Consider the following 56,372-nt stretch of genomic DNA (forward strand, 5'->3'; position numbering starts at 1 on the left):
GCCCGCCCCCGCACCACCGCGCCGCCACCCCGGCCGCGTCGCGGCCGCCACCCTCTGCCTCATCCTCGGCGGCGGCCTCCTCGGCGGCGCCGCCGTCACCACCTGGGCCGAACACCGCGCCGCGCACCGCCCCCTGCCCGCCGACGCCGCCCACCGCAAGGCCGGCTCGCTCTGGCGCTCGGCCCCCGTGGACAGCCTCCTCCCGCCCGTCCTCGCCGGCCGCTCGGCCGGCCCCGGTGGCGCCGACCGCACCTGGACCCGCATCGCCCTCGCCCCCGACGCCGACTGTCCGGCCGCCCTCGCGCCGGACTGGCAGGCCCTGCTGGCCCCCACCGGCTGCACCCGCGTCCTGCGCGCCACCTACACCGACGCCACCCGCAGCTCCCTGATCGCCGTCGGCATGGTCTTCACCCCCGCCGACGGGCCCACGATGAAGACGCTCGACGGCCGCCTCACCGCCCCGCCCGCCTACGGGTTCAACGACAGTCAGCGGGCCGCCTGGACGGCCTCCGTACGCACCGAGGCCCCCGTCGTCGTCTACGCGGTCTCCGCCTTCGCCGACGGCCGCACCCAGGACGCCCCCCGCCCCGCCGAGGACCTCGTCAAGAAGGACGCCACGGGCGCGGCCGCCCAGGCCGGCCTCGGCCACGACGCCAAGGCCCTCGCCGACCGCCTGGGGGCCGGCCTGGCGGCCCTCGCCGCACCACCCGCCACAGACGCCACCGACGCCACGCACGCCACCGGCGCCACCGGCCTCACGGACGCCGCACCCGCCCCGAAGGCCGCACGATGACCCCCGCCTCCGCCCCCGCCCGCGGCGCGGCCGTGCTCGCCGCCGTCGCGCTGCTCGCGACCGCCACCGTCGCCCCGGCCGCCGCCGACACCATCCGCGACCGCCAGTGGGGACTCCTGGCCCTGCGCGCCGAGGAGGCCTGGGGAACCACCCGCGGCGACGGCGTGACCGTCGCCGTCCTCGACACCGGCGTCGACGAGTCCCACCCGGACCTGTCCGGGCAGGTCCTGACCGGCACCGACCTCATCGGCATGGGCGCCGGCCCCGGCGACCGTGCCTGGGCCCGCCACGGGACGGCCATGGCGAGCATCATCGCCGGGCACGGCCACGGCCCCAGCCGGAGCCAGGGCGTCCTCGGCATCGCCCCCCAGGCACGGATCCTGCCGGTACGGGTGATCCTCGAAGAAGGGGACCCGGGCCGCGCCAAGGCCCGCGAGAGCAAGGGCGGCGCCCTGGCCGAAGGCATCCGATGGGCCGTGGACCACGGAGCCGACGTCATCAACCTGTCCCTCGGCGACGACAGCGACTCCGCCCACCACGAGGCGGGCGAGGACGAGGCCGTGCAGTACGCCCTCTCCAAGGGCGTGGTCGTCGTCGCCTCGGCGGGCAACGGCGGCGAGTCGGGCGACCGCGTCTCCTACCCGGCCGCCTATCCGGGGGTCATCGCCGTGACCGCCGTCGACCGCCGCGGCCGGAAGGCCAAGTTCTCCACGCGCAACTGGTACGCGACCGTGAGCGCCCCCGGCGTCGACGTCGTCATCGCCGACCCCGACCGTTCCTACTACGAGGGCTGGGGCACCAGCGCCGCGGCGGCCTTCGTCTCCGGGGCGGCGGCACTCGTCAGGGCCGCGCACCCCGACCTGTCCCCGGCCCAGGTCAAGAAGCTCCTGGAGGACACGGCCTCCGACTCCCCGGCGGGCGGCCGCGACGACGCCCGCGGCCACGGCATGGTGGATCCCGCCGCCGCCCTCCAGGTCGCGGAGGCGATGCGGCCGGAGGCCCCGGTGCCCGCCCCGGCCGCGGCCGGGACCAAGTACTTCGGCCCGGGTCCCGAGCCGGTCCGCCCGCCCGAGCGGTCCGCCCGGCTCGGCGCCCCGGCCGCCGCGGTCGCGGGAGCGGCGCTGCTCGTCCTGGCCGCCGTACTGGCCCGGCGGCCGCGACGGGGTACCCGGGGCGGCGACGCGCACCGGGCACAGTAGGGTCGGGTAACTGTGGCGAACAAGAACATTCCCGACCCGGGCTTCTCCGACGACGACGGCTCCGCCGATCCCGAGCTGACCGCGGCCCTCGCCGCGTGGGCCGAGGACCGCAACCAGGAGCCGCGGGTGCTGGCCGCGCTCAAGGGCGCCCGGCTGCTGGTCCCGGTGGTCGCGGTGCTCGGCGAGGTGGAGACCGACCCGGAGACCGGCCTCAAGCGGGAGAAGACCAGCGACATGGCCGTCCCGACCCTGCGGGCGGGCGACCGCCGGGCGCTGCCCGCCTTCACCTCGATCGCCTCGCTCGCGCTCTGGGACCCGGCCGCCCGGCCGGTGGCCGTCCCGCTGCACCAGGCCCTGGCGGCCGCCGCCCACGAGAAGGCCGACACCGTGGTGCTGGACCTGGCCGGCCCGGTCGCCTATCAGCTGACCGGTCCCGCGCTGCTCGCGCTCGCCGAGGGCCGCACGGACACCGACCCGCTGGCCGACCCCGCTGTACGGGAGGCCGTACGGGCCGCCGTGTCCGGCGAGCCGGCCGTACTGCGCGCCCACCTCGGCCCGGGCGGGGCGGACGCCGACGGAATCCTCGCGATCGTCCTGGCCGCCGACGCGCAGGCTCCCGCCGCGGCCCGCCGCGTGGCCGAGGCCCTGGCGGCGGACACCACTCTGCGGGCACGCCTGGTGCGCGGCCTCAACCTGGCGCTGCTGCCGGCGGACGCCCCGGTCCCGCCCGGCGAGCCGCTCTTCACCCGCTGAACGACGGAGGAGGGGCGGGCCGTGATCCACGGCCCGCCCCTCCTCCGTCGTTTTCCGGCACGGGGCCGGCCGGGGATCAGCCGAAGACCGGGCCGGTGAACTTCTCGCCCGGGCCCTGGCCCGGCTCGTCCGGGACGATCGAGGCCTCGCGGAAGGCCAGCTGCAGCGACTTCAGGCCGTCGCGCAGCGGGGCGGCGTGGAAGGAGCTGATCTCGGTGGCGCTCGCGGTGACCAGACCGGCGAGGGCCGTGATCAGCTTGCGGGCCTCGTCGAGGTCCTTGTGCTCGGAGTCCGGCTTGTCCAGGCCCAGGTTGACCGCCGCGGCGCTCAGCAGGTGCACGGCCACCGTGGTGATCACCTCGACGGCGGGCACGTCCGCGATGTCGCGGGTCATGGCGTCGTAGTCGGGGGCGCCGTCGGCAGCGGAATCGGTGGGGGTGGAGGGTGTCGCGTCAGTCATGCGCCCCACGATATGCCGTGCGGCGGGCTTGCATCGCGGGTGCTAGTATGTACATCGACCGGCCGGATGCTGTGGTGTCCGGCCCACAAGTGGAGGCTCCGTTCTCCCACCTGACCGCCTTCCGGGGCGGCGGGTCACCGGTCAGGCGGCATCCATCGTTCCGTACGGACGATGGAAAGCCGCCCGAGTATGCGCCCCGCGTCTCGCATGCGGCGGTGCTCCGGTTGTATTGGAGCCCCTGCCTGTGCCCGGCGGGGCTTTTTTCATTCTCCCGCCGTGGTCGGTCTGACGGAAATACACGTCAGCGGCTGTCTGCCAGGCAGTCGTGTGGTGCTACCGAGGAGGATCCATCAGCACCGAGCCCCGCATCAACGACCGGATTCGCGTTCCCGAGGTACGACTCGTCGGTCCCAGCGGCGAGCAGGTCGGCATCGTGCCGCTTGCCAAGGCGCTTGAGCTCGCGCAGGAGTACGACCTCGACCTGGTCGAGGTCGCGGCGTCCGCACGCCCGCCGGTCTGCAAGCTCATGGACTACGGCAAGTTCAAGTACGAGTCGGCCATGAAGGCCCGTGAGGCGCGCAAGAACCAGGCGCACACGGTCATCAAGGAAATGAAGCTCCGGCCGAAGATCGACCCGCACGACTATGACACCAAGAAGGGTCACGTCGTTCGGTTCCTCAAGCAGGGCGACAAGGTCAAGATCACGATCATGTTCCGTGGTCGCGAGCAGTCCCGGCCGGAACTCGGCTACCGACTGCTGCAGCGTCTCGCTTCGGACGTCGAGGAGCTCGGCTTCATCGAGTCGAACCCGAAGCAGGACGGCCGAAACATGATCATGGTCCTCGGTCCGCACAAGAAGAAGACCGAGGCGATGGCCGAAGCCCGCGAGGCGCAGGCCGCCCGCAAGGCCGAGCGCCAGGGTGCCGCCGCTGCCGACGAGGCGACTCCTTCCGAGGAGGCCGCCCCGGTCGAGGCGACGGACACCACGGATGCCGAGGTCACCGAGGCCGACGCCGGTGAGGCGAACGCCGAGGCCTGATTCCGAGGCACCTGTCTCGAATCACCTACACACCATGACGCTCCCACCAGCCGGTCCGGTCCGGACCGGCGAGGGAGCGCCACCGACGAGGAGATAACGGCGCCATGCCGAAGAACAAGACGCACAGCGGTACCAAGAAGCGCTTCAAGGTCACCGGCTCCGGCAAGGTGCTCCGCGAGCGCGCCGGCAAGCGCCACCTGCTCGAGCACAAGTCGTCCCGTGTCACCCGCCGCCTCACCGGCAACGCGGAGATGGCTCCCGGCGACGCCGCGAAGATCAAGAAGCTTCTCGGCATCTGACATCCACCGCTCCCCCTGCCGGGAGCGGATGCATGTCGAGACCGGGACCCCATCGAATTTCCGGGTCGTGTGAAGACACCCACGGCCCCGCTACAAGGAGTTAAAAAGTGGCACGCGTCAAGCGGGCAGTAAACGCCCACAAGAAGCGCCGGGCGATCCTCGAGGCGGCCTCCGGCTACCGCGGTCAGCGTTCGCGCCTGTACCGCAAGGCCAAGGAGCAGGTCACCCACTCGCTGGTCTACAACTTCAACGACCGCAAGAAGCGCAAGGGCGACTTCCGTCAGCTGTGGATCCAGCGCATCAACGCCGCTGCCCGCCAGAACGGCATGACGTACAACCGCCTCATCCAGGGTCTGAAGGCCGCCAACATCGAGGTGGACCGCAAGATCCTCGCGGAGCTGGCCGTCAACGACGCCAACGCGTTCGCCGCGCTCGTCGAGGTCGCGCAGAAGGCGCTCCCGGCCGACGTCAACGCCCCCAAGGCCGCCGCGTAAGGCCTGGCCGGCCGCTCGATCGGCCGGCACCCTCGGACCCGCAGGCGAACCGCCTGCGGGTCCGAGTGCTTTCCCGCCCCGCAGGGGCGCGCCGCCCGCGTTCCGCGCGCTCCGCACCGCCCGCGCTCCGCACCACCGCGCCCTGGGCGCCCGCACCCCGAGAGAGAACCGCAGAGACCATGGCTGACCTGGGTCACCCCGCCGAGCTGATCTCCCCCCGATCCCCGCGGGTGGCCGCCGCCAGGCGACTGGCGCGGCGCAACTTCCGCACCAAGGAGCGCCGGTTCATCGCCGAGGGACCCCAGGCGGTCCGCGAGGCCGTCGAGCACCGCGGCCCCACGGGCTCCTCGACCCTGATCGAGCTGTTCGCCACGGTCGAGGCGGCCGGGCGTTACCCCGAGATCATCGGCGCGGCCCTGGACGCGGGCGCCCGCGTGCACTACGCCTCCGACGAGGTGCTCGCCGAGGTCTCCCAGACCGTGACCCCGCAGGGCCTCGTCGGCGTCTGTCACTTCCTCGACTCGCCCTTCGAGGAGATCCTGGCAGCCGGGCCCAAGCTCGTCGCGGTCCTCGCGCACGTCCGCGACCCCGGCAACGCGGGTACGGTGCTGCGCTGCGCGGACGCCGCCGGCGCCGACGCGGTGGTGCTGACCGACGCCTCCGTGGACCTCTACAACCCGAAGTCCGTACGGGCCTCCGTGGGCTCCCTCTTCCACCTCCCGGTCGCCGTCGGCGTCCCGGTGGAGCAGGCCGTCGAGGGGCTGCGCGCGGCCGGCGTACGGATCCTGGCGGCCGACGGAGCCGGCGAGGACGACCTCGACGCCGAACTGGACGCGGGCACCATGGGCGGCCCCTCCGCCTGGGTCTTCGGCAACGAGGCCTGGGGCCTGCCGGAGGAGACCCGGGCCCTCGCGGACGCCGTCGTGCGGGTCCCGATCCACGGGAAGGCGGAGAGTCTGAACCTGGCCACGGCCGCCGCCGTGTGTCTCTACGCATCCGCGCGTGCACAGCGGGCGCCCGGAGGGTGCCGCTCCGTGACCCCCAGCTAGTAATGTGGCGGCCCGGAGGGGCCCACTGCGCTACTCGGAGATGTGGGGTACGGGGACATGACCGTCGGTACGAACAGCTCACCCGGAGCCGCTGACGCGGCCGAGGAGCGGTTCCGGGACGCCCCCGAAGCCCCGGCCGCGGCCGTCGACGGGCTGTGCGGGGTACCGCCGCAGGCGGTGGACTCGGGCCGCGCGCGCGGCGCGGGACGGCCGGTGGTCCGGACCGACCGGCCGGGCGCCGAGACCCCGGGCGGCGGCCCCGGCTTCGCGGTGGACCCCGACAGCCTGCCCGACGGGCTCGTCGTCGCCGACGACAGGGGCCGGGTGGTCTGCTTCAACGCGGCCGCCGCCCGGATCACCCGGCTCGCGCCGGAGCGGGCGCTCGGCGCCCCCATCGACCGGGCCCTTCCGCTGGAGGACCTCGAGGGCCGCCGCTGGTGGGCGCTGACGGACCCGTACGGGGGCCTCGCCACCCGCCGCGGGCAGCCCGAGCGCAACCTGCTGCTCCCCGGCGGCCGCGAGGTGCTCGTCTCCGCGAGCTACGTCCGTACCCACCCCACCGGCCCGCTGCGCCGGCTCGTGGTCACCCTGCGCGGTACCGAGGCCCGCCGCCGCACCGAACGCAGCCACGCCGAGCTGATCGCCACCGTCGCCCACGAGCTGCGCTCCCCGCTGACCTCCGTGAAGGGGTTCACGGCGACCCTGCTCGCCAAGTGGGAACGGTTCACGGACGACCAGAAGCGGCTGATGCTGGAGACCGTCGACGCCGACGCCAACCGCGTCACCCGCCTCATCGCGGAGCTCCTGGACATCTCGCGCATCGACTCCGGCCGGCTGGAGGTGCGCCGCCAGCCGGTCGACATCGCCACCGCGGTGGGCCGGCACGTACAGGCGCTCACCGCGAACGGCCAGGACCCCGAACGCTTCCTCGTCAGCGTCAGCCGCCCCCTGCCCGACCTGTGGGCCGACCCGGACAAGATCGACCAGATCCTGGGCAACCTCCTCGAAAATGCGGTGCGCCACGGCGAAGGAACGGTCACCATCGGGGTATCGCCGCATGAGAAGGGAACCGCCGTCACCGTGTCCGACGAAGGCCCCGGAATCCCCGAGGAGTCGATGGCCCGCGTCTTCACCCGCTTCTGGCGGGGGAGCAAGCGCGGCGGCACCGGCCTGGGCCTCTACATCGTCAAGGGCATCGTGGAGGCGCACGGCGGCACCATCACGGTCGGCCGCGGCCCCGGCGGCGGCGCCGAGTTCCGATTTATCCTGCCCGTGAGCGCCCCGGCCTATCTCACGCAGTAGTCCTGCGGAGGGTCTCGCCGGGCGGCCCACGGGCTCCTTCACCCCCAGCGACCTTTAGACTCGTCCTTTGGCACCCTTGTGTCCTTGTGCCGATCGTGTCGTACGGGGACCCACCAGCCAGCCATCGGAAGTACGGGAAGAGATGTCGGCACCGAACAAGTCGTACGACCCTGTCGAGGTCGAGGCACTGAAACCGGAAGAGATCGAGCGCATGCGGGACGAGGCGCTCGCCGCCTTCGCGTCCGCCGGCGACCTCGACGCGCTGCGCGAGGCGAAGACCGCGCACATGGGCGACCGCTCGCCCCTGGCGCTCGCCAACCGCGAGATCGGCGCCCTGCCCCCGCAGGCCAAGGCCGATGCGGGCAAGCGCGTGGGCCAGGCCCGCGGCGCCGTGAACAAGGCCTTCGGGGCCCGCACCGTCGAGCTCGAGGCCGAGCGCGACGAGCGGGTGCTGGTCGAGGAGGCGGTGGACGTCACGCTGCCGTACGACCGCACGCCCGCCGGCGCCCGCCACCCCCTGACCACGCTGATGGACCGCGTCGCGGACATCTTCGTCGGCATGGGCTACGAGGTCGCGGAGGGTCCCGAGGTCGAGGCGGAGTGGTTCAACTTCGACGCCCTCAACTTCACGCCCGACCACCCGGCGCGCCAGATGCAGGACACCTTCTTCGTCAAGGGGCCCGAGGGCACCGAGGGCGATGAGTCCGGCGTCGTGCTGCGCACCCACACCTCCCCGGTGCAGGCGCGCTCGCTGCTGGAGCGCAAGCCCCCCGTCTACATCGTGTGCCCGGGCCGCGTGTACCGCACCGACGAGCTCGACGCGACGCACACCCCGGTCTTCCACCAGGTCGAGCTGCTCGCCGTGGACGAGGGCCTGACCATGGCGGACCTGCGCGGCACCATCGACCACATGGTCAAGGAGCTGTTCGGCGAGGAGACCACCACCCGGCTGCGCCCGCACTTCTTCCCCTTCACCGAGCCGTCCGCCGAGATGGACATGCAGTGCTACGTGTGCCGCGGCGAGTCGGTGGGCAACCCCGACCGTCCGTGCCGCACCTGCTCCAGCGAGGGCTGGATCGAGCTCGGCGGCTGCGGCATGGTCAACCCCAAGGTGCTGACCGCCTGCGGTGTGGACCCGGAGAAGTACAGCGGGTTCGCCTTCGGCTTCGGCATCGAGCGGATGCTGATGTTCCGTCACAACGTTGAAGACATGCGAGACATGGTCGAGGGTGACGTTCGTTTCACCCGGCCCTTCGGGATGGAGATCTGATGCGGGTCCCGCTTTCGTGGCTGCGGGAGTACGTCGACCTCCCCGCCGGTGAATCCGGTCGCGACGTCGCGGCCAAGCTCGTCGACGCCGGCCTGGAGGTCGAGACGGTCGAGCAGCTCGGCGCCGGGCTCAAGGGCCCCCTCGTCGTCGGACAGGTGCTGACCATCGAGGAGCTCGAGGGCTTCCGCAAGCCGATCCGGTTCTGCACCGTCGACGTCGGCACCGCCAACGGCACCGGTGAGCCGCAGGAGATCGTCTGCGGCGCCCGGAACTTCTCCGTCGGCGACAAGGTCGTCGTGGTCCTGCCCGGCGCCGTCCTGCCCGGCGACTTCGCGATCGCCGCGCGCAAGACGTACGGCAAGACCTCGCACGGCATGATCTGCTCCGGCGAGGAGCTCGGCATGGGCGACGACGGCACGCACGGCATCATCGTGCTGCCGCCGGAGCACGAGACCGGTACCGACGCGATCGAGCTCCTCCAGCTCGTCGACGAGGTGCTGCACATCGACGTCACCCCGGACCGCGGCTACTGCATGTCCCTGCGCGGCATCGCCCGCGAGGTGGCCACCGCCTACGGCCTGCCGCTGCGCGACCCGGCACTGCTCGACGTGCCCGGACCGAACTCGTACGGCTACCCGGTCAAGATCGACGACCCGGCCGGCTGCGACCGCTTCACCGCCCGCACCGTCACCGGTCTCGACCCCGAGGCCCGCTCCCCGATCTGGCTCCAGCGCCGCCTGCAGAAGGCCGGCATGCGCCCGATCTCGCTCGCCGTCGACATCACCAACTACGTGATGCTCGAACTGGGCCAGCCGCTGCACGCCTACGACCGCTCGCGGATCGACGGCACCATCGGCGTCCGCCGCGCCGAGCAGGGCGAGAAGTTCACCACCCTCGACGGCGTCAAGCGCACGCTCGACGCCGAGGACCTGGTGATCACCGACAACAGCGGGCCGATCGGTCTCGCCGGTGTCATGGGCGGCGCCAACACCGAGATCGCCGACTCCGTCACCGACCCGGAGACCGGCGCGGTCACCGGCACCACCGACGTGGTCATCGAGGCCGCGCACTTCGACTCCGTGTCGATCTCGCGCACCGCCCGCCGCATGAAGCTCTCCTCCGAGGCCTCCAAGCGCTTCGAGCGGGGCGTCGACCCGCTGGCCGCCGCCGCGGCCGCGCAGCGCACCGTCGACCTGCTCGTGCTCCTCGCGGGCGGCACGGCCGAGGCCGGGGTCACCGAGGTCATCGCCCCGGGCGCGCCGCGCACCATCGCGATGGCCGCCGACCACCCGGACCGGGTCGCGGGCATGGACTACGGCCGTGAGACCGTCGTGCGCCGCCTCCAGGAGATCGGCTGCGACGTCTACGGCCAGGACGAGCTCGTCGTCACGCTGCCCTCGTGGCGGCCCGACCTCGCCGCGCCCAACGACCTCGCCGAAGAGGTCATCCGGCTGGAGGGTTACGGGAACCTCCCGTCGACCCTGCCGCAGGTCCCCTCCGGCCGCGGTCTGACCGCCCGCCAGCAGCTGCACCGCCGGGTCGGCCGCGCGCTCGCCGGCGCCGGCTACGTCGAGGCGCTCAGCTACCCCTTCCTCGGGGAGGGCGTCTTCGACCAGCTCCAGCTGCCGGCGCACGACGCCGCCCGTCAGGTCGTCAAGCTGGTCAACCCGCTCTCCGACGAGGAGCCGGCGCTGCGCACCACGCTGCTGCCGGGTCTGCTCGGCGCGCTGCGCCGCAACGACAGCCGGGGCAGCCACGACCTCGCGCTCTTCGAGACCGGTTCGGTCTTCCGGGCCGCCGCGCAGCCGGGTGTCGCCGTACGGCTGCCCGTCGACCGGCGTCCCACCGACGAGGAGATCGCCACCCTGGACGCGGCGCTGCCCGCGCAGCCGCGGTACGCCGCGGTGGTGCTGGCCGGTGCCCGCGAGCAGGCCGGCTGGTGGGGCAAGGGCCGCCCGGCCGACTGGGCGGACGCCGTACAGGCGGCCCGCGCGCTGGCCGTCGAGGCCGGCACCGAGCTCGTCGTCCGCCAGGGCCAGTACGGCCCGTGGCACCCGGGCCGCTGCGCCGAGCTGGTCGTCACCGTCGACGGTGTGGAGCAGGTCATCGGCCACGCCGGCGAGCTGCACCCGCGCGTGGTCAAGGCCATGGGCCTGCCGGCCCGCACCAGCGCGATGGAGCTCGACCTGGACCGCCTCGCGGCGGCCGGCGGAGAGGCCGTCCAGGCGCCCCGGATCTCCTCCTTCCCGGTGGCGACCCAGGACGTCGCGCTGATCGTGGACGCGTCCGTCCCGGCGTCCTCGGTGGAGGCCGCGCTGCGCAAGGGCGCGGGCGAACTCCTGGAGTCGCTGCGCCTGTTCGACGTGTTCACCGGTGAGCAGGTCGGCGAGGGCAAGAAGTCCCTGGCGTACGCGCTACGCTTCCGCGCGAGCGACCGGACGCTGACCGCCGAGGAGTCCACGGCCGCGCGCGACGCGGCGGTGGCGCTCGCCGGCGAGCGGACCGGGGCGGTGCTCCGGGGCGCGTAGCCGCACGGTCCTCGGACCCGTTCGAGGCCTGGTGAGGGGCCTGTCCGCCATCGGACAGGCCCCTCACTCGTTCGGGTGAGAAGCTCCGCGGCCCATGTCGGTGGCTGCCGACGGGTCGCCACAATCGACCCGGCCGGGCGGCGTCCCGCTGCGGCCCACCGGCGGGAGACTCGCCGACGACGTCGCCCTGCTGGGTGCTCCGCAACGACCGGCACTGACCACGCACGCCGGGCCCGGTGGATGGGCCCGGCGCGCGTCCGGTCCGGTCGACCGCCGGGCCCGGCGACCAACCGGGCGCCGGCGGAACCGGAAGGCGCCGCCCGCCTGCCATGGAGTGTCGGGCAGACAGCAGGACGGGCGGCGCGGTGACGGGTCGTCGCACTGTACGAGGGGGAGCCGACGACCCGAGCTCCTCTTGGCGAGGGTCTTCAGTGAAGCGCCTCCAGGGGTCCGTGCGGCAGAGTGCGGAACGCATTTATGCGCGTACTCACTTCACACCCCGTGTGAACCGCGCACCCACTAGCCTGATACCGACGAGCTCCGGGAGCGGCCCCATGCAGCCCAATGTCCTGCTCGACGCCCTCCTCGCCGAGGCGGGCATGTCCCACGCCGGGCTCGCCGCCCACGTGAACCAGGCGGGGCGCACCCGCGGGCTGGCCCTGCGCTACGAACACACCGCCGTGACGAGGTGGTTGAAGGGGCAGCGGCCGCGCGGTCAGGTCCCCGACCTGATCTGCGAGGTGCTCGGCGGCCGGCTGCGGCGGCCCGTCGGGCTGGACGACATCGGCCTCGGGGTGCCGGACCAGCCGGTCTCCCTGCACGCCTCCCCACTCAGCGGGTTCGTGGACCGGGCCGCCGCCCTGTGGCGCTCCGACGGCCAGGCCCGGCCCCAACTGCTCACCGCCGAGGCGGTCACCGGCACCCCGGCCGTCATCCCGGTCTGGGAATGGGAGAACCCGCCCGAGGACGTCGACGTCTCCCGCGACGGGCCCCTGCGGATCGGTCCCGAGCACGTCGAGATGCTGAAGGCCGCCCGCGTCCACTACGAGCTGATGTACCGCCGGGCCGGCGGCATGGCCACCCGCGACCGGATCGTCCGCTTCCTCGGCACCGAGACCGCGCCGCTGCTGCGCGGGAGTTACCCCGACGACCTCGGCCGCCGACTGCACCGGGCCACCGGCTCGCTGGTCGCGGTGGCGGGGATCTGCGCGTACGACTCGGACGCGCACGGGCTGGCCCAGCGCTACTTCCACCAGGCGCTGCGGCTGGCCAAGGCGAGCGGCGACCGGGGGCTCGGGGCGTACGTGATCGCCCTGATCGTCAACCAGTCCCTGCACCTGAGGGAGTACCGCCAGGCCGTCGCCTTCGCCGAGGCCGCCCTGCGGGCCGCGGGACGGCACACCACCCCGGCGCTCGCCGCCGACCTGCACGCCATGCAGGCCAAGGCGTACGCCCAACTCGGCGACGCGCAGGCCGCGCTGGCGTGCATCCGGGGCGCCGAGGCGGCCGCCGCGCGGATCCGGCCGGGCAGCGAACCGGACGAGACCGGCTACGTCCAGCCCGGCCTCGTCAACGTGCAGGTCGCCGAGGCACTGCTCAGTCTGGGGGATCTGGAAGCGGCGCGGGTCCAGGCGGCCGCCGCCGTGGGGACCCCCGCGCACGACCGCGGCCGGGTGCACCGGCTGGCGATGCTCTGCGAGATCCAGCTCCGGCAGGGGGAGGCCGACAGGGCCGCGGCGGGTGCGGCCGAGATGGCCGAGCGGGCCCGGGGGATGGAGTCGCTGAGGCTGCGCGACCGCCTGTGGGCGGTCCGTGAACAGCTGCTGACCAGCGGTTGTTCGGACGCACGGGAGACCGTACGGCTCATCGACGGGGCATTGCGCGTTCCCCTGTGACAGGGCAGCTGCTGCGATGTTTGCCACCTACTCGAACGGAAGGTGGCACAGCCGTGCAGTGGACGAACCTGAGTGAGCAGACTGTGTACAAGAACCGCTGGTTCGATGTGAATCTCGCCGATGTGGAACTTCCCGACGGCCGGCACCTGGACCACTTCGTGATCCGGCTGCGCCCGGTGGCCGTGGCCACGGCCGTCAACGAGGCCAACGAGGTGCTGCTGCTCTGGCGGCACCGCTTCATCACCGACAGCTGGGGCTGGGAACTGCCCGCGGGGGTGGTCGAGGACGGCGAGGACGTCGCCGCCGCGGCTGCCCGCGAGATGGAGGAGGAGTCGGGCTGGCGGCCCGGCCCCCTCCACCACCTGATGACCGTCGAGCCCTCCAACGGTCTGACCGACGCCCGCCACCACCTGTACTGGGCGGACGGGGCCACCTACACCGGCCACCCCGAGGACGACTTCGAGTCCTCGCGCCGGGAGTGGGTCCCGCTCAAGCTCGTGCCGGACATGATCGCTGACGGGGAGATCCCGGCCGCCAACATGGCGGCCGGGCTGCTCCTGCTGCACCACCTGCGGCTCGGCAGGTAGGTGCGGCTCACCCGGGCGGTCAGCCGTACGGGTAGAAGCCCGCGCCCGTCTTGCGGCCCAGGCGGCCGGCGTCGACCATCCGCTGGAGCAGCGGGGGAGCGGCGTACAGCGGCTCCTTGTACTCGGCGTACATCGAGTCGGCGATCGAGGCGATGGTGTCCAGACCGATGAGGTCGGACAGCTTCAGCGGGCCCATCGGGTGGGCGCAGCCCAGCTCCATGCCGTTGTCGATGTCCTCGCGGCTCGCGATGCCCGATTCGAACATCCGGATCGCGGACAGCAGGTACGGGACGAGGAGGGCGTTGACGACGAAGCCGGAGCGGTCCTGGGCGCGGACCGCGTGCTTGCCGAGCACGTCCCGCACCAGGGCCTCCGCCCGCTTGATCGTCTCCTCGCCCGTGGTCAGCGCCGGGATCAGCTCGACGAGCTTCTGCACCGGGGCCGGGTTGAAGAAGTGGATGCCGATGACCTGGTCGGGCCGCGAGGTCGCGACGGCCAGCTTGACCAGCGGGATCGAGGAGGTGTTGGAGGCGAGGATCGCGTCCGGACGGGTGATCACCTGGTCGAGGACCTGGAAGATCTCCGTCTTGACCTGCTCGTTCTCGACGACCGCCTCGATGACGAGGTCGCGGTCGGCGAACTCGCCGAGGTCGGTGGTGAAGGTGAGGCGGACCAGGGTGGCGTCCCGCTCCTCTTCGGTGATCTTGCCGCGCTCGGCGGCCTTGGTCAGGGAGTTCTGAAGCCGGGTACGGCCGATCTCCAGGGCTTCGCCGGTGGTCTCGGCGACCTTGACCTCAAGGCCGCTTCGGGCACACACCTCGGCGATACCCGCGCCCATCTGGCCACAGCCCACTACGCCGACGCGTGTGATGTCGGAAGGGAGGTCAGTCACTTCGTGCCTTTCGCAGCTCATCCGTCGGCGGGTCCCCCGTACGATTCCGGCGCCCGCCACGCCCCCCGACGTTACTCCCGACCTTGCACGGCACGGCGGGCCGGGGCGGGCATGCTGGGCGGGCACCGCGCATCGTCACTCAGCGAAACGGAGGCGTCACATGGCGCACATCGGCCGACGGGCACTGCTGGCAGGAGCGGCGGGGGTGATCGCCGCCGCGACGGGGGGACCGGCGTTCGCCGGGCCGCGCTGGTCCGGCCCGCTCCCCGCGGGGGGCGCCGGCACCCCCGAGTTCCGGGGGATGTGGATCGCGACCGTCTCGAACGTGGACTGGCCCTCGCGCAGCGGGCTGTCCGCCTCGACCCAGCGCAGGGAGCTGATCGCCCTGCTCGACACGGCCGTCCGCCGCCGGCTCAACGCCGTGGTCCTCCAGGTCCGGCCGGCCGCCGACGCGCTGTGGCCGTCCCCGTTCGAGCCCTGGTCGCAGTGGCTGACCGGGCAGCAGGGGGTCGATCCGGGCTGGGACCCCCTCGGTACGGCCGTCGCCGAGGCGCACGCCCGCGGTCTGGAGCTGCACGCGTGGTTCAACCCGTACCGGGTGGCCAACCACACGGACTTCGACCGGCTGGTGCCCGAGCACCCGGCGCGGCAGGACGGCTGGACGGTCGAGTACGGCGGGAAGCTCTACTACAACCCCGGGGTGCCCGAGGTGCGCCGGTTCGTGCAGGAGGCCATGCTCGACGCGGTGACCCGCTACCCGCTGGACGCGGTCCACTGGGACGACTACTTCTACCCCTATCCGGTCGAGGGCGAGTACTTCGACGACGACGACGCCTACGAGGAGTACGGCGGCGGTTTCTCGTCGCGGGCGGCCTGGCGCCGCGGCAACACCGACACCCTGGTGCGTGAGATGTCGCAGCGGCTGCGCGCCCTGCGGCCCGCGGTCAGGTTCGGCATCAGCCCCTTCGGGATCTGGCGCAACTCCGACCGGGACCCGGCCGGCTCGAAGACCCGGGGCCTCTCGGCCTACGACGACCTGTACGCGGACACCCGCACGTGGGTGCGCGAGGGCTGGATCGACTACGTGGTGCCGCAGGCCTACTGGCACATCGGACATCCGACGGCCGACTACGCGACGCTCGTCCCCTGGTGGGCCCGGACCGTCGCGGGTACCGGCGTGGACCTGTACGTGGGGGAGGGGCTGTACCGCTGCGACGCGGACAGCCCCACCGCCGCCTGGCGGGATCCGGCGGAGCTGTCCAAGCACGTGCGCTTCGCCCGCGGATACCCGGAGGTCCGCGGCCACGTCTACTTCTCGGCGAAGCAGGTGGCCGCGGACCCCAACGGGGCGATGGCACGTGTGGTCGCCGACCATTACGGCTCGGCCGTGCCGCCGCGGTGACTCAATGCCCGTCAGTGCCCGTCAGTGCCCTCAGTGCCCGGGCTCTGCGGGGTGGCGGACCACACAGTCGGGTCCGGGAGCCATCAGCGCTTCGTGTCCGTCCTGGAAGCGGACCCGGTACGGGGGCGTCCCGTTCTCGCCGAGCACCTGGGTGATCTCGCCTACTTTGTCGGGTTGTCCGACGATCCTGCCGTGCTGCACCAGCTGGTCGCCCTCGGTAGCTCGCATGTCTGACCTCCTCGGTGGCGCTCCGATCCGGTGCTAGCAGTTTAGGTCGTTCCGAGGCTGTTTGACCCGTTGGGTCACCACGATGCAGACGAGAACCGCGCAGGCCGCGGCCGGTGCCGCGGGGGCGAGGTGCTCCCCGAGGAGCGCCACGGACCAGACCAGGGTCAGCAGCGGCTGCGCGAGCTGGAGCTGGCTGGCCCGGGGCGCTCCGATCTCGGCCATGCCCCGGTACCAGACGTACAGGCCGAGGAAGGTCGAGCCGGCCGCCGCCCAGACCAGTCCGGCCAGGCCGTGACCGGTGAGGTGGACCGGTTCGTACGCGAGCCCGAGCACCGAGCCGGCCGCGCTGAGCGGCAGGCAGAGCACCAGGGCCCAGCCGATCACCTGCCAGCCCGGCAGGACGCGGGCGAGCCGCCCGCCCTCGGTGTACCCGGCCGCGCACACCAGCAGCGCGGCGAACAGGCAGGCGTCGCCGGCGGAGAGGGAGCCGCCGCTCTGCGCCAGGGTGAAGCCGAGCACCACCGCGGCCCCGGCCACGGCGGCGGCCCAGAAGGCCCGCGGGGGCCGGGTGCCGGTGCGCAGCGCGGACAGTGCGGCCGTGGTCAGCGGAAGCAGGCCGACGACGACGGCGGCGTGCGAGGTGGTGGACGTCTGCAGCGCCAGGGTCGTCAGCAGCGGGAAGCCGACGACCACACCGCCGGCGACGACGGCGAGCCCCGCCCAGTGCTCGCGGGCCGGCGGCGCGACCCGGCGGGCCAGCAGGAAGACGCCCGCGACCGCGGCCGCGAGGACGCTGCGCAGGGCCACGAGCGACCACGGACCGAAGCTCTCCAGGCCCCAGGCGGTGGCGGGGAAGGTCAGCGAGAAGGCGACGACGCCGAGCGAGGCGAGAGCCGTACCCCGCAGCAGCGGGTTCTTCACCGCTATCGCGTTCGGGAGAGTAGCGCTATTCTGTGCTGTCATGTATGAGCGTAGCAGTGTCGCGGAGCTGGCAGATTCACTGAGGTCCGAACTGAACCGCTACTCAATAGGCGGGAAGCTGCCGTCGAGCAGGGCCCTGGTCGAGCGCTACCGGGTCAGCCCCGTCACCGTCTCCCGGGCCCTCGCCCAGCTCGCCGCGGAGGGTCTCGTCGTCACCAGGCCGGGAGCCGGCGTCTTCCGCGCAGCGCCCCGCACGCCGCTGCCGGCGGCCGGGGACACCTCCTGGCAGGAGGTCGCCCTCAGCGCCGAGGGGGCCGGCGACATCGTTCCGCGATCGGTGGACGCCTCCGGGGTGCTGGCCTGCCTGGCCGCGCCGCCGCCTTCGGTGATCGCCCTCAACAGCGGGTACCTGCACGCCTCCATCCAGCCCGAGCGGGCCATGGCCGCCGCGCTCGCCCGGGCCGGGCGCCGCCCCGGGGCCTGGGACCGGCCGCCCGTGGAGGGGCTGCCGGAGCTGCGCGACTGGTTCGCCCGCGAGATCGGCGGCGTGGTCGCGGCCGCCGACGTACTGGTGACCGCGGGCGGGCAGAGCGCACTGACCACCGCCCTGCGGGCGCTGGCCCCGCCCGGGGCGCCGGTCCTCGTGGAGTCCCCGACCTACCCCGGGCTGCTGGCCATCGCCCGCGCCTCCGGGTGCCGGCCGGTGCCCGTGCCGGTGGACGCCGACGGGGTCCGGCCGGACCTGCTGGCCGCCGCCTTCGAGGCGACCGGGGCGCGGGTGTTCGTCTGCCAGCCGCTCTTCCAGAACCCAACCGGCGCCGTCCTGGCCCCCGGGCGGCGCCCGGAGGTGCTGCGGATCGCCCGGGCCGCCGGGGCCTTCGTGGTCGAGGACGACTACGCCCGCGCGCTGGGCCACGACGACTCCGGGCCGCTGCCCGCGACCCTGGCCGCCGAGGACCACGACGGTGTCGTCGTGCACGTCAGGTCCCTGACCAAGGCCACCTCGCCCAGCCTGCGGGTCGGCGCACTGGCCGGCCGCGGCCCCGTGGTGGAGCGACTGCGCGCCGTCCAGGTCGTGGACAGCTTCTTCGTGCCCCGGCCGCTCCAGGAGGCGGCCCTGGAACTGGTCGGCGCGCCCGCCTGGCCGCGCCACCTGCGCACGGTGGCCGCCGAACTGCGCCACCGCCGCGACGTGCTCGCCGGCGCGCTGCGGCGGGAGCTGCCCGGCCTGACCGTGCCCCATCCGCCCCTCGGGGGCTACCAGCTGTGGGCCAGGATGACCGGTGGGGGCGACGACGCGTCCTTCGCGGCCGCGGCCCTGCGCGCCGGTGTCGCGGTGGCCCCCGGCCGCCCCTACTTCTGCGCCGAACCGCCCGCTCCGTACGTCCGGCTGAGCTTCGCCGGGGTCTCCGGCCCCGCTGAACTGGTGGAGGCCGTCCAGCGGCTGAGGGCGGGCCTGGGCGAGGAGCCGGGCGGCGGCCTGGCCTTGGACGCTTGACCCACCGCTACCGCGCGGCCCACCATCACCAGATGCATGTTCGGGTCTCGCTCGTTGCCGCAGCCCGTAGTTCCTCGCTGCTCGCCGAGCGCTTCGACGACGACCGCCCGCTGGACGGAGCCGGCTGGCGGTCGGTGGAGTCCGCCGCGCAGGGCCTGGTCCCCCTGGCGGCGGCCGAGTTGCGCTACTGCTCGCCCACCCCGCGCAGCCGGGCCACCGGTGAGGCCCTCGGGTACGCGCCCCTGGCCCAGCCGGCGCTGCGCGAGTGCGACATGGGCCGCTGGCGGGGGCTGACCCTCGGCGAGGTGGCCGCCCAGGAGCCCGACGCGGTCGACCAGTGGCTCAGCGACCCGCTGGCCGCCCCGCACGGAGGAGAGTCGCTGCTCGCCTTCATCTCGCGGATCGGCGGGTGGCTCGACACCCGGCCGGCCGAGGACGGCGGCGCGATCGTGGCGGTGGCGGAGCCCTCGGTGGTCCGCGCCGCTCTGGTCTACGCCCTGCAGGTGCCCCCGCTGACCTACTGGAACGTGGACGTCCGGCCGCTGTCGACGATGACCCTCACCGGCTGCCCCGGCCAGTGGCACCTCTGCCTGCAGGCCCCGGCGTGACCTGCTCCTTGTGAATGGCCCCGGCGTGCCCCGCCCCGGCGTGAACGGTTCCTCGCGAACCGCCCGGCGGCGGACCCGGCCCGGGCCTGAAGACCGGCTCCCGGCGCCACCGGCGGATTCGCCGCCGGGCGGGGGCCTTTCCTGCTAGACATCTTCCGGGGGGCGCGTGCCGCGCCCCCGTCCCGCGCGTGACCCTCCCGCCGAGATCGACGACATTGCATAAACGTGCGGACCTACGTATAGTCATGCCATCGATGAGGAGGGTCCGATGGTGGTACGTGCAGCGGTGGCCGGAGCGAGCGGGTACGCGGGCGGAGAAGTCCTGCGCCTGCTGCTCTCGCACCCCGAGGTGGAGATCGGCGCGCTGACCGGCAACTCCAACGCCGGACAGCTCCTCGGCTCCCTGCAGCCGCACCTCGTGCCGCTCGCCGGACGCACCCTGGAGGCGACCACCCAGGAGGCCCTCGCCGGCCACGACGTCGTCTTCCTCGCCCTCCCGCACGGCCAGTCCGCGGCCGTCGCCGCCCAGCTCGGCGACGACGTCCTCGTCGTCGACATGGGAGCCGACCACCGCCTCAAGGACGCCGCGGACTGGGACCGGTTCTACGGCGCCCCGCACGCCGGGACCTGGCCCTACGGCCTCCCCGAACTGCCCGGCGGCCGCGCCGGACTGGAGGGCGCCAAGCGGATCGCGGTCCCCGGCTGCTTCCCCACCGCCGTCTCCCTCGCGCTCTACCCTGCCTACCAGGCGCAGCTCGCAGAACCCGAGGCCGTGATCGTCGCCGCCACCGGCACCTCCGGCGCGGGCAAGGCACTCAAGCCGCACCTGCTCGGCGCCGAGGTCATGGGCAACGCGACCCCGTACGGGGTGGGCGGCGGCCACCGGCACACGCCCGAGATGGTGCAGAACCTCAGCCCGCTCGCGGGCGAGCGCGTCTCCGTCTCCTTCACGCCGACCCTCGTGCCCATGGCCCGCGGCATCCTCGCCACCTGTTCGGCCAAGGCCCGGCCCGGCACCACAGGGGAATCGCTGCGCGCCGCCTACGAGAAGGCGTACGCCGACGAGCCCTTCGTCCACCTGCTGCCCGAGGGCCGGATGCCGTCCACCAAGTCCGTCCACGGTTCCAACGCCGTCCACATCCAGGTCGCCCACGACGAGTCCGCCGGGCGGATCATCGCCGTCAGCGCCATCGACAACCTCACCAAGGGCACCGCCGGCGGTGCGGTGCAGAGCATGAACATCGCCCTCGGGCTGCCCGAGCAGCTCGGGCTTTCGACGATTGGAGTCGCGCCGTGACGGTTACGGCTGCACAGGGATTCACGGCGGCGGGCATCGCCGCCGGAATCAAGGCCAACGGCAACCCGGACCTGGCCCTCGTGGTCAACAACGGGCCGCGCCTCGCCGCCGCGGGCGTCTTCACCTCCAACCGCGTCAAGGCCGCGCCCGTCCACTGGTCCGAGCAGGTCCTGCGCGGCGGCACCGTCAGCGCCGTCGTCCTCAACTCCGGCGGCGCGAACGCCTGCACCGGGCCCAAGGGCTTCCAGGACACCCACGCCATCGCCGAGAAGGTCGCGGCCACGCTCAACGAGAACGGCCTCGGCGGCGAGCACAACGCCGGCGAGATCGCCGTCGCCTCCACCGGCCTGATCGGCGTCCTGCTGCCCATGGACAAGCTGCTCCCCGGCATCGAGACCGCCGCCGCGGCCCTGTCGGAGGACGGCGGCGAGGCCGCCGCCATCGCCATCAAGACCACCGACACCGTGCACAAGACGGCCACCGTGTCCCAGGACGGCTGGACGGTCGGCGGCATGGCCAAGGGCGCGGGCATGCTCGCCCCGGGCCTGGCCACCATGCTCGTCGTCCTCACCACCGACGCCGACGTGGACTCGGCCGTCCTCGACAAGGCGCTGCGCTCCGCCACCCGCACCACCTTCGACCGGGTCGACTCCGACGGCTGCATGTCCACCAACGACACGGTGCTGCTGCTCGCCTCCGGGGCGTCCGGCGAGGTCCCCGCGTACGCGGACTTCGCCGACGCGGTCCGCAAGGTCTGCGACGACCTGGCCCGCCAGCTGATCGGCGACGCCGAGGGCGCCAGCAAGGACATCCGCATCGAGGTCATCGGCGCGGCCAGCGAGGACGACGCGGTCGAGGTCGGCCGATCCATCGCCCGCAACAACCTGCTCAAGTGCGCCATCCACGGCGAGGACCCCAACTGGGGCCGCGTGCTGTCCGCGATCGGCACCACCCGGGCCGCCTTCGACCCGGACCGGCTCAACGTCGCCATCAACGGCGTGTGGGTCTGCAGGAACGGCTCGGTCGGCGAGGACCGCGACCTGGTCTCCATGAAGGACCGCGAGGTCCGCATCACCGCGGACCTGTCCCACGGCGGCGAATCCGCCGTCATCTGGGCGAACGACCTGACCGCCGAGTACGTCCACGAGAACAGCGCCTACTCCTCATGAGCGACGACAAGGCCGGCCGGCCCGGCACCGCCCGCAAGCACACCGCCCTGCCCAAGGCGCAGATCCTCATCGAGGCCCTGCCCTGGCTCCGGCGCCACAACGGCAAGGTCGTCGTCATCAAGTTCGGCGGCAATGCCATGATCGACGAGGACCTCAAAGCCGCCTTCGCCCAGGACGTCGTCTTCCTGCACCAGGCCGGGCTCAAGCCGGTCGTCGTGCACGGCGGCGGCCCGCAGATCAACGCCCAGCTCGACAAGCAGGGCCTGGTCAGCGAGTTCAAGGCCGGCCTGCGCGTGACGACCCCGGAGGCCATGGACGTCGTACGGATGGTCCTGGCGGGCCAGGTCCAGCGCGAACTGGTCGGGCTGCTCAACCAGCACGGGCCGCTCGCCGTCGGCATGACCGGCGAGGACGCCCGCACCATCACCGCGACCAAGCACAGCCCGGAGATCGACGGCGAGCTCATCGACATCGGCCGGGTCGGCGAGATCACCGACGTCGACACCGGCGCCATCGAGGCGCTCCTGGCCGACGGCCGGATCCCGGTCATCTCCTCCATCGCCCGCAGCGCCGACGACCACCACGTCTACAACGTCAACGCCGACACCGCGGCCGCGGCCCTCGCGGCCTCCCTCGGCGCCGAGACGCTGATGGTCCTCACCGACGTCGAGGGCCTCTACGCCGACTGGCCGAACAGCGACGAGGTCATCAGCCGGCTCACCGTCAGCGAGCTGGAGAAGCTGCTGCCCGAGCTGTCCAGCGGCATGGTCCCCAAGATGGAGGGCTGCCTGCACGCCGTGCGCGGCGGCGTCGGCACCGCCCGCGTCCTCGACGGGCGGATCCCGCACTCGATCCTGCTGGAGATCTTCACGGACTCCGGTATCGGCACGATGGTCGTGCCCGACCAGCAGCCAGGGGGAGCAGCATGACGCAGGGCACCGGCAACCAGGAGTACGGCGCACGGTGGCGGGACGCGCTGACCGACAACTACGGCACGCCCGCCGTCGCCCTCGTACGCGGCCGCGGCGCCCAGGTGTGGGACGCCGACGGCAAGCAGTACACCGACTTCGTCGGCGGCATCGCCGTCAACGCCCTCGGCCACGCCCACCCGGCGATCGTCACGGCAGTGACCGAGCAGGTCTCGACGCTCGGCCACGTCTCCAACCTCTTCGCCTCCGAGCCGGTCATCGCGCTCGGCGAGCGGCTGCTCCAGCTCTTCGGCCGTCCCGGCAAGGTCTTCTTCTGCAACTCCGGCGCCGAGTCCGTCGAGGCCGCCTTCAAGATCGGCCGGCTGACCGGGCGGACCCACATGGTCGCCACCGACGGGGGCTTCCACGGCCGGACCATGGGCGCCCTCGCGCTCACCGGCCAGCCGAAGAAGCAGGAGCCCTTCCTGCCCCTGCCGGGCGACGTCACCCACGTCCCCTACGGCGACGTCGAGGCCCTGCGGGCCGCCGTCACCGAGGAGACCGCGCTCGTCGTCATCGAGCCGATCCAGGGCGAGAACGGCGTCGTCGTACCCCCTGCCGGGTACCTGACGGCCGCCCGCGAGATCACCCGGGCCACCGGCACGCTGCTGGTCCTCGACGAGGTCCAGACCGGCATCGGCCGCTGCGGACAGTGGTTCGAGCACCAGGCGCACGAGGGCGTCGAGCCCGACATCGTCACCCTGGCGAAGGGGCTGGGCGGCGGCCTGCCGATCGGCGCCGTGGTCGCCTTCGGGCCCACCGCCGACCTCCTGAAGCCCGGGCAGCACGGCACCACCTTCGGCGGGAACCCGGTCGCCTGCGCCGCCGGACTCGCCGTCATCGACACCATCGCCGCCGAGGACCTCCTCGACCGGGTCAAGGCGCGGGGCGAGCGGCTGCGCTCCGGAATCGAGTCCTCCGGACACCCACTGGTATCCCACGTCCGGGGCGCCGGACTGCTCCTGGGTATCGTGCTGACCCAGCCGCTCGCACCCGAGGTGCAGCAGGCGGCCCAGGACGCCGGCTTCCTGGTCAACGCGCCCGCCCCGGACGTCGTACGGCTCATGCCCCCGTACGTGCTCACCGAGGCCGAGGCGGACGCGTTCGTCCGGGCACTGCCCGGCATTCTCGATGCAGCAGGCGGGGACGGATCCGGAGAATGAGACGACGATGAGCCAGGCGCAGGACAACGAGCACGGCGGGCAGGCCGTCCCGCAGACCCGCACGGCGCGTCATCGCCGGATCGTGGACATCCTCAACCGGCAGCCGGTCCGCTCGCAGAGCCAGCTGGCGAAGCTGCTCGCCGACGACGGGCTGAGCGTCACCCAGGCGACGCTCTCCCGGGACCTCGACGAGCTGGGCGCGGTGAAGATCCGCAACACCGGCGGCGAGCTGATCTACGCGGTACCCAGCGAGGGCGGCTTCCGCACCCCGCAGGCCCCGCTCGGCGAGTCCGCGAAGGAGGAGCGCATGCGGCGCCTCTCCGGTGAACTGCTCATCTCGGCGGAGGCCTCCGCGAACCTCGTGGTACTGCGCACCCCGCCGGGCGCCGCGCAGTTCCTTGCCTCGGCCATCGACCAGGCCGAGCTCCGCGAGATCCTCGGCACGATCGCCGGCGACGACACCCTGATGCTGATCAGCCGGGACCCGTCGGGCGGCCAGGCCCTCGCCGACCACCTCCTGCGGCTGGCGCAGAAGGAAGGCTGAGGGGGCGGGCAGGTCCGGGGTGGTCCGGTGCGCGGGAAATCCCGGTGCCGGGCCGGATCCCGCCCGCATAGCCTCGGGACGTGCGCCAATTCACCCTCGCCCTACTGGTGTCCGCCGTGACCGCCGTCGTCTACGCGCCGATCGGCCTGCTGTGGTGGCGCCGTGCCCGGGTCCGCAGCCGGACGCTCCGGCTCGTCGCCGCCGTCGAGCCAGAGCCGTACCACGCGGCCGTGCTGCGCAACGAGGCGACCGAGGCGGCCGCCGCCGAACTCGTCCTCGACGGATACCTCCGGATCGACGGGGAAGGGGCGGCGTTCCTGACGGAGCAGGGCCGCGACCCCGCGTGCACGCCCGCCCATCCGCTGCCCGCCGCCTTGCTGGAGGCCGTGCGCCGGCACGATCCCGAGCCCGTTTCGATCGGCTGGATCCAGTGGTGCGAGGAGGACTACCTGGAGCGCCTCAGAGGCTACCGGCGCGAACGGGACGCCCTGCTGCCCGGCATCCCGCGGATGCCCGACGGTGAGGGGAACCTGCTGCTGGCCTGCTGCAGTTGTGCGGGCATCGCCCTGGTGATGTTGTTCTGGCTCCTGGCGGGCGCACTTCTGGTGACCGGTCGCCCGCACGGTCTGCGGGAAGGGGCCTGGACCGTAGTGGCCGCCTTCGGTCTGGCGGCGCTGCTGCTGGCCGAAAAGGCCCGCAGGGTGGTCCGGGCGCGCACGGAGCCCGGCGACCCGCTGGGGGACCTGGTGCGCTCCGCGGTGCACCCGGCCTTCGCAGCGCTGGACGAGGAGCAGCGCGTGCGGGTGCTGCGGAGCGTCGGCGACCGCTGCACGTGGCGCGGGGTCGACGCGGTCGTCCACGAGGAAGCGGACGACGAGGGTGACGACCAGTGGCTGGACGACAAGGTCTGGTGGGAGGACGCGTACGAGTACCGGGCCTCCGACGAGGAAGAGCCCGACGCCGCGCCCGGTTCCGCCTCCCCTAGTAGCGGGTGATCGCGAGCGGCCCGTCCTGCGTGCCGATCGCGATGTGCGGGCGCCGGTCCGGGTCCGCCCAGCGCAGGATCGCCCGCATGTCCCGCTCGGGCACCGAGACGCAACCGGCCGTGGCGCCCTTGCCGTTGACGTGCAGGAAGATCCCGGCCCCCCGGCCGCGCACCGGCCGGTCGTAGTTGAAGGCGATCAGCAGCGCGTGCGCGTACTGCTTCTCGTAGGTGACCAGGTGCTCGGCCTCGCCGGGCGCGCAGTCCGCGGGCAGCGGCTCCACCCAGCGGTTGTAGGCGGCCGAGGCGTTGTCCTGGCACCACCAGGAGTCCGCGGTCACCCGCCGGTAGCCGTACTCCGTCCCGGCCGGCGCCCTCCGGATCCCGAAGGCGTACGGCAGTGCGTACAGGCCCGTCGGGGTGGTGCCGGTGCCCTGCGTACGGGTCGGGCCCTCCGTGAGGCCGCCCGCCCCGAACCGGGCGGGCGCGCTTCCGGCCTCGTACCAGCGCCCGGCCCGCCGGTCCCACCAGGTCAGGCGGCCGGTCGTGGAGCCGGGCGCGGGCGCCACGGCGGTGATCAGCTGACTGCCGCCGCCGGTGTCGGCGAGACGCGCGGGCAGGGGCCCGGGCGCGGCCCCGGCGCCCTGCGGGAGCAGGGTGGTGACGATCAGTGAGCCCGTGACGAGAGCGGTACGCAGCACGTCCCCGACGGTACGCGCAGGAAGGGGCGGGGGCGGTGCAGGCAGGCCGTGCGGGCCGGCTGCGATGGGCCCGGGCGGGGGAATTCACCCCTTGACGCCCAACCGCTTGCGGCGCAGGCCGAGGTCGTGGTCGTGGAAGAGCTTCGCCGACCGCTTGAGCAGGGCCGCCAGTTCCGCGGTGTCCGCCTCCCCGGCGAACCGGGCCGGATGCCACGGGCAGGCGCGCACCGCGGCCCGTGCCGTCTCGCGCGTCCTCGGGTGCCAGTCGTCGATCAGTGCGACGGACGCCCGCAGCGCGTGGATCCCGCCCCGGGCGCGCAGCAGCCGGAAGGCGGCGCGCCGGACGTGCAGCGGACCCCGTACGTCCAGCCGCTCGGCGAGGTGCGCGGGGTCCAGGCGCCGGATCGCCGGCAGCAGGGCCAGGCTCGCCTCGCGGGCCACGGACGGCGCCGGGTCGTCGAGCAGCGCCAGCAGGACGGAGTCCGCCACGACGGCCTCGCGGCGCCGCAGCCCGGCCAGAGCGGCGGCCCGGACCGGTCCGGCGGGGTGTGCCACGAGCCCGCGCAGCAGGTCCGTGTCCTCGCCGCGGCCGCACTCGGCGAGTCCGGCCACCGCGTACGGGGACGGTCCTGCCGGGTCGGACACCAGCCAGCGGTAGTGCTCGTGGGCGTCGCCGCCGTCCTGGGCGACCAGCCAGCGGGCGCACGCCCGCACGAACCCGGAACGGTCCGCGAGGTGCCCGACGCCTTCGGCGGCGCGGCCGGCCCGGCGCAGGGCGGTGACCCCGGCGGCGCGCACGGCGGGGACACGGGCACCGGTGAGGAGGTCGATCACCGCGTCGTCCCCGGACCCGCGCGCGGCCATGGCGGCGTCGGTCCACAGTGCGGCCGTCGCCGGGTCGGGCTCGGCGGCGGCCCGCCGGGCGCATTCCAGGGCGTCGGCCCGGCCGGGGCCGGTGAGGGCGAGCCGGACGGCGAACTGCCGGGCCCGCCGGTCGGGGCTCCCCAGCAGGCCGGTGAGGACGGCTTCCGCCGGGCCGGCCGGCGGGGCCGACGGCCCGGGCAGGTGCCACCAGGACGGCGGGGCGGCCTCGGCCTGCCGGCGCAGGTTCTCCTCGAACAGGTCCAGGATCCATCCGCCGCGGTCACGCCGTCCGAGCCGCAGCGCGAGCGGGGTCACCGCCCGGAGGGTGGCCTCCGGGCGGGCGTGGAGGGTGCGTTCCAGGAGGGCGCGGGCCCGGTCCCTTACGGGAGCGGCCCAGTCGGTGGTCAGGACGGCGACCAGCTCCACGGGGGCGTCCGGCTCGGCGAGGGCCGCCTCGCGGATCCACCCCCGGGGGTGGCAGAGCCGCAGCGCCGGGGGCGCCGGCACCGGGAACCGCCGCCCGCCGTGGCCCGTACGGCGAACCTGCTCCGCGAAGGACAGCCAGACGTCCGGACCCGCACCCGGCGGCGGCACCGAAGCGGCGCACCCGTCCATCAGCCCGTCGGCCAGGGCGCGCCCCGTCGCGGCATCGGTGCCGGGTGTGCCGGGTCCCCCGCGGATCATCTGTCGCCACCTCTCCCCAAGGCCGTTCGAGCCCTGATCGTAGGCGGCGGCCGAGGTCGCGGGCGCGGAATATCCGCTCTGCGCGCAGGGGGGAGACGTCGACATCGATTGACGAAACATACGGAGCAGTGCATAGTTATGCCTGTCGTTGTAAGCCCCGCACGGACGAGGAGGAGTCCCATGACCGAGCGCGTCGTACTCGCCTATTCGGGCGGCCTGGACACCTCCGTCGCCATCGGCTGGATCGCCGAGGAGACGGGCGCCGAGGTCATCGCCGTGGCCGTGGACGTCGGCCAGGGCGGCGAGGACCTCGACGTCATCCGCAAGCGCGCGCTGGCCTGCGGCGCCGTCGAGGCCGAGGTCGCCGACGCCCGCAACGAGTTCGCCGACGAGTACTGCCTCCCGGCGGTCAAGGCCAACGCCCTGTACATGGACCGGTATCCCCTGGTCTCGGCCCTCTCCCGGCCGGTCATCGTCAAGCACCTGGTGGCCGCCGCGAAGAAGCACGGCGCCCGGACCGTGGCCCACGGCTGCACCGGCAAGGGCAACGACCAGGTGCGCTTCGAGGCCGGGATCCAGGCCCTCGGCCCCGGCCTCACGTGCATCGCCCCGGTCCGTGACTACGCCATGACCCGGGACAAGGCCATCGCCTTCTGCGAGGAGAAGGGCCTTCCGATCGCGACCAGCCGGAAGTCCCCGTACTCCGTCGACCAGAACGTCTTCGGACGGGCGGTCGAGACGGGCTTTCTGGAGGACATCTGGAACGGTCCCGTGGAGGACATCTACGAGTACACCTCGAACCCGGCCACGCCGCGCGAGGCCGACGAGGTCGTCATCTCCTTCAAGGAGGGCGTGCCCGTCGCCATCGACGGCCGGCCCGTCACCGTCCTGCAGGCCGTACAGCAGCTCAACGAGCGTGCCGGAGCCCAGGGCGTCGGCCGGATCGACATGGTCGAGGACCGTCTCGTCGGCATCAAGTCCCGCGAGGTGTACGAGGCCCCGGGCGCGATCGCGCTGATCACCGCCCACTCCGAGCTGGAGAGCGTCACCGTCGAGCGCGAGCTGGCCCGCTACAAGCGGCAGGTCGAGCAGCGCTGGGGCGAACTGGTCTACGACGGACTGTGGTTCTCCCCGCTCAAGCGGGCGCTGGACGGCTTCATCGACGAGGCCAACCAACACGTCACCGGTGACATCCGGATGACCCTGCACGGCGGCCGCGCCGTCGTCACCGGCCGGCGGTCCGAGCAGTCGCTGTACGACTTCGACCTCGCGACCTACGACACCGGCGACACCTTCGACCAGACCAAGGCGCAGGGCTTCATCGACATCTTCGCCCTGTCGTCGAAGATCGCGGCCAAGCGCGACCTGGCCTGATCCCCGGCACCAAGCCCGCACGAAGACGGCCTCCCCGTTACCTCCGCGGCGGGGAGGCCGTTGCACATCCATACATGCAGTCTTGAGGAGCAGTAGCTGTGAGCAGCAACAACGCTGGTGACGTCCGGCTCTGGGGCGGCCGGTTCGCCGATGGTCCCGCCGAGGCCCTCGCGAAGCTGTCCGCGTCGGTCCACTTCGACTGGCGCCTCGCGCCGTACGACATCGCCGGTTCGCGCGCCCACGCCCGCGTGCTGCACACGGCGGGGCTGCTCACCTCCGACGAGCTGGAGCGCATGATCGACGGCCTGGACCGGCTGGAGGCCGACGTCGCCGACGGCTCCTTCACCGGCACCATCGCCGACGAGGACGTGCACACCGCACTGGAGCGGGGCCTGCTGGAGCGGCTCGGTGCCGAGCTCGGCGGCAAGCTGCGCGCCGGCCGGTCCCGCAACGACCAGGTGGCCACCCTCTTCCGGATGTACCTGCGCGACCACGCCCGGATCATCGGCGGTCTGATCGCGGACCTGCAGGACGCGCTGGTCGCTCTCGCGGAGAGCCACGCCGACGTGGCCATGCCGGGCCGCACCCACCTGCAGCACGCGCAGCCGGTGCTCTTCGCCCATCACGTACTGGCCCACGTGCAGTCCCTGTCCCGGGACGCCGAGCGGCTGCGGCAGTGGGACACGCGGACGGCGGTCTCGCCGTACGGCTCCGGCGCGCTGGCCGGTTCCTCGCTGGGCCTGGACCCGGAGGCGGTCGCCGCGGAGCTGGGCTTCGAGCGGGGCTCGGTGGGCAACTCGATCGACGGTACGGCCTCGCGCGACTTCGTCGCCGAGTTCGCCTTCGTCACCGCGATGATCGGGATCAACCTGTCCCGGATCGCCGAGGAGATCATCATCTGGAACACGAAGGAGTTCTCCTTCGTGACGCTGCACGACGCCTTCTCCACCGGCTCGTCGATCATGCCGCAGAAGAAGAACCCGGACATCGCGGAGCTGGCGCGCGGCAAGTCCGGTCGTCTGATCGGCAACCTGACGGGCCTGCTCGCCACCCTCAAGGCGCTGCCCCTGGCCTACAACCGGGACCTCCAGGAGGACAAGGAGCCGGTCTTCGACTCCTGCGACACCCTCGAGGTGCTGCTGCCGGCCTTCACCGGCATGATGGCCACGCTCACCGTCAACCGGGAGCGGATGGAGGAGCTGGCCCCGGCCGGCTTCTCCCTCGCCACCGACATCGCGGAGTGGCTGGTCAAGCAGGGCGTCCCGTTCCGGGTGGCGCACGAGGTGGCCGGCGAGTGCGTCAAGGAGTGCGAGGGGCTCGGCATCGAGCTGGACGAGCTCACGGACGAGCAGTTCGCGAAGATCTCGGAGCACCTGACCCCCGAGGTCCGCACCGTCCTCAACGTCAAGGGCGCGCTCGCCTCCCGCAAGGGCCGCGGCGGCACCGCACCCTCGGCGGTCGCGGTCCAGCTCACGGAGCTGAAGGCCGATCTGGTCATCCAGCACGCCTGGGCGGTCCACAAGCAGTAGCCGTCCCCACTGCCCCCGCCGCCCTGCGGCCCGCACGCCCGCCGACCCGGGTCCGGGCCTGTACGTCCGCACGCGGCGGAATGCCCGGAGGGGCGGCCGGAGCACTGTGCTCCGGCCGCCCCTCCGGTGTGTCCGCCTCCGGCTCAGCCGAGCGGGTGGTCCGGCTCGTAGTTGGTCAGGACGCAGCCCTCGACCAGGGACTTCTCCAGCCGGTAGCCCGCGGGGGCGGAGAAGCCGGGAATGCAGTTCAGGTACAGGAACTGCAGCTGGTACAGGCCGTGACGGGAGGACGGGCTGTTGGTCTCCACGGCGATGTTCTCCCCGACGAGCAGCCGGCTCGCGGTCTGCCTGAGCCTGCCGTCGTCCTTGTAGTCGGCCAGCTGGGCGGCCTTCGCCCTGGTCTGGAGCTTCCGCATGTCCCCGACGGTGTCGAGCCAGCTCAGGTCGCGGGCGCGCTGCCCCGTGGCGGGCTGCCCGCACAGGGCACGGCCCGTCACGCCCCAGTCCAGGGCGTTGCCCGTCACCACCGGCGCGTAGTCGATCGACTCGATCGCGACGGCTTCGGGGTCGGTCGAGAAGTGCTTCTGGCAGTCGAGGCTGTTGCCCACGAGCGTGCGCAGCTCGGCGATGCTGCCGGCACGCGGGAGCCCGAGACTGCCCGTTTTCGGCTGCCCCGCCTTCTCGCCCCCGCCCGCCGGGTCCTGGGGGGTTTCGAGGTTGGGGCTGCCCGAGCCGTCCTCGGAACCGACGAAGTCGCTGAGGTTGCAGTGCTCGACCAGCGGCTTCTCCCGCTTGTAGCCCTCGGGGACGGGGGCGGTCGGGTTGCACGTCAGGACCCGCAGGTCGGAGCGGACCAGGGCGAGCGCCGTTTTGGTGCTGGTCGGGAAGGCGACGAAGCCCTTGCCGATCAGGACCCGGCTCTCCAGTCCGTACGCGCCGTCCCCGCCGCCGATCCGGTCCAGGACGTATTGCTTGTACCGCTCCTGGAACTGCTTCATGTCCGTGGGGACGGCGATGACGATCTCGCCCTGCCGGACCTTGTCGCTGCAGACGCCCAGCTCCTTCACCGACCACTGTCCCGCCTTGGGGAAGTCGGCCGCGGGTATCCGGGGGTCGTCGGGCCGCTCGCTCAGGTCGTCGCAGTTGGCGAACTGGCGCAGGTACTGCTGGGCCGCGGCCAGCGGGCCCGTGTCGGAGGCAGAGGCCGAGGAGGACGCTGCGGCCGGTGTGTCCGGCTGCCCGCTCTCTTTGCACGCGGCGAGTGCGGCGAGGCATCCGAGGGCGGCGGTCGCGGCGAGGATCCGCTGAAGGCGCATGGGTCGCTTTCGTCGGTACGGTCGAAGGGGGGGCATGTGCATGCTAAGTCGCTGCCCCGGCATGATCAAAAACCCGGCCCGCGGCGTGGGCCCGGCCCCCTGTCACGCCGCCCAGACCGCCAGTGCGTCGAAGTCCTCGCGGACCAGGCCGACCCGCTCGTCGATGTGCAGCAGCAGGGTCCGCGCGGGGTGGCGCTGGTCCACGTACTCGCGGTCCATCGCCGTGATGTCGTCGTCGATCCAGGCGAAGGGCCGCTCGCCCGCGTACTCCAGGATGTACTGGGTCTTCCAGAAGGTGCCGCGCGGCGCCCGGCCGTGCATCACCGGCCAGTCGATGAACGGGAGCCGGGGCAGGCCCAGATGCGGGCCTATCCAGTCGTTGGCCTCGTCCTTCCAGGTGGTCGCCCAGACCAGCTCGTAGACGTCCGCGAGCGCGAGCAGTTCCGCGCCGTGACCGTGGTTCAGCCAGACCCGCAGCGGCTTCGCACGCTCCTTCTCCGTCCAGCCCGTCGGCCGCATCCGGTGGGTGGAGTAGCCCGCGGGGCGGCGCTGCGGCTGGGCCGCGTAGGGGTTCAGAGGTCCGTCGACGTCGATCAGCAGCAGTGGCTTCATTTCGGCAGGATTCCGTTCCGGGCGCCCCGGGAGCAGCCCATTTTCTCCAAAGAATGAGACGTCCATGTCTCAATCGGGGTATGCTTGTCTCATGGCCATGGATCGTGACCAGGTGCTCCGCGACGCGGCCGCCCTGCTCTCCCGCAAATCGACCGCCACGATGGACGAGGTCGCCCGCGCCGCCGGAATCGGCCGCGCGACCCTCCACCGGCACTTCGCCGGACGCGACGCCCTCGTACGCGCCCTCGAAGACCTCGGCATCCGCGAGTTCGAGGTGGCGTTCGACAACGCCCGCCTCGGCGAGGGCACCGCGGTGGAGGCGCTCCGGCGCCTCGTCGCCGAGGCCGAACCCAACGCCGAGCTGCTGGCCTTCCTCGTCACCGAGAACCAGCTGTTCGAGGGCGACGAGGTCAACGAGGGCTGGGCCCGGCTCGACGCCCGCGTGATCGCCCTGTTCCGGCGCGGCCAGGAAGAGGGCGACATCCGGATCGACCTGAGCCCCGCCTGGCTCACCGAGGCCCTCTACGGCCTCATCGGCAGCTGCGCCTGGGCCGTCATGGACGGCCGGGTCGCCGCCAAGGACTTCCAGTACATGATCATCGAGCTGCTGCTCGGTGGCGTCCGACGGAGTGTGGAGAAATGAGCCGTACCGAACAGCTGATACGCCAGACGGGGGTGGAGGAGAAGGGCCGCGGACGCTGGCTCGCGCTCTCCGTGCTCGTCCTGGCCGTGCTGCTCGTCGCGGTCGACGCCACGGTCCTCGGCCTCGCCACGCCCTCCCTCAGCGAAGACCTCAAGCCGTCGGGCACCCAGCTGCTCTGGATCGGCGACATCTACTCCTTCGTCATCGCCGGGCTCCTGGTGTCCATGGGCTCCCTCGGCGACCGGATCGGCCGCAAGAAGCTGCTCCTCGTCGGAGCCACCGCCTTCGGCGCCGTCTCGGTCCTGAACGCCTATGCCGGCAGCCCCGAGATGATGATCGTCGCCCGCGCCCTGCTCGGCGTGGCCGGCGCCACCCTGATGCCCTCCACCCTCGCGCTGATCCGCAACATCTTCACCGACCCCAGGGAGCGCAGCCTCGCCATCGGCATCTGGGGGGCCACCGCCTCGGCCGGCGCGGCCGTCGGCCCGGTAGTCGGCGGAGCCCTGCTCCAGCACTTCTGGTGGGGCTCGGTCTTCCTGATCAACCTCCCCGTCATGATCGCCCTGGTCCTCGTCGGCACCAAGCTCCTTCCCGAGTCCAAGAACCCGGTCGCCGGCCCCTGGGACCTGCTCAGCGTCGGCCTGTCCCTCGTCGGCGTCATCGGCGTGGTCTACGCCGTCAAGGAAGCCGCCACGCACGGCATGACCTGGGAGGTCGCGGTCGCCGCGGTCCTCGGCGCGGGCGCGCTGTACGGCTTCGTCCGCCGCCAGTTCACCCTGCCGTCCCCGCTGCTCGACATGCGGCTCTTCCGCCACCGCGGCTTCTCCGGCGCGGTCCTCGCCGACCTGCTCACCGTCTTCGGGCTGTCCGGACTGGTCTTCTTCCTCTCCCAGTTCCTCCAGCTCGTCCAGGGCCGCGGCCCGCTGGAGGCCGGCCTGGCCGAACTGCCCGCCGCCATCGGCGCGGTGGCCACCGGCCTGGTCGCGGGCCGGTACGCCCGCAGGTACTCGGTGCGCTCCGTCGTCACCGGCGGCCTCGCCGCCATCGGTGCCGCCCTGGCCGTCCTGACCGTGATCCACAAGGAGAGCGGCTACCCGCTGCTCGGCGCGGCCCTGCTCGTCGTCGGCCTCGGCGCCGGTTTCTCCTTCACCGTCACCGCCGACGTGATCCTCTCCAGCGTGCCCAAGGAGCAGGCCGGATCGGCCTCGGCCGTCTCCGAGACGGCGTACGAGCTCGGCGCCGCCCTCGGCATCGCCCTGCTCGGCTCCATCGTCACCGGTGTCTACCAGGGCTTCACCGCCCCGGCCTCCGTCGGCGGGCCGGTGGCCGACGCCGCGCACCAATCCCTCGGTGGAGCCGTGGAGGCCGCCAGGACGCTTGACCCGGACACCGCCGCCCACATGGTCGGCGCCGCCCAGGAGGCCTTCGTCGACGGCCTGCGCCTCGCCTCCGGCGTCGGCGCGGCCGTACTCCTGGCCACCGCCGCGGCCGCCTGGTTCCTGCTCCGGGGCCAGCGCCTCCAGGGCGGCGTCGAGCACTGACGATCGGACACCTGACGATGCTTCGGCCCACTGCAGGGGGCCCCACGGCATCCGGCCGCTCCAGGCAGGGCTGCCTCCGGGCCAAGGGCCGGTGCTCCGGGCCAAGGGCCGGTGCTCCGGAACGAGTTGACAGCCCGTCGAACTCCGGGACACCATCCCGGCGATGGAGATCAACGATCTGACCCCGGCCGAGCGCCGCGTATGGGAGGCCTTCCCGCGCGGCGACGGAGTCGACTTCCGGGAGCACCCCGAGGACAGCTCCGTGGACGGGGCCGGCTGGGGACCCGGACGCACCCTGCGCGCCGAGGTGCTGCGCGCCCTCCTGCTGGGCGCCGCACCCGCCGCGGAGGGCCGGGTCGCCGGGCTCAAGATCAAGGGCGCGAGGATCGTCGGCAAGCTCGACCTCCGCTACGCGGTGGTCGACCATCCCATCCGGATGCGCGACTGCTGGTTCGAACGCAAACCGCTCCTGTACGGCGCCCAGCTGAAGGCCCTCGTCCTCGGCTACTCGACCCTGCCCGGCCTCACGGCCGCCACCCTGCGCGTCGACGTCGTCCTGCGGCTCTCCTGCTGCCGCATCAGCGGCCCCGTCCGGCTCCAGGGCGCCAAGATATCCGGGGGCCTCTTCCTGCAGGGCGCGGTGGTCGGACCCGCGACGGGCGAGGAGGCGGACGAGCCGCCGCTCCAGCTCAACCACGTGGAGATCGGCACCGACATCATCGCGAACGACCTGACCGTCCACGGCCAGCTCCGCCTCAACGGCGCCGTCGTCGGAGGCCAGGTCAACCTCGACAACGCCCACCTGCTCGCTCCGGACGGCACCGCCCTCCAGGCCGAGACCCTCACGGTCGGCACCAACCTCCACGCCGCGCGGGCCCGGACCCGGGGCCGCCTCAACCTCACCGGCTCCCGGATACCCGGCCGCCTGAACCTCGCCCACGCCGTCCTCGACAACCCGGGCGGCATCGCCCTGCGCGCCTCCAGCTGCACGGTCGGCGAGATGTGGCTGCCCGCCTGCGAGGACGTACGGGGCACGGTGAACCTGCGCCGCTCACAGGTCGACCTGCTGAACATGCGGCCGGGCACCTGGCGGGACCCGCTGCGCCTGGACGGCCTGACCTACCGCGCACTGGGCCCCCACCTGCCCGCGGCGGAGCGGCTGACCGCGCTGGAGACCGGCGAGCCCGGATACCTCCCGTACCCGTACGAGCAGCTGGCCGCGGCCTACCGCACCGCGGGCGACGAGGAGGCGGCCCGTACGGTCATGCTCGCCAAACTGCGCCGGCACCGCCGCACCCTGCCCCGGCACACCCGCCTGTGGGGACTCCTCCAGGACGCGACGGTCGGCTACGGCTTCCGGCCGCTGCGCGCGGCGGGCTGGCTGACGGCGCTCCTGCTCACCGGGGCGATCGCGTTCACGCTGGAGCAGCCCCGGCCGCTCAAGCAGGGCGAGGCTCCGGACTTCAACGCCGTCTTCTACACCATCGACCTGATGCTGCCGATCATCGGTTTCGGCCAGGAACAGGCCTTCGCGCCGAGCGGCTGGCACCAGTGGCTGTCGTACCTGCTCATCGTGACCGGCTGGATCCTCGCCACCACGACGGCGGCGGGCGTCAGCCGGTCACTGCGGCGACAGTGAGGGCCACGGGAACCGCGGGGACCGCCGGGGCTAGGCGGCCTTCGCCTTGGTCGCGTACATGTCGACGTACTCCTGGCCCGAGAGCCGCATGACCTCGGCCATCACCGAGTCCGTGACGGCGCGCAGCACGTACCGGTCGCGGTCCATGCCCTCGTAGCGGGAGAACTCCATCGGCTCGCCGAAGCGGACGGTGACCCGGCCCGGGCGCGGCATGCCGGCGCCGCCGGGCTGGAGCTTGTCGGTGCCGATCATCGCGAAGGGCACCACGGGGGCGCCGGTCATCAGGGTGAGGCGGGCGATGCCGGTGCGGCCGCGGTAGAGCCGCCCGTCGGGGGAGCGGGTGCCCTCGGGGTAGATGCCGAAGATCTTGCCCTCTTCGAGGATCCTGCGGCCGGTCATCAGGGCCGCGACCCCGCCGTTGGCGCCGTCACGGTCCACCGGGATCATGCCGGAGCCGGTGAAGAACCACGCCATGAGCCGGCCCTTGAGGCCCTTGCCGGTCACGTACTCGTCCTTGCCGATGAAGTGGACCGTGCGGTCGCACACCAGCGGCAGGATCATGGAGTCGATGAAGGTGAGGTGGTTGCCCGCCAGAATCACCGGCCCGGAGCCGGGGATGTTCTCGACGCCCTCCACGCGGGTGCGGAACATCGTGCGCATGACCGGTCCGACAGTGGCTTTGATGAGCTTCGTACGGAACAACGTGGGCCCCTCCGGCATCGAAAAGCGGCTCGCGCGCCCACCACGCGGCGGTAGCGCAGGTGAGGACGATACTCGCGAGTCAGCTCCGCGCGCACATCGGGTTCACGTGTCGGATACGTAATGTTGACACGCGTTTTCGCCAAGTTCCCCGGCTGTGCCTCCGAGGCACCCCCTGCGGCCACCCCCCTTTGCCTACCATCGGCACGCCGATCACGACCTTCACGGCTACGGCCTTGAGGCCTTCACGACGAGGAGTGGCAGTCATGACGCAGGGTGGGGCAGCGCGGCGCACGGTCCTGGGAGCGGCGGTCCTGGCGGCGGGGACGGGGATCACCGGCCTCGCGGCGGGAACGGCCTCCGCGGCGGGGACGTCCTCGGCGTCTTCGCCGTCCTCGGTGCCCGCCGCGGGCGGCGGGCACGGCGACGACGGCTTCCGGGGCCTGCCGTACCCCACGGTCATCGGCCACCGCGGCGCCAGCGGTTACCGGCCGGAGCACACGCTCGGCTCCTACCAGCTGGCCCTCGACCTGGGCGCGGACGTCGTCGAGCAGGACCTGGTCCCCACCCGGGACGGCCACCTGGTGTGCCGCCACGAGAACGAGATCGGCGGGACCACCGACGTCGCCGACCATCGCGAGTTCGCCTCCCGGCGCACCACCAAGTCCGTCGACGGGGTCCAGGTCACCGGCTGGTTCACCGAGGACTTCACCCTCGCCGAGCTGAAGACCCTGCGCGCGAAGGAACGCATCCCCGCCGTCCGTCAGCGCAACACGCTCTACGACGGCCAGTGGGCGGTCCCCACCTTCGAAGAGGTGCTCCGCTGGGCCGACCGCGAGGGCAGGCGGCGCGGCGAGCGGGTCTGGCTGCACGTCGAGACCAAGCACCCCAGCTACTTCCGCAACCTGGGCCTCGGCCTGGAGGAGCCCCTCGCCCGGTTGCTGCGCCGGTACCGCCGCGACGGGCGGGACGCCGCCGTCTTCCTCCAGTCCTTCGAGCCGTCCAGCATCCAGCGGCTCTCCCGGCTGGTCTCCGCGCCCCGCGTGGTCCTGCTCTCCGCCGCGGGAACCCGCCCCTGGGACTTCGAACAGGCGGGGGACCCGCGCACCGTCGCCGACCTGGTCAAGCCCGAGGGCCTCAGGTGGATCGCCGGCTTCGCCCAGGGCATCGGCCCCACCATGGACCTGATCCTCCCGCGCGACGCGGCGGGCCGGCTCGGCGCCCCCACCACCCTGGTGAAGGACGCCCACGCCCGCGGCCTGCTGCTGCACCCCTACACCGCGCGCAACGAGAACAGCTTCCTGCCCGCCGAGTACCGCAGGGGCACGGATCCGGCCGCGTACGGGGACGCCCTCGGCGCCTTCCGCACCTACTTCGAGCAGGGCATCGACGGGATCTTCACCGACAACCCGGACACCGGACTGCTCGCCGCCGAGGCCTTCCGCCCGGGCCGGCGCCCCGTCAACCGCTGAGCTCCGCTTCCCGATCGAGTGGGCCGTGCCGGGCGGGGAAACCGCCGGGCACGGCCCACTCGTCCCGCTCGGCATGGATCTGCTGAAGGACCCCGACCTCGTGAACGAACTGGGCCCGCTGCTCTCCGCGGAGGCGGCGGCGGAGGCCCCGGCTGCCGGAATGGACGCGGCCGACCTCGAACAGGCCGTCTGGGTCAGGCTGCTGGAGAGCGGCCGGCGCGCCCCCGATCCCGCCGACCCGGCCGAGCCGGCCCGCTGGCTGCGCCGTGCGGTACGGGCCGAGGCCCGGCTCGCCCGGCGCCGGGCGCGGCGCGAGATCCCCTACGACCACCGCCGCACCTCCGCGGACGCCCGCCACCGCCGTTTCACGGACGGCGGCCCGCGGACCGGCGCCGCCACCGGGCCCGCGCCCGAAGACGCCCTGCTGCACGGGGAGGAGAACCGCGCACTCCGATCGGCCGTCGCCCGGTTGCCCGGGCGCTGTCCCGAGCTGATGCGGGCACTTCTTTCGCCCAGAGACCTCACATACCGTGAAATCGCAGGAGAGTTGGGTATCTCACAAGGAAGTTTAGGGCCCGTGCGTTCCCGTTGCCTGGGATGTCTGCGCAGAATGCTCGCGGCAGAGGTTGCGGCTCCTGGCCTTCGGGGAAAGGAGCGGTAGACCAACGGGCTACCAGGTGAGCTGGAGGCATGCGCACATGGGCATGAGCGTGACCATTTCGGCGGCGGTCGCCGAGGACGCCGAGCAGATCTTCAAACTGCAGTACCTGGCCTTCCAGCGCGAGGCCGAGCTGTACGGCAACTACCTCATCCAGCCGCTCACCCAGTCCCTGGACTCCCTGAAGGGCGAGCTGGCGACGGACACCGTCCTGGTGGCCCGGCTGGGCGACGAGATCGTCGGCACCGTCCGCGGCAGCGTGGACGAGGAGGGCACCGCCAAGATCGCCAAGCTGTGCGTCCACCCGCGCCTGCAGGGCCACGGGCTCGGCGCGCGCCTGCTGCGCGCCGTGGAGGAGGCCCTCGCGAGCCCCGGCACCGCCACCCGCTTCCGCCTGCACACCGGTCACAAGAGCGAGTCCAACCTGCGCCTCTACCGCAAGGCCGGCTACGTCAAGGTCGGCGGGCGCACGGCGTCCGACGGCGTGCAGCTGGTGATCCTGGAGAAGGAAGCCAAGGACCCGGCCGACTTCGCGGTCAGCGCCTGAGCCGGCTCAGCGGCTGCGGAGCCAGAGCATCCCGGTGATCGGCAGGATCACCGGGATGAACAGGTAGCCCATCCCGAACTGCGACCAGACGGTCGTGTCGGGGAAGGACTCCGGGCGCAGCAGGGTCCACGTGCCCACCGCCAGTACGCCCGCGAGCTCCACGGCGCAGCACACCAGGGCGGCCCTGCGCGCCGCCTCGCCGCCGCGCACCAGTGAGTAGGTGATGAACGCGTAGGCCAGCGCCGCCAGCGCGGACAGCGAGTAGGCCAGTGGCGCCCGGTCGAACTCGGTCGAGATCTGGAAGGCGGAGCGCGAGACCGCGCCCACCACCATCACCCCGTACAGCCACACGAGCAGCAGCCCGGGCCCGGAGACCAGCCGCTTGCGCCCGGGGGGAGTGGCGGTCGTCGTGTCAGCGTCAGGCACCGGTGGTTCCCCAGATGTCGTAGAGCCGTACTTCGAGGACGGCGAGGACCACCGCGCCGGCGGCCACGGTCACCGATCCCCACTTGGTCCGCTCGGTCAGCGAGAGCAGCCCGGCGGCCGGTACGGCGGCGAACGCGCCGAGCAGGTAGGCCACGAAGATCACCGAGCCCTCGTCGGGCTTCTCGCCCCTGGCCAGCCGCACCAGGCCGATCACCAGCTGGGCCAGGACCAGGACGGTCACCACGGCCATGCCGATGAAGTGCCAGTCCTTGGTCGGCTGGTCGCGCAGCGCGGCGTAACCGCACCAGGCGGCGAGGGCGAGTGCGGCCACGCCGATGGCGACCGTCAGGGCGTCGAGCATGCAGCGAGGGTATTACGGGCCGAAAGACCCGATGCGCGCACCCCTTGCCGTACGGCGGCCCCGGTGCGGCCCCGGCGCGGCCCCCGGGCCCGGCCCCGGGCGCGGGGGCCGCGGCCCGCGCCGTGCCCCGCTCCCGGCCCGCCCCGAGGCCGTGGTCTTGACCACAGGGGCCCTGCGGGCGGACCCCGCCGCGACCTCCGGACGCGGGTCCGCGGGTCCGCGTCGGCGCAGGTCAGGGGGGAGGCCGGAGGGGTGGGACGGGCGGCCGCGACGGACCGGCCTTGTCCGCCATGCGGCCGCATCGCGTCCGCTATCCGGACAACTTTGATCGGTGAGGGGATACGTCTGCTTTACTGGGGCCCATGACCACGACGAGCAGCCGCACCCTTGCGACCGAGGCGACGATGACGCCCGGTGCTCGCTGTATGTGTCGAATGTGCGCCTTCTGAGGGCCCCTTCCTGAGCCTCGCGCCCCGAAGCGAGACCGGCCGCGCCAGTACGTCACCACCTGATGGACAGCACGGCCCACTCATGCCCCGCGCACGCGTCGAAGCCATCGATTTCTGACGGTTCGTCCCGTATCGCGTCCCAGATGTATGCCCCGTGCCCGGCACTCCGCTGCGCCGCGCACTCGACAGCGACGGAATTCCTGTGATCACCACATCGGGCCTCACGAAGGTCTACCAGTCCCGTGGCCGCGAGGTCACCGCCCTGGACGGCGTCGACCTCCACGTCCGTGAGGGCGAGGTATACGGAGTCATCGGCCAGAGCGGCGCCGGCAAGTCCTCCCTGATCCGCTGCGTGAACCTGCTGGAGCGCCCCACCACCGGCACCGTGCACGTGGACGGCGTCGACCTCACGGCGCTCGCCGGCCGCGGCCGGCGAGCGGGCAAGGAACTGCGCGAGGCCCGCAGCCGCATCGGCATGGTCTTCCAGCACTTCAACCTGCTGTCCTCGCGCACCGTCCAGGCCAACATCGAGCTGCCCCTGGAGATCCTCGGCGTCTCCGGCCGCGAGCGCTCCCGCAAGGCCCTCGAACTGCTCGACCTGGTCGGCCTCGGCGACAAGGCCAAGGCCTACCCCACCCAGCTCTCCGGCGGCCAGAAGCAGCGCGTCGGCATCGCCCGCGCCCTGGCCGGCGACCCCAAGGTGCTGCTCTCCGACGAGGCCACCAGCGCCCTCGACCCCGAGACCACCCGCTCCATCCTGAAGCTGCTGCGCGACCTCAACGAGCAGCTGGGCCTCACCGTGCTGCTCATCACGCACGAGATGGACGTCGTCAAGACCGTCTGCGACTCGGCCGCCCTCATGAAGAAGGGCCGGATCGTGGAGTCCGGCACCGTCGCCGAACTGCTCGCCACCCCCGGCTCCGAGCTCGCGGGCGAGCTGTTCCCGGTCACCGGCGCCGCCTCCGGCCCCGACCGCACGGTCGTCGACGTCACCTTCCACGGCGAGGCCGCGGCCCAGCCCGTCATCTCGCAGCTCTCGCGCACCTACAACATCGACATCTCGATCCTCGGCGCCGCGATGGACACCGTCGCCGGCCGGCTGATCGGCCGCATGCGCATCGAACTCCCCGGCCGCTACGAGGACAACGTCGTGCCGGTGGGCTTCCTGCGCGAGCAGGGCCTCCAGGTCGACGTCGTCGACGAGGCGGACGGGGCCGACGGGATCGACAACGAACTGGCCGAACTGGCCGCACTGGTCAAGGATGGTGCCAAGTGACCTGGTCCGAGATGCAGCCCCTGCTCACCCAGGGCACCTACGACACCCTCTACATGGTGCTGTGGTCCACCCTGGTCACCGTGCTCGGCGGACTGCCCATCGGCATCCTGCTGGTCCTCACCGACAAGGGCGGCCTGCTGCAGAACCAGCCGGTCAACAAGGTCCTCGGCGTGATCGTGAACATAGGCCGATCGCTGCCGTTCATCATCCTGCTGATCTTCCTGATTCCGGTCACCACCGCGGTCGTCGGCACCTTCATCGGCCCCACCGCCATGATCGTCCCGCTCGCGATCGGCGCCATCCCCTTCTTCGCCCGGCTCGTCGAGACCGCCGTCCGCGAGGTGGACCACGGCCTGATCGAGGCCGTCGAGTCCATGGGCGGAGGCATTCCGACCCTGGTCGGCAAGGTGCTCCTGCCGCAGGCCCTGCCCTCCCTGGTCGCCGGCGTCACCACCACCGTCATCACCCTCGTCGGCTACTCCGCCATGGCGGGCGCCGTCGGTGGCGAAGGCCTGGGCTCCAAGGCCATCACGTACGGCTTCCAGCGCTTCGAGACCGGCTTCATGGTCGCCACCGTCGTGGTCCTCATCGTCCTCGTCACGGTCGTCCAGCTGATCGGCGACGGCGTCGTAGGCCTCCTGGCCCGCCGCGGCCGCACCGCCTGACCGGCACCCCGGGCAGCCCGCCCCCACCGATTTCCCCCCTAGAGCCCGCACTTGTCGTGCTTGGGCCACCACCAGCAAGTCCTCGGTACTTGTTCAGCAAGAAAGGCACTCTTCGTGCGTAAGAACATCAAGCTCACCGCCCTGGCCGCCACCGCCACCGCGCTGACCCTCGGCCTCACCGCCTGCGGCAGCTCCTCGGACCCGTCCTCCGCGAAGGCCGACGGCGGCAAGGCCGACGAGAGCAAGCCGCTCGTCATCGCGGCCTCCCCGAGCCCCCACGCCGACGTCCTGAACTTCGTCAAGGACAAGCTCGCGGCCAAGGAAGGCCTCAAGCTGGATGTCAAGGAGTTCACCGACTACGTCCTGCCCAACACCGCCACCGAGCAGGGCCAGGTCGACGGCAACTACTTCCAGCACAAGCCGTACCTCGACGACTTCAACAAGAAGAACAACACCCACGTCGTCCCCGTCGTGAACGTGCACCTGGAGCCCCTCGGCCTCTACTCCAAGAAGGTCAAGGCGCTCTCCGACATCAAGCCCGGCCAGACCATCGCCGTCCCCAACGACACCACCAACGAAGGCCGCGCACTCCAGCTGCTGGCCGCGAACAACCTGATCACCCTCAAGGAGGGTGTCGGCACCGGCGCCAAGCTGTCCGACATCACCGACAAGAAGGGCCTGGAGTTCAAGGAGCTGGAGGCCGCCACGGTCCCGCGCGCCCTGAGCGACGTGGACGCCGCAGTCATCAACGGCAACTACGCCCTGGAAGCGAACCTGGCGCCCGCCAAGGACGCGCTCGCCCTGGAGAAGGCCGAGGGCAACCCCTACGCCAACTTCCTCGCGGTCAAGGACGGCAACCAGAACGACCCGCGGATCCAGAAGCTCGCCAAGCTCCTGAACTCCGACGACGTCAAGAAGTTCATCGAGGAGAAGTACCAGGGCTCGGTCGTCCCGGCCTTCGGCACCCCCGCCTCCTGACCCCGCCGCCCGACCCGTCGGGCCCCGGACGGTCATGCATCTCGGCCCCGCACGCCCCTGTCGGCGCGCGGGGCCGAGTCCTGCCCGCTCCCGGGCAACCCGGCCCTGCACATCCCCCCGTCGATGCTGCATGCTGTGGCCTACGACCCGTGGACCCGGTCCTGCACCAACTGCCCCCGCCCACGGTCGCATCGCACCACGGTCGCACCACGTTCTCAGGCATGGAGCTGCGCATGACTACCACCTTTCCGGACGTCACCATCAGCACGGACCGGCTGGTGCTGCGCCCGTTCGAGGAGGAGGACGTCACCGCGCTCGCCGAGATGATGAACGACGAGAACATCACCGCCTGGACCTCCGTACCGCACCCCTACACCCACGCCGACGCGCAGGCATGGGCCACCCGTGACTCCCACGCCGAACGCGCCGAGGGCCGCGGCATCGTCTTCGCCGTCACCGAGTTCCTCACCCAGCGCCTCGTCGGCATCGTCCACCTCCGCAACACCGACTGGCGCACCCGCGCCACCGAGGTCGGCTACGTCACCGCGCCCTGGGCCCGCGGCGAGGGCTACGCCAGCGAGTCCGTCCTGGCCGTCGCCCAATGGCTCTTCCGCGAGCAGGCGTTCGAGCGCCTAGAACTGCGCACCGCCGCCGACAACACCGCCTCGCAGCAGGTCGCCCAGAAGATCGGCTGCATCAGCGAGGGCGTCCTGCGCAACGCGTGGACCGTGCGCACGCAGACGGCCGACGGCGGCTGGACCGACACCCGCACCGACCTCATCGTCTGGAGCCTCCTGCCCGAGGACCTCGACGAGGGCGACGGCCTCGACGGGTACGACGGCTACGAGAGCTACGACACCCACGACACCCACGGCGACGGCCGGGGCGCGTACCCGGCCCACGCGGTCCCCGGACAGCGGTCCGACGCGAACGGCCACCCCGTCGGCGCCGACCGGAAATGAACCGATGACCGGGTAGTCTCACCGTGCCCGCCCCTCCCTCCCGCCCCCCACATCAGGAGACAGACGACGATGGCCGACCGGGTCACGGTGATCGGCTGGGACGGTTCGCCCCTGACCTCGGCCGCCCGGTCCGCGCTCTCCGCCGCCACCCTCGTGGCCGGAGCCGCCCACCACCTCGCGCTCCCCGAAGTCCCGCCCACCGCCGAACGCATCCGCCTGGGCAGCCTGGGCCTGGCCGCCCGCCGCATCGCGGGCCACCGGGGCACCGCGGTGGTCCTCGCCGACGGCGACCCCGGCTTCTTCGGCGTCGTACGCACCCTGCGCGCCCCGGAGCACGGCCTGGAGGTCGAGGTCGTCCCCGCCGTCTCCTCCGTCGCGGCCGCCTTCGCCCGCGCCGGCATGCCCTGGGACGACGCACAGGTCGTCGTCGCCCACCCCCGCACCCTGCGGCGCGCCGTCAACGTCTGCCGCGCCCACCCCAAGGTCGCCGTCCTCACCTCGCCCGGCGCCGGACCCGCCGAACTCGCCCTGCTCCTCGACGGGGTCCACCGCACCTTCGTGGTCTGCGAGGAACTCGGCACGGACCGCGAGCAGGTGAGCGTCCTCACCTCCGACAAGGCCGCCGACCACAGCTGGCGCGACCCGAACGTCGTCATCGTCATCGGCGGCGCGGGGCAGGCGCCCGCCGCCGAGCCCGGCTGGCTGCTCGGCCAGACCCCCGCGCACTCCGCCGAACGCGGCTGGGCCCGGACCCGGCCCGGCGCGGGGGAGGGGGAGTCGGCACTGCTGCACGCGGCCCAACTCGCCCGGCTCGGCCCGCGCACCGGCGACCTCGTCTGGGACATCGGTACCGGGTCCGGCGGCGTGGCCGTGGACGCGGCCGCCCTCGGCGCGGCCGTCATCGCCGTGGACGCCGACCCCGCGGCCCGCGAGCGGGTGACCGCCGCCGCCCGCGCCCGAGGAGTGCAACTGCAGTTCGTCGCCGGACGGGCGCCGCACGTCCTGGAGAACCTGCCCGAGCCCGACGTCGTCCGCGTCGGCGGCGGCGGCGCCGAGGTCGTCGCGGCCGTCGCCGACCGGCGCCCCGAACGGATCGTCAGCCACGCCTCCACCCGCGACGAGGCGGAGGCCATCGGCCGGGTCCTCACCGAACACGGCTACGACGTCGAGTGCGCGCTCCTCCAGTCCGTCGGCCTGGACCCCCGCACCTGGGCCGAACAGGACCGTTCCGTGGTGTTCCTCCTGGCAGCTCAGCGCCCTGTGACCCGCTGAGACGAGGGCCGGGGTAGGCTGGCCGATCGTCGTACTGCGCGGACGTTTCGGGCATCGCGACACGGCCTGGACGCGCGACGTGGCGCAGTCCACAGAGGACCGTGGTGGTTATGGCCGCCACGATCGCTAACGGGCGCGACAATGCTTACTGGTTGTCGCGCAGGCGCACGTGAGACGGACTCGTCGCACCCGCGGCACCGCACGGCAACTCCGCTCGGAGGCCTCGTGGGCGGCCGGGTGATCGAAGAGGCAACACCGATGGGCGAGGGGTAAGCATGACTGACACCGGCCAGGTCCCGGGCGAGGGTCTCCCGGACAACACGGGCATGGTGGATCAGCAGGGCATCCCCGCCCCGGTCCAGATCCCGGCACCGATGCCCGGCTACGCCTTCCAGGACCTCATGGACCCGTCAGAGCCAGAGGACGAGGAACTCCTGCTGATGCCGAGCGCCCAGGGCTCCTGGAGCGACCCGCAGGTCGTCCCGCAGGTCCCGGCCTTCCCGGTGGAGCCCCAGGCCGCCGAGCCGCAGCCGTACGCCGACCCGTCCTACGGCGCCGACGCCGCCTACCCCGGCGCCCCGGCGGCGTACCCCGAGCCCGGCGCGTACACCGAGTTCACCCCGCCCGTCTTCCCCGACGGCTCCTACAGCGCCGGCGCCCACGAGACGGGCGGCCGGGACTCCGGCGCGCTCGACCTCGGCGGGCTCGTCGTCCCGCCGCCCGCGGCCCCCGCCGCCCCGATGGCCCCCGCGGCTCCCGTCCGGCGCCCGCTGCACATGGGCCCGCCCATGCCCGACGCCACCGGCGGAGTCGTACGGTCCCTCGCGGACCGCGGACCGGCCGCCGCGCCCGCGCAGGCCGCCCCGCCCGCCTCCGCCCAGAGCACCGCCACGGCGTCCACCCCGCTCCACCGGGCGGGCCCCCCGACCATGGGGCCCGAGTACCTGGACGTTCCCCGCGCGGAGGCCGCCCAGGGACCCGCCCCGCAGCTCGGCGAGGTCCCGCCGCAGGCCGGGACACCCTGGACGCCGGAGCCGGCCGCCGCGCCGGAGCCGCTGCCGGCCGAGGCCGCCCAGGCCCCCGAGCCGGTCGGGACCCCCGAGCCGGTACAGGCCCCCGAGCCGGTACAGGCCCCCGAGCCGGTACAGGCGGCCGTGGAGCCCGAGGCGCCGACGGCGCCCGCCGAGGCGGTGGCCCAGGCCCCGCAGCAGCCCGAGGCCGCACCGGCAGGGGCGCCCGCCCCGACGGCGGAGACCGCCGAGCCGGTGGCCGCCGAGGCGACGCCCGTCGTCGTACCCGAGACCGCCGCAGCTGCGGAGCCGGCCGAGGCGGCCGTCGAGGCCGTCGTCATGGAGCCGGTCCAGCCGGTGCCGGCCGAAGCCGCGCCCGAAGCGGCCCCGCCGGTGGCCGTCCCGCCGCAGCCCGTGGCGGCCGCCCCCGCGGAGGCCGTGGAGCCGGTCGCGCCCGTCGTGCCCGAGCCGGTCCACCCGGAGCCCGTGGCCGTCGCCGCGGAGCCCGCCGAGCCGGCCGCCGAGGCCGTCGTCGTGGAGCCCGTCCAGCCCGTGACCGCCGAGGCCGTCGCTCCTGTCCCGGTCCAGCCCGGGGCCGCCCCGTCCCAGCCCGCCGTGACCGCCCCCGAGGAAGCCGCCCAGCCGGTCGCCGGGGCCGTCGTCGTGGAGCCCGTCCGGCCCGAGCCCGCCGAGGCGCAGGACGCCGTCCAGCCGGAACCGGCAGAGGGCGAACAGGCCGAGGGCGAACAGGCCGAGGGCGCGCAGGCCGCGCAGGCCGCGCCCGAGGCCGAGCCCGCCGCGGGCGACCCGGCCCCCGGCTACGACGACGCCGAGCGCGAGGCCGTCCTGCGCGTCATGCGCGAGCGCCGCGACATCCGCAAGGGCTTCCGCACCGACCCGATCCCGCACGAGGTGCTGCTCCGCGTCCTGGAGGCGGCCCACACCGCGCCCAGCGTCGGCCACTCCCAGCCCTGGGACTTCGTCGTCATCCGCTCCGCCGACACCCGCCGGACGATGCACGAGCTCGCCCAGCGCCAGCGCGAGGCGTACGCGAAGTCGCTGCCCAAGGGCCGCGCGAAGCAGTTCAAGGAACTGAAGATCGAGGCCATCCTCGACACCCCGGTGAACATCGTGGTCACCGCCGACCCCACCCGCGGCGGCCGCCACACCCTCGGCCGCCACACCCAGCCGCAGATGGCCCCGTACTCCTCCGCCCTCGCCGTCGAGAACCTCTGGCTCGCCGCGCGCGCCGAAGGCCTCGGCGTCGGCTGGGTCAGCTTCTTCGACGAGCGCGAGATGGTCCGCGAGCTCGGCCTGCCGGAGCACCTGGAGGTCGTCGCCTACCTGTGCGTCGGCTACGTCGACGAGTTCCCGGAGGAGCCCGAGCTCGCCCAGGCCGGCTGGTCGCAGCGCCGACCGCTCTCCTGGGTGGTCCACGAGGAGACCTACGGCCGTCGAGCGCTGCCCGGCGAGGAGCCGCACGACCTCCTCTCCGAGACGGTCGCCAGCATCCGCCCGCTCGATGCGAAGGCGCTCGGCGAGGCCTGGGAGCGCCAGAAGCGCATGACCAAGCCCGCCGGGGCCCTGGGCATGCTGGAGATCATCTCCGCCCAGCTCGCGGGCCTGTCCCGGGTCTGCCCGCCGCCGATCCCGGAGCCGGCCGCGGTCGCGATCTTCGCGGGTGACCACGGGGTCCACGCCCAGGGCGTCACCCCGTGGCCCCAGGAGGTCACCACGCAGATGGTCGCCAACTTCCTGGGCGGCGGCGCGGTCTGCAACGCCTTCGCCAACCAGGTCGGCGCCGAGGTCTGCGTGATCGACGTCGGCGTCGCGGGCGACCTCCCGGCCACCCCGGGCCTGCTCCCGCGCAAGGTCCGCCCGGGCACCGCCGACCTGTCCGCGGGCCCGGCGATGACCCGCGAGGAGGCCGTCGCCGCCATCGAGGTGGGCATCGAGACGGCCCGCGATCTGGTCGCAGCGGGCAACAAGGCGCTCCTCACGGGCGAGATGGGCATCGCGAACACCACGGTCTCCGCCGCTCTCATCTCCGTCTTCACGGGCGTCGACCCGTCCGAGGTCACCGGCCGCGGCACGGGCATCAACGACGAGACGCACGCCCGCAAGGTCGACGTGGTCCGCCGCGCCCTGGAGCTGCACCAGCCGGACCCGGCGGACCCGATCGGCGTCCTCGCGGCGATCGGCGGCCTGGAGCACGCGGCGATCGTGGGCCTCCTCCTGGGCGGCGCGTCCCTGCGCACGCCGGTGATCCTGGACGGCGTCAGCGCCGGAGCCGCCGCACTGGTGGCCCGCGCCATCGCCCCCGAGTCGCTCTCGGCCTGCATCGCGGGCCACCGCAGCGCGGAGCCGGGCCACGTGGCGGCCCTGAACAAGCTGGGCCTGCGGCCCCTGGTCGACCTGGACCTCCGCCTCGGCGAGGGCACCGGCGCCCTGCTCGCCCTCCCGCTGGTCCAGAGCGCGGCCCGCGCGATGCACGAGGTCGCCACCTTCGACTCGGCGGGCGTCACGGAGAAGTAACCCGTCCCCGGCGGGGCCTCCGCCCCGACACACCTCGAACGCCGACGGGGCTGGGCCTGCGGTACGGGCTGCCGTGGGGCGGGAACCCTCCGGGAGGTCCCCGCAGGCCGGGCGAACCCACCGCCGGGCGACGGGCCGGTGCGCTCAGGGTTCGCGAGCCCAGAGACCTGCCGGTGAGGCAGCGCCCCACCGCGCAGCCCCGCCCGAACGGGAGCGTGCCCGCGCCCACGGACGCCGGGCGGGGTCCCCCCGGATCGCCTCTTGGGGACGTCACCGGGTGTCCCGACGCCTCCGCCGGACCGGTCCCGTCGGGCCGTACCGCCACCGCACGGCGGACGCGCCCCACCGGTGGCGTGCGGGGTGCGGGGGCGGAGCCCCGCAGGGAGCGGGGGCGCAGCCCCCGTCCGCACCTCGGGACGGCCCGCGCCGTATGGTGGACCCGCACCGCATCACCGCACGTCAGCAATCCCGCCGCTCCAGAGCCGCAGCGGCACGACAGAACGACTGCCGCATCAGGAGCCGCACTGCCATGGCCGACACCCCCGCCTACCCCGTAGGACTCCGCCTCGCCGGCCGCCGCGTCGTCGTCATCGGCGGTGGCCAGGTCGCCCAGCGCCGCCTCCCCGCGCTCATCGCGGCCGGCGCCGACGTCCTCCTCGTCTCGCCCTCCGCCACCCCCTCCGTGGACGCCATGGCCGAGACCGGCGAGATCCGCTGGGAGCGCCGCCGCTACCAGGACGGCGACCTCTCCGGCGCCTGGTACGCGCTCATCGCCACGCAGCACCGCGACGTCAACGAGCAGGCCTCCGCCGAGGCCGAGCGCGAGCGCGTGTGGTGCGTGCGCGCCGACGACGCCGCCGCGGCCACCGCCTGGACCCCGGCCACCGGCCGCATCGAGGGCGTCACCGTCGCCGTGCTGACCGGCAACGACCCGCGCCGGTCCGCCGCCGTCCGGGACGCCGTGGTCGAGGGCCTGCGCGACGGCAGCCTCGCCGCCCCCGGCCACCGCCACAAGTCCACCCCCGGCGTCGCCCTCGTCGGAGGCGGCCCGGGCGACCCGGACCTGATCACCGTGCGCGGGCGCCGTCTCCTCGCCGAGGCCGACGTGGTCATCGCCGACCGGCTCGGGCCCCGCGACCTGCTCGACGAGCTCCCCCCGCACGTGGAGGTCATCGACGCCGCGAAGATCCCGTACGGCCGGTTCATGGCCCAGGAGGCCATCAACAACGCGCTGATCGAGCACGCCAAGGCCGGCAAGGCCGTCGTCCGGCTCAAGGGCGGGGACCCGTACGTCTTCGGCCGCGGCATGGAGGAGCTCCAGGCCCTCGCCGAGGCCGGGATCGCCTGCACCGTCGTCCCCGGCATCTCCAGCTCGATCTCCGTGCCCGGCGCCGTCGGCATCCCGGTCACCCACCGCGGGGTCGCCCACGAGTTCACCGTGGTCAGCGGGCACGTCGGGCCCGACGACCCGCGCTCCCTCGTGGACTGGGCCTCCCTCGCCAAGCTCACCGGCACCCTGGTGATCCTCATGGGCGTCGACAAGATCGGCCTGATCGCCGAGGCGCTCGTCCGGCACGGCCGCTCCGCCGACACCCCCGTCGCGGTCGTCCAGGAGGGCACCACCGCCACCCAGCGCCGGGTGGACGCCACCCTCGCCACGGTCGGCGAGACGGTCCGCGCCGAGGAGGTCCGCCCGCCCGCGGTCATCGTGATCGGCGAGGTCGTCCGCGTCGGCAGCCCGGACGTTCCCACCACCAGCGCCTGACAAGGCCGTTGGCACCGCACCCAGGACAAGGCAGTATCACCCTGTGGCTGATCTCATCACCATCACCGACCCCGACGACCCCCGCCTGCGCGACTACACGGGCCTGACCGACGTCGAACTGCGGCGCAGGCGCGAACCCGCGGAAGGCCTCTTCATCGCCGAGGGCGAGAAGGTCATCAGACGGGCCAAGGACGCCGGGTACGAGATGCGCTCGATGCTGCTCTCCGCCAAGTGGGTCGACGTCATGCGCGACGTCATCGACGAGATCCCGGCCCCGGTCTACGCCGTCAGCCCCGACCTCGCCGAACGCGTCACCGGCTACCACGTGCACCGCGGCGCCCTCGCCTCCATGCAGCGCAAACCGCTGCCCACGGCCGAGGAACTCCTCGCCACGACCCGCCGGGTGGTCGTCATGGAGGCGGTCAACGACCACACCAACATCGGGGCCATCTTCCGCAGCGCCGCCGCCCTCGGCATGGACGCCGTGCTGCTGTCGCCGGACTGTGCCGACCCGCTCTACCGGCGCTCGGTCAAGGTCTCCATGGGCGCTGTGTTCTCCGTGCCCTACGCCCGTCTGGAGGCCTGGCCCAAGAGCCTGGACTCGGTGCGCGAGGCCGGCTTCAAGCTGCTGGCGCTGACCCCGCACGAGAAGGCGACACCGATCGACGTGGCGGCCCCGCAGTCCCTGGAGCGGGTGGCGCTGATGCTCGGCGCCGAGGGCGACGGCCTGTCCACGCAGGCGCTCGTCGCCGCCGACGAGTGGGTGCGCATCCCCATGGCCCACGGCGTGGACTCGCTGAACGTGGGCGCCGCCGCCGCGGTCGCCTTCTACGCGGTGGCCCAGGGCCGCCCGTAGCGGCCCGCGGGGCGGCGCTACAGCTTCTGCGCCGCCGCGATGCCCAGCGCCACGATCAGCGTCACCACGATGAACACGATCAGGCGCTGGCGCATCAGCTTCGGGTCGGGCCGCGAGGGACGCCGCCCCGCCCCCGTCGTCCTCGGCGCCGGGCGGCCGCCCGTGCGTCCCGCGGTCGGCCGGGAGGACGGCCCGCCGGGACTGCGCGGGTTGCGCGAGGAGGAGGGCCGCGAGTGCGGGCCGCCGGGCGCGCCGCCCTGCGGCCTGGGCCCGCCGCCGCCCGTACGGCGCTCCGTGCGCAGTTCCGCGTGGTCCGGGGAGCCCTCGGGCAGTCGTCCCGTCGGCCGTTCCACGCGGGCCCGCTGCGCCGGCGGGCGGCCGTCCGGCAGCCCCTGCGCCTCGCGGGCCGCGATCTCCTTGAGCCGCATCGACAGCTGGAGCGTGCTGGGGCGCTCCTCGGGGTCCTTGGCCAGGCAGGCCCGTACGAGGGGCGCCAGCGCGTCCGGGACGCCCTGCAGGTGCGGTTCCTCGTGCACCACGCGGTACAGCATGACCTCGGAACTGCCGTGTCCGAAGGGCGAGTCGGCGGTGGCTGCGTAGGCGAGCGTGGCGCCGAGGGCGAAGACGTCCGTGGCCGGGGTGACGGCGGCGCCGCGCACCTGTTCGGGGGCGAGGAAGCCGGGGGAGCCGACGGCCGTGCCCACGTGGGTGAGAGTGCTGGCGCCGGTCGCCCACGCGATCCCGAAGTCGATGATCCGGGGGCCCTTGGGGGACAGGAGGATGTTGGAGGGCTTGAGGTCGCGGTGGACGACTCCCGCCTCGTGTACGGCCACCAGACCCTCGGAGAGCGCGGCGCCGACGGCGGCGATCTGCGCGGCCGTCAGGGGGCCCTCCTCGGCCACCTTGTCGTGCAGCGAGGGCCCGGGCACGTACTGGGTGGCGAACCAGGGCCGCTCGGCCTCCAGGTCCGCGGCGACCAGGCGCGCCGTGCACCCGCCCCGGATCCGACGGGCCGCGGACACCTCGCGGGCGAACCGCGAACGGAACTCCTGGTCCTCGGCCAGGTCCGGCCGGATGACCTTGAGCGCGACGCGCTGCCCGCGCCGGTCCGATCCCAGGTAGACCACGCCCATGCCGCCGGCCCCGAGCCGCCGGTGCAGTCTGAACGAGCCGACGACACGCGGGTCCTCGCGCCGGAGCCGCATCATCGCCATGTCCACCCCGCTGACCGGTCGTCCTGTTGACGTGCCACAGCTTACGGACCATCCGGCATGCGTGCTCAGAGGCCGCGCCCTCGTCGGGAGATTCGATCGTCAGTGCGGCACGGCACACTTGAGGGAGCTTCAGCGATCCGGTCCGTCGCCGCGACCGGGGCCGACGACAGGTCCAAACGGCCCTTCGCGCAAGGGGATTGGCGCCCCCCAGCAGGTCGGAGCGCGCCGGAGTGCGCGCCGGAGCCGCCGCGACCCGAGTCGATCTTGCCGATGCCCGGCCGGCGGACACGCGTGAACAGGGAGTGACGGACGTGAGGGAAGTCACTACCCTCCGGTCATCCCCTCCGGGATGACCCCGACGCGAGGCGGACGGTCTCCACCCAGGGGAGTACACGGAAGGGTCGCCCTCATCCTCCCGGAGGCCCGGCAATGGGTACGAGGGCATGAGGCCTGCGGCCTTCCGCCCGCCTAGTGTTGAAGTCAAGCGGCGGGTGATGCACTCGTCCCCCGAGGTCAAGAGCCCGCCGCTGCCAGACGACAGGGAGAGGGCCATGGCGGGCATCGCACGGCAGGGGCGCAAGGCATTCGCGTTCAACAGCCATGAGTCCGGTACCCGCCACCCACTGGTGGCCGCGGCCATGGTCCTCCCCCTGGCCGCCCTGCTGCTCTTCCTCTTCGGAGGATTCGATCAGCTGGCGGCACAGGCGTCGTCCGTGGGCATGATGCCGGGGCGCTGAGCGGCGCCCCGGGCCCGGGAGAGCGGCCCGGGCCGGGACATCGGCCTGTCGTACCCCGTGGGGACGGGGGCGCGACGGACGGCAGGTGAAGGGTGCTGCCCGTACGACTGGGGAGTCGTACGGGCAGCACCCTTTTTGACGCTCCCGCAGGAGTCCGCGGGGGCCGGGATCCCGCGGGAGGTCCGCGCACCCGTGTGGCGGAACACGAAAGCCCCGGCCGTGGAAACGGCCGGGGCTCTCCGGTGGTGCGCGATACTGGGATTGAACCAGTGACCTCTTCCGTGTCAGGGAAGCGCTCTCCCGCTGAGCTAATCGCGCGGGACTGCGGCACGAAACCGCAGGTGGTGCGTGTACTGCGTGCGCGATACTGGGATTGAACCAGTGACCTCTTCCGTGTCAGGGAAGCGCTCTCCCGCTGAGCTAATCGCGCGGGGATCCTTGCGGATCAGTGGACGATACTGGGATTGAACCAGTGACCTCTTCCGTGTCAGGGAAGCGCTCTCCCGCTGAGCTAATCGTCCTTGGAGGTGGAGACGGGATTTGAACCCGTGTAGACGGCTTTGCAGGCCGTTGCCTCGCCTCTCGGCCACTCCACCATGGAGCTGCAGGGGTTCTCGGGAAGATCCCCCACTTCGAGCGGACGACGAGACTCGAACTCGCGACATCCACCTTGGCAAGGTGGTGCTCTACCAACTGAGCTACGTCCGCAGGTCACCTTGTTCGCTCCGGGGTTCTTCCCCCTTCGCTCCCTGGCGACGTGTTGAACTCTAGCGGATTACCGGGCCAGCTCAAAAACGCGTTTCCGCAGCGTGCTGCCGCACGATCACCACAGGTCACCCGTCCGTCACCGCACCGGCGCTCTCGCGTCGACGGTCATAGACTCGCAGCCGTGCACGACCTGCCACCCATGGCCCGCTTCGGCGGCCTCCTCGCGACCGACCTGCGGGATGTCACCAGTGATCCCGCCGCCCTCGACTCCACCGGCTTCTGGGCGGTGGCCGCCGACTTCGAAGGGCGCCTCGTCTGCGCGCGCTTCGGGGACGTACGGCCCGACCCCGTCCCCGCGCCCGTCCCCGGTGCCTGGGCCGGTCCCGACGCCGACCAGTGGACCTCCTCCCTCGACCGGGCCGCGTACGTCGCCGGGGTGCGCCGCATCCGCGAGCACATCGCGGCCGGCGAGGTCTACCAGGCCAACCTCTGCCGGGTGATGTCCGCGCCGCTGCCGCGCCCGGACCTCGCCGACGTCGACGCCCTCACCGCACTCCTCGCGCGCGGCAACCCCGCACCCTTTGCAGGAACGATTCGGCTCGCCGCTCACGGAGTGGAGATCGCCACCGCCTCGCCCGAGCTGTTCCTGCGCCGCGACGGCCGCCGGGTCGAGTCCGGACCCATCAAGGGGACGGGACGCACCGCAGAGGACCTCCTGCCCAAGGACCACGCCGAAAACGTGATGATCGTGGACCTCGTGCGCAACGACCTCGGCCGGGTGTGCGCCACGGGCTCCGTGACCGTTCCCGAGCTGTGCGCCGTCGAGGAGCACCCCGGCCTCGTCCACCTCGTCTCCACCGTGAGCGGCGAACTCGCCGACGGCGCCGGCTGGCCCGAACTCCTCGCAGCGACCTTCCCGCCCGGATCGGTCACCGGCGCACCCAAGTCCTCGGCGCTGCGGATCATCGAGGCCCTCGAGACCGCCCCGCGCGGCCCCTACTGCGGAGGCATCGGCTGGGTCGACGCGGACCGCGGCACCGGCGAGCTCGCGGTCGGGATCCGTACCTTCTGGATCGACCGGGAGGCCCCCGGAGGCCCCCGGCTGCTCTTCGGCACCGGAGCGGGCATCACCTGGGGGTCCGACCCCGACCGCGAATGGGCGGAGACCGAACTCAAGGCCGCCCGCCTGCTGCGGGTCGCGGCCGGCCGGGAGCCCATCGGCCCCCAGGGGGCGCACCACACCACCGGAAGGACCGCACCATGAAAATCTGGCTCGACGGAACCCTCAGGGACGTCGACGACGCCACGGTGTCCGTCCTCGACCACGGGCTCACCGTGGGCGACGGCGTCTTCGAGACGCTCAAGGCCGAGCGCGGCCGGGCCTTCGCGCTCACCCGCCACCTGGAGCGGCTGACCCGCTCGGCCCGCGGGCTCGGCCTCCCGGAGCCCGACCTCGACGAGGTGCGCCGGGCCTGCGCCGCCGTCCTGGAGGCCGAACCCGTCGAACACGGCCGCCTGCGCATCACCTATACCGGCGGC

The 56,372-nt window shown here is 73.1% G+C and carries 51 protein-coding genes, 5 tRNA genes and 1 pseudogene (1 of these 57 running past the window's edge); 40 read left to right on the top strand and 17 right to left on the bottom strand.

Annotated elements, in window-relative coordinates:
* The 3 genes and pseudogenes from IH80_RS0124135 to IH80_RS0124145 form a co-directional block, all read left to right on the top strand.
* A pseudogene (locus IH80_RS0124135) lies at positions 1–793 on the top strand (hypothetical protein); the annotation flags it as partial.
* Positions 790–1,992: a type VII secretion-associated serine protease mycosin gene (gene mycP, locus IH80_RS0124140; RefSeq protein ID WP_037880967.1), complete on the top strand. Its 1,203-nt coding sequence runs from the start codon at positions 790–792 to the stop codon at positions 1,990–1,992. The pseudogene IH80_RS0124135 and the gene mycP, both read left to right, overlap by 4 nt.
* A gap of 12 nt (positions 1,993–2,004) precedes the next feature.
* Entirely contained in the window at positions 2,005–2,745 is a 741-nt protein-coding gene (locus IH80_RS0124145) for an SseB family protein (protein ID WP_030963247.1), read from the top strand.
* Positions 2,746–2,821: 76 nt separating this feature from the next.
* Here the strand turns inward: IH80_RS0124145 and IH80_RS0124150 are convergent, their stop codons facing one another.
* Entirely contained in the window at positions 2,822–3,205 is a 384-nt protein-coding gene (locus tag IH80_RS0124150; protein WP_030963249.1) for a DUF1844 domain-containing protein, read from the bottom strand.
* A gap of 325 nt (positions 3,206–3,530) precedes the next feature.
* Between IH80_RS0124150 and infC the strand changes: the two genes are divergently transcribed.
* The 9 genes from infC (at position 3,531) to IH80_RS0124195 (ending at position 13,668) form a co-directional block, all read left to right on the top strand.
* The gene (gene infC, locus IH80_RS0124155) at positions 3,531–4,244 is read left to right on the top strand and encodes a translation initiation factor IF-3 (RefSeq protein ID WP_037880969.1); all 714 of its coding nucleotides are present in this window, start codon (positions 3,531–3,533) and stop codon (positions 4,242–4,244) included.
* A 104-nt stretch (positions 4,245–4,348) separates the two neighbouring features.
* The gene (gene rpmI / locus IH80_RS0124160; RefSeq protein ID WP_030012385.1) at positions 4,349–4,543 is read left to right on the top strand and encodes a 50S ribosomal protein L35; all 195 of its coding nucleotides are present in this window, start codon (positions 4,349–4,351) and stop codon (positions 4,541–4,543) included.
* A gap of 107 nt (positions 4,544–4,650) precedes the next feature.
* Positions 4,651–5,037, top strand: a complete 387-nt coding sequence (gene rplT / locus IH80_RS0124165) for a 50S ribosomal protein L20 (RefSeq protein WP_007263143.1) — start codon at positions 4,651–4,653, stop codon at positions 5,035–5,037.
* A gap of 188 nt (positions 5,038–5,225) precedes the next feature.
* Positions 5,226–6,086, top strand: a complete 861-nt coding sequence (locus tag IH80_RS0124170; protein ID WP_030963251.1) for a TrmH family RNA methyltransferase — start codon at positions 5,226–5,228, stop codon at positions 6,084–6,086.
* 57 nt (positions 6,087–6,143) lie between these two features.
* Positions 6,144–7,388 (top strand): sensor histidine kinase, encoded by a 1,245-nt coding sequence (locus tag IH80_RS0124175; protein WP_030963252.1) that lies wholly within the window; start codon positions 6,144–6,146, stop codon positions 7,386–7,388.
* A 142-nt stretch (positions 7,389–7,530) separates the two neighbouring features.
* On the top strand, positions 7,531–8,658 hold the full coding sequence (pheS, locus tag IH80_RS0124180) for a phenylalanine--tRNA ligase subunit alpha (RefSeq protein WP_030963254.1): 1,128 nt from the start codon (positions 7,531–7,533) through the stop codon (positions 8,656–8,658).
* A complete protein-coding gene (pheT, locus tag IH80_RS0124185; protein WP_030963255.1) occupies positions 8,658–11,186 on the top strand; it encodes a phenylalanine--tRNA ligase subunit beta in 2,529 nt (842 codons plus the stop codon). The genes pheS and pheT overlap by 1 nt, the downstream gene beginning before the upstream one ends.
* A 554-nt stretch (positions 11,187–11,740) precedes the next feature.
* A complete protein-coding gene (locus tag IH80_RS0124190) occupies positions 11,741–13,081 on the top strand; it encodes a hypothetical protein (protein WP_030963256.1) in 1,341 nt (446 codons plus the stop codon).
* Positions 13,082–13,134: 53 nt separating this feature from the next.
* The gene (locus tag IH80_RS0124195) at positions 13,135–13,668 is read left to right on the top strand and encodes an NUDIX hydrolase (protein ID WP_030963258.1); all 534 of its coding nucleotides are present in this window, start codon (positions 13,135–13,137) and stop codon (positions 13,666–13,668) included.
* 19 nt (positions 13,669–13,687) lie between these two features.
* Here the strand turns inward: IH80_RS0124195 and IH80_RS0124200 are convergent, their stop codons facing one another.
* A complete protein-coding gene (locus IH80_RS0124200; RefSeq protein ID WP_051809872.1) occupies positions 13,688–14,581 on the bottom strand; it encodes a 3-hydroxybutyryl-CoA dehydrogenase in 894 nt (297 codons plus the stop codon).
* 139 nt (positions 14,582–14,720) lie between these two features.
* Between IH80_RS0124200 and IH80_RS0124205 the strand changes: the two genes are divergently transcribed.
* Positions 14,721–15,962, top strand: a complete 1,242-nt coding sequence (locus IH80_RS0124205) for a glycoside hydrolase family 10 protein (protein WP_030963260.1) — start codon at positions 14,721–14,723, stop codon at positions 15,960–15,962.
* 30 nt (positions 15,963–15,992) lie between these two features.
* Here the strand turns inward: IH80_RS0124205 and IH80_RS0124210 are convergent, their stop codons facing one another.
* Together IH80_RS0124210 and IH80_RS0124215 are read right to left on the bottom strand one after the other, a co-directional pair.
* Entirely contained in the window at positions 15,993–16,190 is a 198-nt protein-coding gene (locus IH80_RS0124210) for a DUF1918 domain-containing protein (protein WP_030841812.1), read from the bottom strand.
* A 33-nt stretch (positions 16,191–16,223) separates the two neighbouring features.
* Positions 16,224–17,153 (bottom strand): DMT family transporter, encoded by a 930-nt coding sequence (locus tag IH80_RS0124215; RefSeq protein ID WP_030963261.1) that lies wholly within the window; start codon positions 17,151–17,153, stop codon positions 16,224–16,226.
* On the opposite strand from IH80_RS0124215, the gene IH80_RS0124220 reads away from it, so the two are divergent.
* From IH80_RS0124220 to IH80_RS0124255, 8 genes are all read left to right on the top strand, one after another.
* The gene (locus tag IH80_RS0124220; protein ID WP_037880973.1) at positions 17,152–18,609 is read left to right on the top strand and encodes a PLP-dependent aminotransferase family protein; all 1,458 of its coding nucleotides are present in this window, start codon (positions 17,152–17,154) and stop codon (positions 18,607–18,609) included. The two genes, IH80_RS0124215 and IH80_RS0124220, sit on opposite strands and share 2 nt — an antisense overlap.
* 32 nt (positions 18,610–18,641) lie before the next feature.
* On the top strand, positions 18,642–19,217 hold the full coding sequence (locus IH80_RS0124225; RefSeq protein WP_030963265.1) for a histidine phosphatase family protein: 576 nt from the start codon (positions 18,642–18,644) through the stop codon (positions 19,215–19,217).
* A 268-nt stretch (positions 19,218–19,485) separates the two neighbouring features.
* On the top strand, positions 19,486–20,514 hold the full coding sequence (argC, locus tag IH80_RS0124230) for an N-acetyl-gamma-glutamyl-phosphate reductase (protein WP_030963266.1): 1,029 nt from the start codon (positions 19,486–19,488) through the stop codon (positions 20,512–20,514).
* Positions 20,511–21,683 carry a bifunctional glutamate N-acetyltransferase/amino-acid acetyltransferase ArgJ gene (gene argJ, locus IH80_RS0124235; RefSeq protein ID WP_030963267.1) on the top strand — a complete coding sequence of 391 codons (1,173 nt, stop codon included), beginning with the start codon at positions 20,511–20,513 and terminating at the stop codon, positions 21,681–21,683. Before argC ends, argJ begins: the two co-directional genes overlap by 4 nt.
* Positions 21,680–22,612: an acetylglutamate kinase gene (argB, locus tag IH80_RS0124240; protein ID WP_030963268.1), complete on the top strand. Its 933-nt coding sequence runs from the start codon at positions 21,680–21,682 to the stop codon at positions 22,610–22,612. The genes argJ and argB overlap by 4 nt, the downstream gene beginning before the upstream one ends.
* Positions 22,609–23,814, top strand: a complete 1,206-nt coding sequence (locus IH80_RS0124245; protein ID WP_030963270.1) for an acetylornithine transaminase — start codon at positions 22,609–22,611, stop codon at positions 23,812–23,814. The genes argB and IH80_RS0124245 overlap by 4 nt, the downstream gene beginning before the upstream one ends.
* A 7-nt stretch (positions 23,815–23,821) precedes the next feature.
* Positions 23,822–24,358 carry an arginine repressor gene (locus tag IH80_RS0124250; protein ID WP_030963272.1) on the top strand — a complete coding sequence of 179 codons (537 nt, stop codon included), beginning with the start codon at positions 23,822–23,824 and terminating at the stop codon, positions 24,356–24,358.
* Positions 24,359–24,438: 80 nt separating this feature from the next.
* Positions 24,439–25,353: a hypothetical protein gene (locus IH80_RS0124255; RefSeq protein ID WP_030963273.1), complete on the top strand. Its 915-nt coding sequence runs from the start codon at positions 24,439–24,441 to the stop codon at positions 25,351–25,353.
* On the opposite strand, the gene IH80_RS0124260 is transcribed toward IH80_RS0124255, so the two are convergent.
* Positions 25,340–26,041 (bottom strand): L,D-transpeptidase family protein, encoded by a 702-nt coding sequence (locus IH80_RS0124260; protein ID WP_199819304.1) that lies wholly within the window; start codon positions 26,039–26,041, stop codon positions 25,340–25,342. The two genes, IH80_RS0124255 and IH80_RS0124260, sit on opposite strands and share 14 nt — an antisense overlap.
* A gap of 84 nt (positions 26,042–26,125) precedes the next feature.
* On the bottom strand, positions 26,126–27,589 hold the full coding sequence (locus IH80_RS0124265) for a hypothetical protein (protein WP_051809874.1): 1,464 nt from the start codon (positions 27,587–27,589) through the stop codon (positions 26,126–26,128).
* A gap of 180 nt (positions 27,590–27,769) precedes the next feature.
* Between IH80_RS0124265 and IH80_RS0124270 the strand changes: the two genes are divergently transcribed.
* Positions 27,770–28,963 carry an argininosuccinate synthase gene (locus IH80_RS0124270; protein WP_030963277.1) on the top strand — a complete coding sequence of 398 codons (1,194 nt, stop codon included), beginning with the start codon at positions 27,770–27,772 and terminating at the stop codon, positions 28,961–28,963.
* A gap of 98 nt (positions 28,964–29,061) precedes the next feature.
* Complete coding sequence (gene argH, locus IH80_RS0124275) at positions 29,062–30,492, top strand: argininosuccinate lyase (RefSeq protein WP_030963279.1); 1,431 nt, start codon at positions 29,062–29,064, stop codon at positions 30,490–30,492.
* Positions 30,493–30,635: 143 nt separating this feature from the next.
* On the opposite strand, the gene IH80_RS41000 is transcribed toward argH, so the two are convergent.
* Entirely contained in the window at positions 30,636–31,808 is a 1,173-nt protein-coding gene (locus tag IH80_RS41000; RefSeq protein ID WP_030963280.1) for a hypothetical protein, read from the bottom strand.
* Between the two features lie 102 nt (positions 31,809–31,910).
* Entirely contained in the window at positions 31,911–32,420 is a 510-nt protein-coding gene (locus IH80_RS0124285) for an HAD domain-containing protein (protein ID WP_030963281.1), read from the bottom strand.
* Between the two features lie 91 nt (positions 32,421–32,511).
* Between IH80_RS0124285 and IH80_RS0124290 the strand changes: the two genes are divergently transcribed.
* The 3 genes from IH80_RS0124290 (at position 32,512) to IH80_RS0124300 (ending at position 36,243) form a co-directional block, all read left to right on the top strand.
* Entirely contained in the window at positions 32,512–33,063 is a 552-nt protein-coding gene (locus tag IH80_RS0124290; RefSeq protein WP_030963283.1) for a TetR/AcrR family transcriptional regulator, read from the top strand.
* Positions 33,060–34,604: an MFS transporter gene (locus IH80_RS0124295; protein ID WP_030963284.1), complete on the top strand. Its 1,545-nt coding sequence runs from the start codon at positions 33,060–33,062 to the stop codon at positions 34,602–34,604. Before IH80_RS0124290 ends, IH80_RS0124295 begins: the two co-directional genes overlap by 4 nt.
* Before the next feature lie 163 nt (positions 34,605–34,767).
* Positions 34,768–36,243: a hypothetical protein gene (locus IH80_RS0124300; RefSeq protein ID WP_030963285.1), complete on the top strand. Its 1,476-nt coding sequence runs from the start codon at positions 34,768–34,770 to the stop codon at positions 36,241–36,243.
* 30 nt (positions 36,244–36,273) lie between these two features.
* Here IH80_RS0124300 and IH80_RS0124305 read toward each other — a convergent pair whose 3' ends face one another.
* A complete protein-coding gene (locus IH80_RS0124305; protein ID WP_030963287.1) occupies positions 36,274–36,963 on the bottom strand; it encodes a lysophospholipid acyltransferase family protein in 690 nt (229 codons plus the stop codon).
* Between the two features lie 245 nt (positions 36,964–37,208).
* Here IH80_RS0124305 and IH80_RS0124310 point away from each other — a divergent pair, with 245 nt between their 5' ends.
* The 3 genes from IH80_RS0124310 to IH80_RS0124320 all read left to right on the top strand — a co-directional run bounded on the left by IH80_RS0124310 (position 37,209) and on the right by IH80_RS0124320 (position 39,619).
* Positions 37,209–38,414, top strand: a complete 1,206-nt coding sequence (locus IH80_RS0124310; protein WP_030963288.1) for a glycerophosphodiester phosphodiesterase — start codon at positions 37,209–37,211, stop codon at positions 38,412–38,414.
* Between the two features lie 73 nt (positions 38,415–38,487).
* Entirely contained in the window at positions 38,488–39,075 is a 588-nt protein-coding gene (locus IH80_RS42635; protein WP_078906727.1) for an RNA polymerase sigma factor, read from the top strand.
* Positions 39,076–39,112: 37 nt separating this feature from the next.
* The gene (locus IH80_RS0124320; RefSeq protein WP_030963290.1) at positions 39,113–39,619 is read left to right on the top strand and encodes a GNAT family N-acetyltransferase; all 507 of its coding nucleotides are present in this window, start codon (positions 39,113–39,115) and stop codon (positions 39,617–39,619) included.
* Positions 39,620–39,625: 6 nt separating this feature from the next.
* On the opposite strand, the gene IH80_RS0124325 is transcribed toward IH80_RS0124320, so the two are convergent.
* Together IH80_RS0124325 and IH80_RS0124330 are read right to left on the bottom strand one after the other, a co-directional pair.
* Positions 39,626–40,045, bottom strand: coding sequence for a hypothetical protein (locus IH80_RS0124325; RefSeq protein WP_030963292.1), 420 nt, complete (start codon positions 40,043–40,045; stop codon positions 39,626–39,628).
* The gene (locus IH80_RS0124330; protein WP_030963294.1) at positions 40,038–40,406 is read right to left on the bottom strand and encodes a hypothetical protein; all 369 of its coding nucleotides are present in this window, start codon (positions 40,404–40,406) and stop codon (positions 40,038–40,040) included. Before IH80_RS0124330 ends, IH80_RS0124325 begins: the two co-directional genes overlap by 8 nt.
* Positions 40,407–41,057: 651 nt before the next feature.
* Between IH80_RS0124330 and IH80_RS0124335 the strand changes: the two genes are divergently transcribed.
* From IH80_RS0124335 to IH80_RS0124370, 8 genes are all read left to right on the top strand, one after another.
* The gene (locus tag IH80_RS0124335; RefSeq protein WP_030963295.1) at positions 41,058–42,131 is read left to right on the top strand and encodes a methionine ABC transporter ATP-binding protein; all 1,074 of its coding nucleotides are present in this window, start codon (positions 41,058–41,060) and stop codon (positions 42,129–42,131) included.
* Positions 42,128–42,796, top strand: a complete 669-nt coding sequence (locus IH80_RS0124340; protein ID WP_030963296.1) for a methionine ABC transporter permease — start codon at positions 42,128–42,130, stop codon at positions 42,794–42,796. The genes IH80_RS0124335 and IH80_RS0124340 overlap by 4 nt, the downstream gene beginning before the upstream one ends.
* 114 nt (positions 42,797–42,910) lie before the next feature.
* On the top strand, positions 42,911–43,774 hold the full coding sequence (locus tag IH80_RS0124345; protein ID WP_030963297.1) for a MetQ/NlpA family ABC transporter substrate-binding protein: 864 nt from the start codon (positions 42,911–42,913) through the stop codon (positions 43,772–43,774).
* A gap of 233 nt (positions 43,775–44,007) precedes the next feature.
* The gene (locus IH80_RS0124350; RefSeq protein ID WP_037880977.1) at positions 44,008–44,736 is read left to right on the top strand and encodes a GNAT family N-acetyltransferase; all 729 of its coding nucleotides are present in this window, start codon (positions 44,008–44,010) and stop codon (positions 44,734–44,736) included.
* A gap of 69 nt (positions 44,737–44,805) precedes the next feature.
* A complete protein-coding gene (gene cbiE / locus IH80_RS0124355) occupies positions 44,806–46,008 on the top strand; it encodes a precorrin-6y C5,15-methyltransferase (decarboxylating) subunit CbiE (RefSeq protein WP_030963300.1) in 1,203 nt (400 codons plus the stop codon).
* Positions 46,009–46,283: 275 nt separating this feature from the next.
* Complete coding sequence (gene cobT / locus IH80_RS0124360) at positions 46,284–49,553, top strand: nicotinate-nucleotide--dimethylbenzimidazole phosphoribosyltransferase (RefSeq protein WP_030963301.1); 3,270 nt, start codon at positions 46,284–46,286, stop codon at positions 49,551–49,553.
* A gap of 529 nt (positions 49,554–50,082) precedes the next feature.
* Entirely contained in the window at positions 50,083–51,318 is a 1,236-nt protein-coding gene (cobA, locus tag IH80_RS0124365) for a uroporphyrinogen-III C-methyltransferase (protein ID WP_030963302.1), read from the top strand.
* A gap of 43 nt (positions 51,319–51,361) precedes the next feature.
* Positions 51,362–52,174, top strand: a complete 813-nt coding sequence (locus IH80_RS0124370) for a TrmH family RNA methyltransferase (RefSeq protein ID WP_030963303.1) — start codon at positions 51,362–51,364, stop codon at positions 52,172–52,174.
* A gap of 17 nt (positions 52,175–52,191) precedes the next feature.
* Here the strand turns inward: IH80_RS0124370 and IH80_RS0124375 are convergent, their stop codons facing one another.
* Positions 52,192–53,388, bottom strand: coding sequence for a serine/threonine-protein kinase (locus tag IH80_RS0124375; RefSeq protein ID WP_078906728.1), 1,197 nt, complete (start codon positions 53,386–53,388; stop codon positions 52,192–52,194).
* A gap of 551 nt (positions 53,389–53,939) precedes the next feature.
* Between IH80_RS0124375 and IH80_RS0124380 the strand changes: the two genes are divergently transcribed.
* Positions 53,940–54,125, top strand: coding sequence for a hypothetical protein (locus IH80_RS0124380; protein WP_030032802.1), 186 nt, complete (start codon positions 53,940–53,942; stop codon positions 54,123–54,125).
* 243 nt (positions 54,126–54,368) lie between these two features.
* Here the strand turns inward: IH80_RS0124380 and IH80_RS0124385 are convergent.
* From IH80_RS0124385 to IH80_RS0124405, 5 genes are all read right to left on the bottom strand, one after another.
* A tRNA-Val gene (locus IH80_RS0124385) sits at positions 54,369–54,443 on the bottom strand.
* 40 nt (positions 54,444–54,483) lie between these two features.
* Positions 54,484–54,555, bottom strand: a tRNA-Val gene (locus IH80_RS0124390).
* Positions 54,556–54,574: 19 nt separating this feature from the next.
* Positions 54,575–54,646 (bottom strand) — tRNA-Val (locus tag IH80_RS0124395).
* A 1-nt stretch (position 54,647) separates the two neighbouring features.
* Positions 54,648–54,721: transfer RNA gene (locus IH80_RS0124400), tRNA-Cys, on the bottom strand.
* A gap of 39 nt (positions 54,722–54,760) precedes the next feature.
* Positions 54,761–54,833 (bottom strand) — tRNA-Gly (locus tag IH80_RS0124405).
* Positions 54,834–55,014: 181 nt separating this feature from the next.
* Here IH80_RS0124405 and IH80_RS0124410 point away from each other — a divergent pair.
* Together IH80_RS0124410 and IH80_RS0124415 are read left to right on the top strand one after the other, a co-directional pair.
* Positions 55,015–56,097 carry a chorismate-binding protein gene (locus IH80_RS0124410; protein ID WP_030963306.1) on the top strand — a complete coding sequence of 361 codons (1,083 nt, stop codon included), beginning with the start codon at positions 55,015–55,017 and terminating at the stop codon, positions 56,095–56,097.
* Positions 56,094–56,372 carry the beginning of an aminotransferase class IV gene (locus tag IH80_RS0124415; protein ID WP_030963307.1) on the top strand. 543 nt of this gene lie beyond the right edge of the window, so only the first 279 of its 822 coding nucleotides appear in the window; its start codon is at positions 56,094–56,096; the stop codon falls past the right edge of the window. Before IH80_RS0124410 ends, IH80_RS0124415 begins: the two co-directional genes overlap by 4 nt.

The sequence above is a fragment of the Streptomyces sp. NRRL S-378 genome (assembly GCF_000720645.1).
In the GTDB taxonomy this organism is placed as follows: domain Bacteria; phylum Actinomycetota; class Actinomycetes; order Streptomycetales; family Streptomycetaceae; genus Streptomyces.

Bases quoted from the DNA above. Each gene is read 5' to 3' on its own strand.
- mycP (WP_037880967.1), top strand. From the start codon at position 790: ATGACCCCCGCCTCCGCCCCCGCCCGCGGCGCGGCCGTGCTCGCCGCC.
- IH80_RS0124150 (WP_030963249.1), bottom strand. From the start codon at position 3,205: ATGACTGACGCGACACCCTCCACCCCCACCGATTCCGCTGCCGACGGC.
- rpmI (WP_030012385.1), top strand. From the start codon at position 4,349: ATGCCGAAGAACAAGACGCACAGCGGTACCAAGAAGCGCTTCAAGGTC.
- IH80_RS0124175 (WP_030963252.1), top strand. From the start codon at position 6,144: ATGACCGTCGGTACGAACAGCTCACCCGGAGCCGCTGACGCGGCCGAG.
- pheS (WP_030963254.1), top strand. From the start codon at position 7,531: ATGTCGGCACCGAACAAGTCGTACGACCCTGTCGAGGTCGAGGCACTG.
- pheT (WP_030963255.1), top strand. From the start codon at position 8,658: ATGCGGGTCCCGCTTTCGTGGCTGCGGGAGTACGTCGACCTCCCCGCC.
- IH80_RS0124190 (WP_030963256.1), top strand. From the start codon at position 11,741: ATGCAGCCCAATGTCCTGCTCGACGCCCTCCTCGCCGAGGCGGGCATG.
- IH80_RS0124200 (WP_051809872.1), bottom strand. From the start codon at position 14,581: ATGAGCTGCGAAAGGCACGAAGTGACTGACCTCCCTTCCGACATCACA.
- IH80_RS0124205 (WP_030963260.1), top strand. From the start codon at position 14,721: ATGGCGCACATCGGCCGACGGGCACTGCTGGCAGGAGCGGCGGGGGTG.
- IH80_RS0124210 (WP_030841812.1), bottom strand. From the start codon at position 16,190: ATGCGAGCTACCGAGGGCGACCAGCTGGTGCAGCACGGCAGGATCGTC.
- IH80_RS0124220 (WP_037880973.1), top strand. From the start codon at position 17,152: ATGTATGAGCGTAGCAGTGTCGCGGAGCTGGCAGATTCACTGAGGTCC.
- IH80_RS0124215 (WP_030963261.1), bottom strand. From the start codon at position 17,153: ATGACAGCACAGAATAGCGCTACTCTCCCGAACGCGATAGCGGTGAAG.
- IH80_RS0124225 (WP_030963265.1), top strand. From the start codon at position 18,642: ATGCATGTTCGGGTCTCGCTCGTTGCCGCAGCCCGTAGTTCCTCGCTG.
- argC (WP_030963266.1), top strand. From the start codon at position 19,486: ATGGTGGTACGTGCAGCGGTGGCCGGAGCGAGCGGGTACGCGGGCGGA.
- argB (WP_030963268.1), top strand. From the start codon at position 21,680: ATGAGCGACGACAAGGCCGGCCGGCCCGGCACCGCCCGCAAGCACACC.
- IH80_RS0124245 (WP_030963270.1), top strand. From the start codon at position 22,609: ATGACGCAGGGCACCGGCAACCAGGAGTACGGCGCACGGTGGCGGGAC.
- IH80_RS0124250 (WP_030963272.1), top strand. From the start codon at position 23,822: ATGAGCCAGGCGCAGGACAACGAGCACGGCGGGCAGGCCGTCCCGCAG.
- IH80_RS0124265 (WP_051809874.1), bottom strand. From the start codon at position 27,589: ATGATCCGCGGGGGACCCGGCACACCCGGCACCGATGCCGCGACGGGG.
- IH80_RS0124270 (WP_030963277.1), top strand. From the start codon at position 27,770: ATGACCGAGCGCGTCGTACTCGCCTATTCGGGCGGCCTGGACACCTCC.
- IH80_RS41000 (WP_030963280.1), bottom strand. From the start codon at position 31,808: ATGCGCCTTCAGCGGATCCTCGCCGCGACCGCCGCCCTCGGATGCCTC.
- IH80_RS0124285 (WP_030963281.1), bottom strand. From the start codon at position 32,420: ATGAAGCCACTGCTGCTGATCGACGTCGACGGACCTCTGAACCCCTAC.
- IH80_RS0124290 (WP_030963283.1), top strand. From the start codon at position 32,512: ATGGCCATGGATCGTGACCAGGTGCTCCGCGACGCGGCCGCCCTGCTC.
- IH80_RS0124295 (WP_030963284.1), top strand. From the start codon at position 33,060: ATGAGCCGTACCGAACAGCTGATACGCCAGACGGGGGTGGAGGAGAAG.
- IH80_RS0124300 (WP_030963285.1), top strand. From the start codon at position 34,768: ATGGAGATCAACGATCTGACCCCGGCCGAGCGCCGCGTATGGGAGGCC.
- IH80_RS0124305 (WP_030963287.1), bottom strand. From the start codon at position 36,963: ATGCCGGAGGGGCCCACGTTGTTCCGTACGAAGCTCATCAAAGCCACT.
- IH80_RS0124310 (WP_030963288.1), top strand. From the start codon at position 37,209: ATGACGCAGGGTGGGGCAGCGCGGCGCACGGTCCTGGGAGCGGCGGTC.
- IH80_RS42635 (WP_078906727.1), top strand. From the start codon at position 38,488: ATGGATCTGCTGAAGGACCCCGACCTCGTGAACGAACTGGGCCCGCTG.
- IH80_RS0124320 (WP_030963290.1), top strand. From the start codon at position 39,113: ATGGGCATGAGCGTGACCATTTCGGCGGCGGTCGCCGAGGACGCCGAG.
- IH80_RS0124330 (WP_030963294.1), bottom strand. From the start codon at position 40,406: ATGCTCGACGCCCTGACGGTCGCCATCGGCGTGGCCGCACTCGCCCTC.
- IH80_RS0124350 (WP_037880977.1), top strand. From the start codon at position 44,008: ATGACTACCACCTTTCCGGACGTCACCATCAGCACGGACCGGCTGGTG.
- cbiE (WP_030963300.1), top strand. From the start codon at position 44,806: ATGGCCGACCGGGTCACGGTGATCGGCTGGGACGGTTCGCCCCTGACC.
- cobT (WP_030963301.1), top strand. From the start codon at position 46,284: ATGACTGACACCGGCCAGGTCCCGGGCGAGGGTCTCCCGGACAACACG.
- cobA (WP_030963302.1), top strand. From the start codon at position 50,083: ATGGCCGACACCCCCGCCTACCCCGTAGGACTCCGCCTCGCCGGCCGC.
- IH80_RS0124375 (WP_078906728.1), bottom strand. From the start codon at position 53,388: ATGGCGATGATGCGGCTCCGGCGCGAGGACCCGCGTGTCGTCGGCTCG.
- IH80_RS0124380 (WP_030032802.1), top strand. From the start codon at position 53,940: ATGGCGGGCATCGCACGGCAGGGGCGCAAGGCATTCGCGTTCAACAGC.